Origin of the sequence: Paenibacillus sp. CF384 (assembly GCF_900106745.1) — a bacterium.
Lineage (GTDB): Bacteria > Bacillota > Bacilli > Paenibacillales > Paenibacillaceae > Paenibacillus_Z.
Map to the genome: position 1 here is coordinate 1 of NZ_FNNV01000011.1, position 57,671 is coordinate 57,671.

A 57,671-nucleotide genomic window follows, 5' to 3' on the forward strand; every position below is an offset into this window, starting at 1 on the left:
CAGTAGAAATGATCTGCCACTGGAATGGACGGTTTATTTGACGAGCCTTTTCGTCTTACCGTAACCTAAATTCTGGTTAATCAACAGACCTGCATTTTATGCAACATCTACTGGAATAGGCTAGATAAACCCCGGAAATGTTGCAGAAAGCGCAACATTCTTGTGGTGCTGCTGCTACTTAGGCGTGGTGAGTGCGTCACCTCCTGCTGCAACTTGCTGCTTAGGCGTGAGGTGCGTGAGGAGCAAGCTAAAGAGATGGCACAAGGGTAACCCTTGTTGCCATTTGCTGCTTAGGTGGGGCTTTGGAGTGAGCGAGAGTGCATGATTGTTGCATGAAGTGCAACAATTTGGCCGTCATGAGGTTACTGGGGGGCTAATGTTGCAGGAAATGCAACATTTCTGAGCAGATGAGCGCCATATGAACATACTGAACCGAAAATGTTGCACTTTGCGCAACATCTCCTAGAATAAGCGCGATAACCCCCGGAAATGTTGCAGAAAGCGCAACATTCTTGTGGTGCTGCTGCTACGTAGGCGTGGTGAGTGCGTCACCTCCTGCTGCCATTTGCTACATAGGCGGGAATGCGTGCGAAGCAAGCTAAAAAGATGGCGCAAGGGTCATCCTTGTTGCCATTCCCTGCTACTTAGGCGAGGGGGACGCGAGTGAAGCAAACTAAAAAAGATGGCACAGGGTTACCCCTGCTGCCATCTTCTTGTTTAATTGGAATTAAGCTTGTTTGGAAGCTTCGATTTCGATCGTGAATTTCACTTCGTCGCCGATTAGAACGCCGCCTGTTTCAAGCGCTGCGTTGTAAGTGAGGCCGAATTCGCTGCGTTTGATAGCGCCTTTGCCGCTGAAGCCGACTTTCTCGTTGCCCCATGGATCTTTGCCGCTGCCTTCGTAAGTAACGGTGAATGTTTCTTTGCGAGTCAAGCCGTGCAAAGTCAGATCGCCGGTCACGTCATATTCGCCGTCATCCGTTTTGCTGATCGATGTCGATTTGAACGATAGTGTCGGGAACTGCTCGATATCGAAAAAGTCGCCTGTACGAAGGTGGTTATCACGATCGGCATTGCGAGTGTCGATGCTGCTAAGCGCGACATTAAATTCGATGTTCGCCGTAGTCAGATCCGCCGGATCCGCTTCGATGGAGGCATTAAATTCGTGAAACGTACCTTTAACTTTAGCAATCATCATATGTCGGATTGTGAAATCAACACTACTGTGGCTTGCATCAACGACCCATTTGGACAAAGACATGAATTGACCTCCTAAATTTACTTACATTTAATAATAAACTAAATATTATATAGTAAGTTTAAGCGGCAAATAAGGTCCTTGTCAATACAAATGTCAGAAAAATCCTTCGCGCGTTATTGCGGCTCCGGATAAGGGAACAGATCGGCAATTCGAGTGGTTTGGCCGCTTTCGGTCGTGAATACGACATGCTCCCGCCGCAGCCCGCGCGGACTGTCGAGACCGCATGCCGCAGACAGCGAGAACAACCCCTCCCGCAGCTGCAAAATATAATTCATTACCCGCCACTGCTTCTCCTCAGGCGCGAGTGCGGCTTGGTACTTGGCATCGGTTGTCGTGATGCCGGTTGGGCATTTGCCGGTGTGGCATTGCATCGCCATGATGCAGCCGTTAGCCATCATGAAACCGCGCGCCGAGTTGACGCAGTCTGCTCCGAGCGCGAGGGCAATCGCGACTTTGTCCGGCGTGATCAGCTTGCCGGAGGCGAAGATGCGGATGCGCTCGCGAACGCCGAATTTACGAGCTGTGTCGTCAAGAATGATAAGCGCTGCATATAGCGGCAGCCCCATGCCGTCAGCCATCGCCTTGAACGTAGCGCCGGACCCTCCCTCGGAGCCGTCCACCGTGATGAAGTCGGGGTAGATGTTCAGCGCAAGCATTGCGGAGAATAGCGGCTCCAGCCGATGCGGGTCCCCGACGACGATTTTAATGCCGACAGGTTTGCCGCCTGCCTCTTGCAAGGAACCGATGAAACGGAGCGCTTCTTCCGGGCTCGTCAGCATTTCGAAACGATTGGGCGAATTGACGGTTTTGCCGACAGGAACCAGCCTTGCCGCCGCTACCGCTTCTGTTACTTTGGAGCCTTCGAGATGTCCGCCGCGGATTTTGGCCCCTTGATGGAATTTGAGCTCGAACGCTTTGATGTTTGGATTTTCCGCTTTGTGCTTGAACGCTTCAATCGAGAATTTGCCTTGATCGTCACGGAAACCGAACATGCCGGGCCCGATCTGGGAAACGACGTCTACACCGGTTGCCAGGTGAACGCCTGCAACGCCGCCTTCGCCTGTATTGATCCATGACCCGCCGGCCATAGCCGCGCCGCTGCCTGTCGATTGGATATAGTTCTCGCCCACAGCGCCGAAGGAAGTAGCGGACGCGCCGAACATGCCCTTAAGCCGCCATGGCTGAGGGCGATCCTGACCGACAATAATGACATCGTCGTCAGCGAGGAGCCAGCGTTTGACGCTTTCGTCGACCGTTCGTTCTTTGCGCGTAAACAAGCCTTCGTCGGTGATGACGTATTTTCGTCCTGGCACAAGCTGGAGGTTGTCGACCTTAAGCTCGCTCGTGAGCTTAGGAAACATCGCATTGGAGATATAGAAGCCCGCCTTCTCATAGTCGCGCCGGCCGCCGAAGGAGATGAGATCCGTGCGGTATTTGGCCGCATATACGATGCCGACGAAATCGGCCCGCGAGAACGGTCTTCCTTCCGTATCGTTGTCGAACCAATATTGGCGGAACTCCGGACCGAGCTTCTCCAGCAAATAGCGGACCCAGCCGAGAAACGGATGCGAACGAATGATGGAATGCTTGGGCCGCTTGGAGAGGATGTACATATAGCTGAAGAACGCAAGGAGCGGCAGCGCGACAAGCAAGAAAACGGCAGTAATCAGAATCGTGGCGATCATCTCGGACTCCCCCGGTTGTCAAATTAGCAAACAAAACGATAATTTCCCATTTCAGTATACCGTTCACTTCCATTTTTTAGTCGTGGACTACCTTCGAGAACGTATAGAACGAGAAAACCTCCACCCCGCCTTAGAAGGTAGGGTAGAGGTTTGTGTACGGCAGTGCTGCGCGCTAGCTTACATCCTGACGTTTCCGGTTGCTGAACTGACTTTCGTACAGATCGGCGTAGAAACCGCCTGCGGCGAGCAGATCCTCGTGTGTGCCTTGCTCGATCACGGTGCCGTGGTTCATGACGAGAATGAGATCGGCATCGCGGATCGTCGAGAGGCGGTGGGCGATGACGAAGCTGGTCCGTCCTTGCATCAGTTGATTCATCGCATGCTGAATATGAATCTCTGTCCGCGTGTCGACGCTGCTTGTCGCCTCATCCAGGATGAGGATGGCAGGGTCAGCGAGAATGGCGCGGGCGATGGTGAGCAATTGTTTCTGACCTTGAGAAATATTCGAAGCTTCTTCATTCAGAATCGTATCGTAGCCGTCGGGGAGCGTACGAATGAAGTGATCGGCATAAGCTGCTCTGGCAGCTGAAACCACCTCGTCTTCCGATGCGCCGATGCGTCCGTAAGCGATATTGTCGCGGATGGTTCCGTTGAACAGCCACGTATCCTGGAGCACCATACCGAACAAGCCCCGAAGATCACCGCGGCGAAGCTCCGTCAGGTTTACGCCGTCAATGGTAATGCTGCCGTTATTGAGCTCATAGAAGCGCATCAGCAGGTTGATCAGCGTTGTTTTGCCGGCGCCGGTTGGGCCGACGATGGCGATCGTTTGACCTGCGCGGACATGAATATCCATGTCTTCAATGAGCGCCGTGTCCTCTTTGTAGCGGAACTGCACATGGTTGAAGCTTACGTCGCCCTTCGGCTTCATCGCTTTGCCGACAACGGCTGCAGCCTGACTGCTTACAATGGCAACCGGAGCTGCCGCTTCCAGCACTTCTTCTTCCTCATCCAGCAGCTCGAATATCCGCTCTGCGGAAGCGATCGTCGACTGAATGATGTTGGCGATTTGGGCCGTTTGCGTAATCGGCATCGCGAATTGGCGCGAATAGGAGATGAAGGCCTGCACATCCCCGATTGTAATCGACTTGTGCAGCACCAGAATGCCGCCCGCGACACTGACCAGTACATAGCCAATGTTGCCGATGAATCCCATGATCGGCATGATCATCCCGGAGACGAACTGCGCTCGCCAGCCGGACTGATACAGCTCCTCATTGACCGCATCAAACTTGGCAACGGATTTGCGCTCATGACCGAAGGCCTTCACGATATTGTGGCCGGTGTACATCTCCTCAACATGGCCGTTTAATTCACCGAGTGCTTTCTGTTGACCTTTAAAATAAAGCTGCGATCGCTTCGCAATCATCTTAATCGCGAGGAAGCTAAGCGGCAGCGTCACGATCGTGATGAGCGTCATGAGCGGACTGATCGTCAGCATCATGACGACAACGCCGATCAGCGTCACGAAGGCGGTGATGAATTGCGTTAAGCTTTGCTGCAGCGTGCCGCTAATGTTGTCGACATCATTGACAGCGCGGCTTAATATTTCCCCGTGCGTCCGGGAATCGAAGAACTTCAGAGGCAATCGCGCCAGCTTCTCGTTTACGTCCTTGCGAAGATCGTATACGGTCTTCTGCGCGACGCTTGCCATGACATACTGTTGAATGAATCCGAATAGTGCACTAATGACATATAAGACCGCAAGCACAACAAGGATTTGCCAAATATAATGAAAGTCGATTTCTGCACCGGGCACGCCTTTGATCTTGCCCATCAGTCCTTCGAATAGCTTCGTTGTTGCTTTTCCCATGATTTTCGGTCCCAGAATCGAGAAGACCGTACTGAGCACTGCTGTCAACAGCACGACAAGGAGTGCCGTCTTGTGTGGCTTCAGATATGCGGTCAATCTGCGCAGGGTGCCTTTGAAATCCTTCGCCTTCTGAACCTGCATACCCATCATGCCGCCAGGGCCGCCGCGTCCCGGGCCAAAGCCGAAATTACCCGGTCCCGGGCCGGTTGGAGCGCCCGGTCGCGGACCGCCTGGACCGCCGGGGCCGCCTGCAGGACCTTTCTGTAGTTCACTCATGCGATTTCCTCCTCTGACAGCTGTGACGTGACGATTTCGCGATAGACGGTAGACGATTGCAGCAGCTCGCGGTGCGTACCAATCGCGGAGATCTGGCCGTCATCGAGCACGATGATGCGGTCGGCATCCATGACGGTGCTGACCCGCTGGGCGACGATTAAGACCGTCGCATCCGTCGTTTCGCTGCGCAGCGCCTCGCGAAGCTTGGCATCTGTCTTGAAGTCGAGCGCGGAGAAGCTGTCGTCGAACAAATAGACCGAAGGCCTGCGGATAAGTGCGCGGGCAATGGACAGCCGCTGCTTCTGGCCGCCGGATACATTGGTGCCGCCTTGCGCAATCGGCGAGCCGAAGCCTTCCTTCATCTCGGAGATGAAGTCATTGGCTTGTGCAACGACGGCTGCATGGCGAACTTCTTCGTCCGTCGCATCCTCTTTGCCGAAGCGGATGTTCTCGGCGATCGTACCCGTGAAGAGCACCGCCTTCTGCGGCACAAGGCCGATCATGGAACGCAGCGTTTCCTGCGACATATCGCGTACATCGATGCCGCCGATCGTAATGCTGCCGCTTGAAGCATCGTAGAAACGCGGAATGAGATTGATCAGCGTAGACTTGCCGGATCCCGTGCCGCCGATAATGGCCGTCACCTCGCCACGCCCTGCTCGGAACGAAATATCGGAGAGCGCCGGCATTTCGGCACCCGGATAATGAAAGGACACGTTGTTGAACGCAAGCTCGCCGCTAGCAACGACCGAACGAGCCGAAGAAGCTGCGCTTGGGTCCGTAATATCCGGTACCATGTTCAGCACCTCGTTAATCCGAGTCGCCGAAGCGGATGCGCGCGGGATCATGACGAACATCATGGAGGCAAAGATTAACGCGAACATGATCTGCCATGCGTATTGAATGAAGGCCATCAAATCACCAACCTCCATATGGCCGCCATCGATACGAAGCCCGCCATACCAGACGATGGCAAGGCTCGCGAAGTTCAACACCAGCATCATCGCAGGCATAAGCGAGGCCATGATCCGGTTTACTTTGATCGACGTATCGGTCAGATCGAAATTGGCATCATTGAAGCGGCTTTGCTCATGGTTGATCCGGTTAAAGGAACGGATTACGCGGATCCCGGTAAGATTTTCGCGGAGTACGAGGTTGAGCTTGTCGATCTTCTTCTGCATAGCCTTGAACAACGGGACGCCGCGACTGACGATTGCGAAGATAATGAGTGCGAGAATCGGTACGATCGCAATAATGATGAGCGAGAGATTAACGTCCTTGTAGAGTGCCATGATGATACCGCCGAAGCACATCATCGGGGCCATGACCATGACCCGCATCATCATCATGAGAACTTGCTGGACTTGCGTAATGTCGTTGGTCGTCCGCGTAATGAGGGAAGCGGTGCCGATCTGGTCGAATTCATGCAGCGAATACTTCTCTACATGTCCGAACACACGACTGCGCAGGTCACGGCCGAAGCCGCCTGCTGCTTTGGCAGACAGGTAGCTCGCACCAATCGAGCAGATCCCGCCGCCCAGTGCGATGATCAGCATGAAGCCGCCGATCCGCCAGATGTACGGATTATCGCCCTGCACAACACCTTTGTCGACAATGTCGGCGAGCAGTGTTGGGAGGTACAGGTCCGATAGCGATTGAAGGAATACGAATAGAAGCACGAAGAAAACAGGGATGCGGTAAGGCCGCAGCATACGAAGAAGTTTCATCATAAATGCTTATTCACCCTCTTTGGAATTGGTTGGCTTGCTTGAATTATCTTTGCACCATGCGGAACATTCCTCCGGTCGCTCGCCATGATAGAAAGCGAAGACATCATCGAGCAATTCTACGAGGAGCGCTGCACGATCCTCGCCCAGATGCTCAATCAGTCCGTTCATCCGGGCATGCATGGCGGCTCGAGCAAGACCGGTCAGCCTTGCACCTTCCTCGGTCAGTTTAATCCGTACCACTCTGCGATCACTCGGGTCTGAGCTGCGTTCAAGCAGACCTCTGGCCGTCAGCACATTCACAGTCTGCGTGATCGTCGGCGAGGCAACATTCATCAGGCTGCTGAGTTCCGATGCCTTCAGTCCGGCGGGATTGGAGCGCATCGCTCCACCGATGGTAAACAGCGTCATCGTCTCGCTGGGCGTGCAGTTCTCGATCGGGTTGCGGTTCTTGAACGGAATATGCTTGAGCTGTCGGAATGCGCGGATAAGCTGGTGGCTGGTGTGGCGTTCGTGCTCGTGATCACCTTGCATAGGAAGTGCTCCTTTTTTGCATCATGCATTTATTTTTGTTAGCTAACCTAAGTATATTTATTCCGCCAATGGAATGTCAAGATTACTATTTATAAACACTCTGAAAATTGTGTATGATAGTAGGATAAGATTTTAGGTAGGAAAGGTTGGTCGCAATGGAGAACAAGACATCATCCTCTAACTTTATTAAAAATATCGTGGCTGAAGATTTGAAGGCCGGTAAGGTCAGCGAGGTTATTACTCGTTTCCCGCCGGAGCCGAACGGTTACCTGCATATTGGCCATGCCAAATCGATCTGTCTGAACTTTGAGCTTGCCGACGAATATGGCGGGAAAACGAACCTGCGATTTGACGATACGAATCCGGTGAAAGAAGATACGGAATATGTGGAATCGATCCAAGAGGACGTAACTTGGCTCGGTTTTGAGTGGGACGACCTTCGTTTTGCTTCGGATTATTTTGAGGAGCTCTACCAACGTGCGGTGCTTCTCATTAAGAAAGGCAAAGCGTTTGTCTGCGACCTGACGGCTGAGCAAATGCGCGAAATGCGCGGATCCTTGACGGAGCCCGGCAAAAACAGTCCGTACCGCGATCGCAGCGTGGAAGAGAACTTGGATTTGTTCGCTCGCATGCGTGCAGGTGAGTTCAAGGACGGAGAACGGATTCTGCGTGCGAAGATCGACATGAGCTCGCCGAACATCAACCTGCGCGACCCTGCGCTGTACCGCATTGCTCATGCTCATCACCACCGGACAGGCGATGCGTGGTGCATCTATCCGATGTACGATTACGCTCACCCGATCAGCGATGCGATTGAAGGTGTAACGCACTCCATCTGTACGCTGGAGTTCGAAGATCACCGTCCGCTCTACGATTGGACGATCATCGAATGCGAGATGGAGTCGCAGCCGCGTCAATATGAGTTTGCCCGCTTGAACGTGACGAATACGATCATGAGCAAACGTTACCTCAAAATGCTCGTCGATCAAGGCGTCGTCGAAAGCTGGGACGATCCGCGTATGCCGACGATCAGCGGTCTTCGCCGCCGCGGCTTCACGGCTGAATCGCTGCGTGCCTTCTGCCGCGAAATCGGCGTAGCGCGTGCCTATAGCGTGGTAGATGAGCGGATGCTGGAGTTCTTCATCCGTGAGGATTTGAAGCTGAAGGCGCCACGCACGATGGCCGTGCTTGCTCCGCTGAAAGTCGTCATCACCAACTACCCGGAAGGGCAAGTGGAGATGCTGGAAGCCGAGAATAATGCCGAGAACGAAGAGATGGGCAGCCGCCAAATTCCGTTCTCTCGTGAAATTTATATCGAGCAAGACGACTTCATGGAGAACCCGCCGAACAAGTATTTCCGGTTGTTCCCCGGCAACGAAGTCCGCTTGAAGCATGCTTACTTCATTACATGCCAAGAAGTGGTGAAGGACGAAGCCGGCAACGTAGTGGAGCTTCGCTGCACCTACGATCCGGAAACGAAGAGCGGATCAGGCTTCACCGGCCGGAAGGTGAAGGGCACCATCCACTGGGTGGAAGCTTCCCAGGCGGTACCGGCGGAATTCCGCCTGTTCGAACCGCTGCTGCTCGACAACCCGGAGGATGAGGGCAAGGATTTCCTTGACCGCATCAACCCGAACTCCCTCGACGTGCTGCAAGGCTTCGTCGAGCCGAACATGAAGGAAGCGCGCGGACAGGACAAGTTCCAATTCTTCCGCCACGGCTACTTCAACGTAGATCCGAAGCATACCAGCGAATCGAAGGTTGTGTTCAACCGCATCGTGTCGCTGAAGAGCTCGTTTGATCCGAAGGCTTAAGCGATAAGGGCCGGCTCCACAGTCATTGATCATGACTGGTGGAGCCGGCCCTTTGTTTGTTGCTGGGGTGCCTGCCGCTGATAGCGGCATATCCGCTAAAGTGGGGCGAAAACACATCGAAACTAACTTGTAAGCGGAATAGTCGCTAAAGTCGTTGGAAGTCTGACTAAAACTAACCTAAAACCGCAGTTTGGGCTGCCGTAAGCGGCATATCCGCTAAAGTGGGCCGAAACAACGCCGAAACCAACTTGTAAGCGGAATAGTTGCTAACAACGTCGCATCCGAGTAAAACTAAACCTTCTTCGCGCCGTGAGAGGGTCGAAATGTTGCATAACCTGCAACAATCTTAGCGATAAAGAGCGAGTAGGCAGGGAATGTTGCACATTATGCAACATTTTCCGTGAAAACAGCCTGATTGGGGTTAGTTTACCGAGCAATGTTGCATTTTGAGCAGCATTTGGCAGAATGGGGCAGCTAATCCGTTAGAATGTTGCATTTAGCGCAACATTTCGTGGTTAGGTTAGCCGCTGGAGAGACAGCGAGGCTAGCGAGTAGGGCAAGTTGGGTGTCTTCGCGATCCTTGAACTCGCTAAACCGCCAAGTTGGCAACCTTGGCCTAGTTGCGCTTTAGCCTGTCACCTCGGCTAGTCCGGCCAGCCCCGTCACCTCAGCCCGCCAACCCACGAACCGACCAACCCACCAACCCGCCAGTCCGGCCAACCCCGTCACCTCAGCCCGATCACGCTCTAGCCAATCAACCCGGCCGACCGCCTAGCCCGGCCGACCCCGCTCAAAAAAGGCACCGCCAATGGCGGTGCCCCAAACCTACCCTCTCCGCGCCAGCTCATTGGCGCGGATTTCATCCATGAACTGCGGCCACCACTCGGCCTGCTCGGACCAAGAAACCGTTTTGACGTTGGCCTCCCCCCATGCCTTCATCGCTTGGTCGCCGCTCTCAGTCATGGCTGCCAAGCTGCCATACTCCGGAACGAGCCACTTGCGTCCGATTTGGGCATGAAGCACCTCGTCGGCCCAGTCGTAATCTTGAATCAGGAGTGAAATCGGATTGTTGGTGTCCTTCGCGATTTCCCACTCTTTCTGCTTGCCCGTGTGTTTAGGCATGAGGCTTTGTTCGATCCGCCACAGGATAAGGTGAGCCTCCTGCGGAGTGAACTCGGTATTGAGAATGACCGAAGAGCCCATGTGAATCGGGTACTTATAGAAGGGAACGCCGCCGTAGTACAGGCCGATTTCCCCAAGCATCGCATGGCGGGTTTCATCCCATAGCTGACGGCTGAGATCCGTATAGTACTCCCACGGCTTACCTTCCGTTTTGTACAGAATCGGCCCCATCCACTCCGGTACGTCCATCTCGCGAAGCCGTTTGTAAATTAAAGAATACGCGCGCTCTTCCGGGGAGCAGCTATCATCCCAGAAGTAGGAATCGATCTTAGCGGACGTATTGTAAGGATCGATGAACCGCTCGTCGCGCCGAGGCATCGGGTCCATCTCATAGCGTTGACCGTCTGAACGCGGGACCGCATCACAAACCACTGCATCGAGATCCCCCGACACGCCGCCTGCGGCAAGCAGGAATCCCCTCAGATGTGCTTCCCATTCCGAAGCCAATTTCACTTGCTCAGGCGTATCGATCAATGCCGTCAGAGCGGCTTCTCCCCAAGCGATCATTTCCTCTTCATCCTGAAGCATGCCGCGAAGCAGGCGATACGTCGGATGCTCGGTGATTTTGTTCACATCCGCAATATAGCTTGACAGCGCTTTCGCCAGTTCCGGTCGAATGACCCGATAGATCCCGATAAGCAGCTCGACCGTATTCTCCGCGCGAATGGCTTCATCAAGCCAGATGCGCAGATGTTCATCCGGGTCTTGATCCAGATGCAGGGGAGGCTCGCGCATTTCGGAAACCCGTTTGCGAATAGCGGCACTGTGCTCGGCATCGAGCCACAGATGATAGCCAAACGCACATTTTACTTCCCATTCAGGAACAGCTGCCAGATGCGCGGACAAGATTTGATTGAGGTTCTTGGCAATAAAGTTGAAACGCTTCAGCAGATTTACACTTTGGTCGACAGTGAATCCGGGCTTGCAAGCCTCTTCGTAGGAGCATATTCCGGCAAGAGGTGGAATACCTTTATTGTCAATAACGACTCTGTTCATTGTGCGACACTCCCTTAGGAAAGTTGTACTTACGTACGATTATATAAGTTCTAAGGGGAAATTTCTTGGTCTAAACAATCTCGTTTTTTGTCAAAATCAACTGTTCATCTCTTCCGAACTCGGACCGCTCTTCGTTCTGAAAGCGATTGGAGGCAGCCCCTCTGCCACCTTGAAGGCGCGGCTGAACGCATGGATGCTGCCGAATCCCAGATGGTCCGAAATATGCTGGATCGTGAGATTCGTATAGCGCAGCAATTGCTTGGCTTGATCCATTCGGATTTGACGATGGTATTGGATCGGTGTCATGAGATAGTGCTTCTTGAAGGTGCGCAGCATATAGTACTTGCTGATATTAAAACGTTCAGACAACTCCTCTAGCGTGATCTCGCTGTCCCATTTGGAGTGAAGATGCCGGCGGATCGCTTGCATATCCGTACCTGGACGTTTCACGCCGAGGTCATGCTGTCTGATTAAGTAAGTGAGCAGGGAGAGAAGCAATCCTTTACAAGAGGTTTCGTAAAGCGGCAATCGCATTTGGAACTCCTCGATTAATTCCAGCAGCATCGACTCAAACCGCTTCGGTTGACGAAGCCGGATATGGCTTGGGAGCGCGAGCGGTCCCTCGGACATCCAGTCCGGCCGAAACCATGCTAGCTTTTCCTTCGACATATGGCTCGACATCTGAAAAGACACTGACAAATCCGGGCTATCCGGCATTTCGATTAGGTCAAAATGGACATGGGGCTGGCTTATGGCCGCATCGCCAAGCACCTGGATGGAATGCCGCTGCCTCGGCTTAAACAGGAAGATATCGCCTGGAATACCTTCGTAGGTCTCGTCTTCCACCGTTACAAGCAAATGCCCCTCCTGCAAATAAAGAAGCTCGTAATCCCAAATCTGTCGCGGGGAAACGGACCAATTAGAAGGAGCTATGTGTGTCATAGCTATACGAACATAGGGACTAAGTCTGGCGATCACATCATGTTCCTGCATCTGCGTACCTCCTTGGCTGCGATTGTTCAGAAGAGCAATTGCTGTTAAAAAGTCACATGGTCCTGATAAATATTTATCCGAAGCGGTTCGATATAATCAAGCTATCATGGAGCTAGCGAGAGGAGACGAATATGTTAAACCATATCAGTAAGATTCAACCCGGCATCAAAACGAAACGGATTTCGAGCTATGACCGAAGTGGAGGAAATGCCGACTTTATTCCGATTGCCGCAGGAGAATCAGCGGATCTTGCCGTTATCGCCGGGGCTGGCATCATCAAGCATATTTGGATCACGATCAGTACGCCGGACAAGTTCATCCGCCGCAATGCCGTCATTCGGATGTATTGGGACGGCGAAACCGAGCCGAGCGTAGAATCGCCGATTGGCGATTTCTTCGGACAAGGATTCGGTGAAGAATACAATTTTGCATCGCTTCCGCTTGCTGCGGCTCCTGCGAACGGCAAAGCGTTTAACTGTTATTTTCCGATGCCATTCGGCGACGGGGCACGAATTACGATCGAGAACCAATCGGAAGAGCCTATTTTGAGCTTCTATTATTATATTGATTTCGAGGAGCACCCGGAGATTCCTGCCTCTGAAGGCCGGTTCCATGCGTGGTGGAACCGCGAGGTTACGGGTGTTCATCCGCAAGAAGGAGAAACGGAGTGGAGCGTGATCGGACCGCAAAGCGCCAATCCTTCGACGGAACACAACTACGTGTTTGCAGATATCGTCGGCAGCGGGCAGTTCGTGGGCATCAACTATTACGTCGATAATCCGGGTCCAATGTGGTACGGCGAGGGCGATGACATGTGGCTGATCGATGGTGAGGATTGGCCGGGCTCGCTGCATGGAACGGGGACAGAGGACTTCTTCAACAGCTCCTGGTGCCCGAACGAAGTGTATGCGCATCCGTACTTCGGTTACGCGAAAGTGCCGAACAAACTCGGCTGGATGGGGCGCACGCACTGCTACCGTTTCTTCTTGGAGGATCCGATTCGCTTCGAGAAATCGCTGCATGCGAGCATCGAGCACGGACATGACAATAGCTTGACGCTCGATCTATCGACTGTTGCCTATTGGTATCAGAGCGAGCCGCACAACCCATTCCCAACGCTTCCGGCGAAGGAAGAGCGCGCCAACATGCCGGAAGTTGGCGTCGTTGATGTGCATCGGTGGCGGCATGCATGGCGCGGCGCGAACGGCAATTCGCCGACCTTGTGGGGGAACGAGAAATAATTAGCCTATTTTGAAGAGCCGTCCCGTCACAGGGGCGGTCTTTTTTTGCTGTAACGCACTGCCGCTGCCAAGATTTATTGCATGCTTTATGCTTGCGATTGCTTGTATAATGAATCGATTCTTCTCATTTTATTGGTTAAGTTGGTGATTGCGATGAATGCGGCATTATTAGAGAAAATTAAACATTACATGGAAATCAACAACTGGAATTATAAAGACTTGTCCGCGCTCACAGATATACATATCAGTGAAATCAGCCGGATTTTCAATAATAAAAAGCATCTTACCCCGTCGCAATTGGATAAGATCACTAATGCCATCGGCTTGCCGGCAGGCAGCTTGTATTACTTCTACATAGAGGAATGCTTCAGCGACAATGAAACCATTCATAAGAGCAGAAGCAGCCAATTCTTGTATAACTGCATGCTGAATGGACGAGAAGTAGAAGCCAACATGATTATCGAATGCATTCTGGAAGAGAATTCGAAGTATTTGCGAAGATCGTAATGGGGCAATACGAAGCGATCATCACGGAATTTAACCGTGCCGGTAAAGCAAACCTGGCTTCACCTGCGATTTTGGAATTTGTGAAAGTAATGAATAACAAGGTGAGCAAGGATGTTATTGCGAACTTCGTGAAAGAATCCGCTACTTCATCCAAGCAGCTGGCGAATCTGATCAGCAGCTTGAAGAAGAGCAAAATCGATACAACCGAAATCGAAAAGATCTACAAAAATATGTTGAAGGCGGAAGCGCAGAAGAAGGCTTCCTCCAAGAAGTAAGAAGCAAGGGCCGAAGCAGAGTGAGAACTCTGTTTTCGGTCCTTTTTTTGGTGTAGTCGCTGAGAGTTCAAAGTGGTGACTCTCAGCATCATTTTAATTTAGAAGAGAGTACAGGTATCCGCTGTTGGCTGGTATACTAAGGGCAACTATTTGGTGAATGGAGGGAACGGCATGTCGATTGCGCGATCAAAGGTGACGGGAATTATTCTGGCGGGCGGACGAAGCTCGCGGATGGGTTCGGATAAGGCATTGCTGCCCATTGGAACGGAGGGTGATATGATTCTGAAAGTAGTTGCCGAGCAAATGTTGGCTTTGGGCATGCCGAATGTAGTTGTTTCCGTTGGCGACAGTGAACGAGAGGATGTCTATAGAACCCAACTGAAGGGTTTGCCGGGTCAAGTTCAATTCGTACACGACGCCTATCCGGACTGCGGACCACTGGCTGGACTGCACGCTGCATTGTCCGCTATGCAAGAGCCTGGGTATGGCTTCGTTATGGCGTGCGATATGCCAGTGTTATCGGGCTCACTGCTGGGACGCATGCTGGAGCTGGCAAGCGAGGAGACCGCATTGCGGCCGGAAGCGGGCGTGTCGCAAGTCATTCGTACGGCAAATCAGCCGTTCCATGCACTCTATCATACGAGCGTGACCAATGATTTGCAGCAACGGCTGGAGCGGAGAGAGCTTCGCCTCATGTCGCTGCTTGATGCGATGCATACCGTTGAAGTAAAGCCGCTTCCTGATGAAGAAGCCGCATTTGTGAATTTGAATACGCGGGAATTGTACGCCGACTATGTGCGCGCGAAAGGTCATTTTTCCCTGTGAAAGGTCGGTTGGAATCCCAGCCAGTTGTTAATGTGTTGCCCTGAGGGCAACACATTAACAGAAATCGCCTAATACTTGAGGATGTGTTGCTCCTAGAGCCACACATCCACCGATATGGGCGCTTTATTGCAGATGTGTTGCTCTGGGAGCTACTCTTCCCAGCTGATGAGCGGTAACCGGTACCTCTCATAGAGCGATCGAGCCGTATGCTAGCCAATGAGAGGTAACTAGTACCTCTCATTGAGCAATCGGGCCATATTCCCGCAGATGAGCGGTAACCGCGGTACCACTGATGGAGCCCCGCGCCGGAGGTTGCATATTCACGTAAAAAAGCACCCGTATAGGTGCTTTTTCTATATACGCGATTACTCATAGGCATTTCCGGTTCCCCGTATGCATTGTAGCCGCTCACGGCGGAGCTTCCCGCTCAAGACGAACGGCGCATAGCTTGAATTCCGGCATGCGGCTGATGGGATGCAGCGCATCGTTAGTCAACTTATTGATCGCGAGGTCGCCGCCCCAGTGGAACGGAACGAATACCGTCGTGGGGTGGATATCCTGCACCACCTTCACGTCGATGACCATCGTGCCGCGCCGCGTCGTGAGGCGCAGGCGATCGCCCGGGCGCAGCAGCAGCTTCTCTGCTGCAGACGGATGAATTTCCGCAACGGGCACCGTCGCTTTCTTCATCAGGGCAGCGGTACGCCGAGTCTGGGTGCCGCTCAAGTAATGGCTGCCGAGCCTGCCGGTCGTCAGAATATACGGATACTCGCGGCTCGTCGTCTCGGCGGGTTTCTTCGGCGTGATGCCGTGCAGCTTGGCGCGTCCGTTCGGATGGAAATAGACGCCGTTCTCGAACATTCGAGGCGTTCCGGGATGCTCCGGCGAAGGGCAGGGCCAGAACAAACCTTTCTTCTCCTTAATCCGCGAGTAGGACATGCCGCTGTAGTCTGCTTTTCCGCCTGCGCTTGCTCGGCTCAGCTCATCGAATACCGCTTCGGGCGACTCATACTCAAAATATTCCCCGCGCCCCAGCCGAGCAGCAAGCGCAGCTATCAGTTGGTAGTCCTCCATTACTTCACCCGGCGTCTTCAGCGCGCGCGGACGATGAAACACGCGGCCTTCGAGATTAGTTAGCGTACCCTCCGCTTCCAGAAAAGTCGATCCCGGCAGCAGCCAGTGCGCGTAAGCGGCAGTTTCCGTCTCGAAGAGATCGATGACAACGAGCAGCTCGAGCTTCTTCAAGGCCTCTTCTACACGTGTATTATTCGGGCTCGATACAAGCGGATTGGAGCCGAGCACGATCATCGCCTTGATTTCACCTTCCAGAATGCGATCGAACATTTCATACGCCGACACGCCTTTGCCCGGGATCTCCTCGGGCTCAATTCCCCAAACCGCCGCGACATGCCGCCTTGCTTCGGGGTCGTCGATCATGCGGTAGCCTGGCAGTTGGTCCGCTTTCTGACCGTGCTCACGGCCGCCTTGGCCGTTAGCTTGACCGGTTACAGGTCCGAATCCGCAGCCGGGCCGGCCCATTTTGCCGGTTAACAGACAGAGATTGATATAGTTCAGCGTGTGCTCCACGCCGTTAATTTGCTGTTCCAATCCGCGAGCAGTGAGGACGACGCCTGTTTCTGCACGGGCAAATCCGCGCGCGATGGTGCGGATGACTTCCTTGGGAATGCCGGTGTACGTCGATACGGTATCAGGCGAGAAATCCCGCACAGATTCCCGCACCTCTTCAATTCCGGTGGTGTAGGCATTTACATAAGCTTGGTCATAGAGCTTCTCGCTTAGAATGACATGGAGCAGACCGTTTACGAACACGGAGTCAAACCCCGGCTGTAAACTCACGTGAATATCGGCTAGCTTGGAGGTCATGGTAGGACGTGGATCAATCGTTACGATAATGGCGCCGCGTTTCTTCGCTGCCATTAAATACGGAACCATCGTCGGCTGACATTCCGCGATATTGGTTCCGGCCAGGATAATATAGTTCGCCATGATTAAATCATCCAGCGGCACATTCATCCCTCGGTCGATGCCGAAGGCGCGCATTTGTGCCGCAGCGGCGGAGGACATGCAGTAGCGTCCGTTGTAATCAATATATTTGGAGCGAAGAGCGACACGCGTAAACTTGCCGAGCAGGTAACAGACCTCATTGGTGAGCGAGCCTCCGCCGAAGACGGATACGGCGTCACGGCCATGCTGCTCTTGTATGGATAGGATCGAGGAGGCGATGCCATCAAGCGCATCTTCCCAGCTGGATGGTTGCCACATCGAACCCGGCAGGGCAGAACCGATCCTGCGCTGCGGTACGAGGAGACGCTCCTCATGGACGGTATGCCCTAAGGCATTCAGTCCTTTCTGGCACAAGCGGCCCGTTGCCACCGGGAAATCCGGGCTGGGTTTAATTTCGAACCCTGCCGCATTGTCTTCGGGAATTAGCTCAATGCCGCATTGCATACTGCAGAAACAGCAATGCGAGCGAATTCGAGTCGCTTCCGGATCGGCTGCTATAGGTAGTACGCCCATGAGGTTTCCTCCATTTCGGCTTGCGTAGGGGTAAGGCGTTGCAGACGGAACGGCTTTGTTCCGTCTGCCCCGGATGATGCACGCTGCCTTCTGCCGGCGTAGGTTCAGTCAACTGAAAGTGCGGGAATCATGCGGGCCGAGCAGTCCGCCTATCGAATCATTTAAGAGGTAGCCGTGTTCTGCATGCCCGCCGAATCGATACGGGCTTTGCCGCCGCTGCCGATCCAGGATTTCTTCCATGCGCCTTGCACAAGGAAGATGAGGACGATACAGATGAGCGCCACGCCGCTAAGGATAAGGAAACCCGGTGTATAGGAACCGGAAGAGAGCTTCAAATTACCAAGAATCTTAGGAAGAAAATAACCCCCTAGTCCTCCTGCGGCGCCGACGATACCGGTCACGATACCGATCTCGTTCTGGAACCGCTGCGGCACGAGCTGGAATACGGAACCGTTGCCCATCCCGAGGGCCATCATTCCGATGAACAGCAGGACAATCATGGCCGGAAGCGGCGGCAGGGTAGAGATGCAGGCCATCATAACGGCGACGACCGCGTAGAGGGAAATCAGCATGCGCAGGCCGCCGATTCGGTCGGCAAGCCAGCCGCCAACCGGACGGAAGAAGCTGCCCGCGATGACGCAGATTGTGGCGAAGTCGGCTGCCCTTACAGGACTAAGCCCATATTGGGTGTTGAAGAAAATCGTCAAATAGTTGGACATCCCAACGAAGCCGCCGAATGTGACGGCATACAGCATACAGAACATCCATGTATCCCGCTGCTTTAACACCGAACCGTAATCGGACAGCTTACGCGGGGAAGGCTGGTTCGGGCTGTCCTTGGCGAGCAAGGTGAACACGATGAACACGATTGCGATCGGAATGAGCGCCAAGCCAAAAACAACATGCCAGCTGCCATAATGCTGGGCGATCCGATTGGCAAACAGCGTGGTGAATACCGTTCCGCTGTTGCCTGCGCCGGCGATTCCCATCGCGAGCCCCTGATATTTCGGCGGATACCAGCGGCTTGCGAGCGGCAGTGCGGCAGCGAAGGAGGCACCGGCAACGCCGAGCAGCAAGGCGACGATATACAGCTCACCGAGGGAGTCGACGAACTTCCAGCCCCAGACGAGCGGGACCATCGTAAGTAGAATACCGATTTGTCCCGTGCGTTTCGGTCCGATCACATCGGTGAAATAACCGAGCACAAGGCGGAGAATGGAACCTCCGAGTATCGGCAATGCAACCAGGTTCGCCTTTTGTGCGGCATCCATCTGATAGTCGCTCATAATAATGACAGCCAGCGGCCCCAGCAGCACCCACACCATGAAGCTCATGTCAAAATACAAAAATGCGCTCAGCAAGGACGGGCTATGTCCGCTTTTTAGAAATCCATCTCGGTTCATCATTGCAAGTAGCTCCTCTCCATTGTTCGTTTCGGTTACTCTCTCTAATTGCTTTGTAAGCGTTTCTAACACAATAAAAGGCCGCATCGCAGTTATATAACTGCAATACGGCCTCTTTGCCATCGGCTCCACGTCGGTGTGGAAGCCAAATTATCGTTCGATTCACGTCATTGTGATCTTAGTTGCAATTATAGGGGGCTTGCGAGGTTCATGTCAATATAGCTGACATACAAATTTTTCGAGGGAACAGTGGGGGCGGTTTCATATTTATAGGAGCTACTGCTGAGAGTTAGCCGTGGATAAGTTGGTATACTTTCACGATGGAAGCTGCAATATCGCCGATTCGTTTACGTTCGTTCATCGCCTGTTTGCGCAGAAAATCATAGGCTTCCGCTTCGGAAATCCCTTTGATTTCGCATAATACGGCCTTTGCTTGATCGATCCATTTGCGCTCATCAATACGCTGCAGCAGCTGCTCTCGTTCCTCGGCCCATCGCTTGCGCTGCTGGAATACACGATGTCCCCATTTTAAGGCAACGCCGAATTCTAAGGTGTTCATAGAGCTGAAGAGGACGCCGTCGAGTGTAAAGCCAAACTCAAGTTCGCTCGGAACCGCGTTCTCAGAGCAGAGCCATAGCGTCGGCAGTCGTCGCATGCCTGCAATTGTGGATTGCCAATCCTGCATCCTCTCTAGGGGAACATGCATCACCACGGCATCCGCGACGCTAATGAGGCTCTTTACCTCTTCTACATTAGCTGCACGATGCAAGGTACGGCAGTTTTGCTGCAAGCTATGCATCGAAACGGGAGGTCTTCCTTCCTCAAGAAAAAGGATTGATCTCATCATCGGTCACCTCGGTTAGGCATAGCAATTGTCTGGCTTTGAAGCCCTGCCTGCAAATTTGTAATAAAATATAACATACCCTCCCTCAAAATGTCGACGTTCATTTCATCTAATTTCCCTAAATTTTAGGCGAGTGACCATTAATGGTACTTTACGTGCTATTTTATGTTAGATATATTGACACAAGCGCTCCCGCAACCTATACTAAAGCCAAGATCTTTACGACGGCACAATGGCGTGCCCTCTTAAATCCGGCAATGGAGCCTATTCTTTCGTCAATTGCGACGAAGGGTAGGCTTTTTATGTTTTCGGAAGCGGCCGGGGCTGCAGCACAATAAGGGTCGTACCTCGTGCGACGGACTAACTTTTAGGAGAGATAGCCATGAGAAAGAAACTAGTCATGATCGGAAATGGGATGGCTGGCGTGTCATTCGTGGAGCAGCTGCTCAAGCTGAATCCGCATCGCTACGACATTTCGATTATTGGGGCGGAGCCGCACCCCAACTATAATCGCATTATGTTGTCGTCGGTGCTCGCAGGGGATGCCAGCATGAAGGATATTATTCTGAACGATTGGGATTGGTATCGCGATAACGATATTGCGCTTCACACCGGTCAACAAGCGACGGCAGTGGATACGGGGGCGCAAACGGTAACGACGGATCAAGGGCTGACATTAGCGTACGACGAGCTTGTTTTTGCTACGGGATCACTGCCTTTCATGCTTCCGATTCCCGGGGCTGATAAGGAAGGCGTCATTGCATTTCGGGATATCAAAGATTGTGAAACGATGATCGATACAGCGAAGACATACCGGAAAGCTGTAGTGATCGGCGGCGGTTTACTCGGTATTGAGGCGGCACGCGGGCTGGTCAATCTAGGCATGGAAGTAAGCGTTGTTCATATCTTCGGCTACTTGATGGAGCGGCAGCTCGATACGACAGCTTCGCGTCTTCTGCAAGTGGAATTGGAACGGCAGGGGATGAAGTTTCTGCTGGAGAAACAGTCCGATTTCATTATGGGCGAAGAACGCGTGACTGGTCTGGCGTTCAAGGACGGGACGCATGTTGAGGCGGATCTCATCGTCATGGCAGTGGGGATCAAGCCGAATGTGCAGTTGGCGAAGAGTGCCGGCGTCGAAGTGAATCGCGGTATTGTCGTAGGTGATTATCTCCAGGGGAGTATAGCTAACATCCACGCGGTAGGTGAGTGTGCCGAGCATCGCGGGGTTGTGTACGGTCTAGTGGCGCCTCTCTATGAGCAAGGAGCCGTTCTCGCGAAGAAGTTGGCGGGGGTCGAAAGTGACGGCTACCAAGGATCGGTGCTGTCAACCAAGCTGAAGGTGTCGGGAGTTAACGTATTCTCGGCAGGGCGCTTCGCGGATGAACCGGGTACAAAGGCGCTTCGCGTACAGGATGATTTGGACGGTATTTATAAGAAGGTAGTGTTTGAGAATGGGAAGGTCGTCGGCGCTGTTCTGTTCGGCGATACCAGTGACAGTTCAAGGCTATTCTCGGTCATTCGCAGCGGTAAGGACGTTACGGGAAGTGAGAAAGAAGTGCTGTTCGGACCGTCCGGCGGAGGCGGAGGCGGTAAGCCCGTGAGCACAGCGGATCTCGTAACCGCCATGAGCGGGGACGAAATCGTCTGCGGCTGCAACGGCGTAACGAAAGATACGCTGGTGGAGGCGATCACGGAGAAAGGCTGCGTCAGTGTAGGTGAGCTGAAGGCATGCACTAAAGCTTCAGGAGGCTGCGGCGGCTGTAAACCGCTCGTGGAAGCTATTCTGACAACGACGCTCGGCGCGGATCAAGTAGCGACGGTCAAAGAAGGCATCTGCGGATGTACGACGCTCTCGCGCGACGACGTGGTGAACGCCATTCAGCAGATGCACCTCACGACGACGAAGGAAGTTATGCATGTGCTCGAGTGGAACAATCCGGAGGGCTGCTCCAAATGCCGGCCGGCGCTCAATTATTACCTCGGCATGGCGTTCCCTGACGAACATGAGGATGAGCTGGAATCCCGTTTCGTAAATGAGCGCAACCACGCGAACATTCAGAAAGACGGTACGTTCTCCGTTGTTCCCCGCATCTATGGAGGGGTGACGACGCCGGAGGATTTGAAGAAAATCGCGACGGTCGCGGAGAAATACCAAGTGCCGCTTGTCAAAATAACCGGAGGCCAGCGAATCGACCTGCTCGGTGTGAAGAAAGAAGACCTGCCCGGCATGTGGAAGGATCTCGATATGCCTTCCGGTTATGCATACGGCAAGGCGCTGCGCACCGTGAAAACTTGTGTAGGCAATACGTTTTGTCGGTTCGGCACGCAGGATGCGATCCAAATGGGCGTCGACTTGGAGAAGAAATTCGAGCGGCTTAACACCCCTCATAAAGTGAAGCTTGCTGTCTCGGGCTGCCCGCGCAACTGCGCAGAGGCGACCATTAAAGATCTCGGCGTAGTCGCAATTGACGGCGGATGGGAGATTTACGTTGCCGGTAACGGAGGAACCCGCGTACGCGCGGCAGATTTGCTGACAAAGGTGAAGACGGAAGCGGAAGTGCTGGCGTGGACGGGCGCTTACTTGCAATATTACCGGGAAACGGCCAACTACATGGAACGTACGAGTGAGTGGTCGCTTCGAATTGGTCTCGATACGATCAAAGCAGCTCTGGAGAAACCGGAGGATCGTGACGCCTTGAATGCACGCATCGATAAGACGCTTGACCTTATGAAGGATCCTTGGCAGCAAATTATCGAAAACGACGATCTGCGCAGCGCATTCGATGCACTGACGGCACCGATGAGTTCGGAAGCTGCAGCAGCAGATGCAACGTTGAAGTGATAACCAGATAAAGCACTGCGCCAGTCGGCAGCAGCGGAGGGAGCGGATGAGTAAATGAACGAACTAATCATTGGACATATTTCAGAATTTCCTGAACGGGCGGGACGCGTTGTGCGGCTCGGCGATATCGAATTGGCGCTGTTCAAGCTGACCGATGGAACGGTCAAAGCGATTGAGAATTTATGCCCGCATAAGAACGGCAAGCTCTCCGAAGGGATTGTATGCGACCATCATGTCTATTGTCCGCTGCATGATTGGAAGATTAATTTACATGATGGGCTCGTGCAAGCGCCGGATGAGGGATGTGTGAATACGTACAGCACGATTGTTGATGAAGCGGGGAATGTGATTTTGCTGGTACAGGACGGAGCGTCTGTAAGAAAAGTATCGTAAGTTTGCTGCCTTAATGCGAGAGGATATCGATTGGACTGGGAGGCGGCGGCTATGGCGCGTTTAGAGGGGAAGAGGATCGCGGTGACGGGGCCGCGCAAAGCGGATGAGCTGAGCAAAATGATCGCTAAATTCGGTGGATCGGCGGTGCTTCGTCCGGCGCAGGGGACGGTGTTTCTCGACGATTCCGGGATTGAAGAGCAGCTGCGCTCGCTCATCGCGAAGCCAGCCGATTGGCTCGTGCTGACGACAGGCGTTGGAACGGAGGCGCTCGTGCAAATTGCCGAGCGTCTCGGCTTGGCGGAGCAATTTATCCATGTGCTGGGCGAGATGCGGGTAGCCGCCCGCGGCTATAAGACGGTGAACGCTCTACGCAAGCTGGGCATCACGCCGGAGGTGCGTGATGACGATGGCACGACCGCGGGATTACTTCGCTTAATGGGCGACCATGATCTATATGATCGGACCGTTGCGCTGCAGCTCTATGGCGATCCTGCCCCGCGCCTGATCGGCGAGCTGGCCGGACGCGGCGCGCTCTGCGAGGAGCTGCTCCCTTATCGCCATATTCCGCCGCAAGGCGATATCGTCGAGACGCTGATTGAGGAAATTATCAGCGGCGATGTAGATGCTGTCACGCTCACGAGCACCGTTCAGGTTCGTTATGTGATGGGCTGCGCGGCGAAGCTCGGTAAGCTGGAAGCGGTTCGAGCTGCTTTCTCGGAGCGAGTGCTGGCCGTAGCCGTAGGTAAAGTGACGGCGGAAGCGCTGCAAGAGGAAGGCGTGGAGCGTGTACTGTTTCCTGAAGAGGAGCGCATGGGCAGCATGGTCGTTGCGATGAGTAAATTTTACGGCGGCGGTCAATTGACGGAGAGCGAGGCGGCGGTTGGTACGGTGTCGGGTGATTGCGCGCAGCAAGACAAAGCTGGATAGGGAGGGTGGGCGCATGGGCGGCGATTATGGGAAGGTGTACTTAACGGGAGCGGGTCCCGGCGACCCGAAGTTGATTACTATCCGCGGGTTGGAAAGTATACGACTGGCTGATGTCATTGTATATGACAGACTCGTGTCGGAGGAGCTGATTAAGGAGGCACGGTCGGATGTGGAACTTATCTATGTCGGCAAAGCTTCCGGACGGCATACGATGCGGCAAGAAGAGATTAACGCTCTTCTCGCCGAGCGCGCAATGCGCGGACTAACCGTCACGCGGCTGAAAGGAGGCGATCCCTTCGTGTTCGGGCGAGGTGGCGAAGAGGCCGCCTACTTAGTAGAGCGCGGAATCGAATTCGAGATCGTGCCCGGCATCTCCTCCTGTATCGCCGCACCAGCTTACGCCGGCATCCCGGTTACACAGCGTAAGCTGGCTGCTTCTTTTGCGGTCATTACCGGCCACGAATGTACCGACAAGGACAGTGCCTGTGTGGATTGGGCGTGGGCGGTCGGCGCGGAGACGCTCGTCGTGCTGATGGGGCTGGCGCAGCTTCCTTACATCGTGGAGCAGCTGCTCGGCAACGATAAACCGCCGAGCACGCCGATCGCGCTTGTGCAAAGCGGAACCTGCTCCGAGCAGCGAACGGTTGTCGGCACGCTTAAGACCATAACCTCGCAGGCTGAGGTCACGGAACTGGTCAGTCCGGTCGCCATCGTCATCGGCCCGGTCGTCACCATGCGGGACAAGCTGAAATGGCGGGCGGTTGAGGCCGTGCTGAATTGATCCAATTCTTGTATGATTGACCATATGCTGCAACTAATGGCGAAACAGCCTCGTCTATAGGAGCAACAATGAGAGTCGGAGTGAGGATCAATGAAGCAGGGTTTTGGCCGTAGGAGAACTGCAAGGAGAGCGATGCTTCTTCTATTAAGCGCTCTATTGCTTCTGACAGGTTGTTCGTTTCAATTGCCGGGCACCAAGGTAGGTGGCGCAGATGGACGGGAATGCCGCGATAAGACGTCTATACTCGAATATGCTCCTGTGCTGCGTTGGAATGGCATCCTGTATACGTCTATAGGAGATCGCGAAGATACGAGTTTCGTGCAGCCAGGACATAAAATCGGACAAATCGGCTACAAGCTATCAGACCATGCCTGCAAGGACTATGTGATGCAGGACGGGGATGCCACGCTGCTGGAGATCGGGACGGAACTGTTCGAGGTAAAAGGTTATAAGCAGAGCTTCCGACTACTGGCAGGCGGCCAACTCTATCAAGTCTCCGAGAATAAAGCCGTGGATACAATAGGTGACCTCTATGATATTACAGGCCGAATCAAGAATATCCGTTTCATAAGCGGAAACGATGGTTCGCCGCTGAAAGACTTCACGCCGGAAGCGGTCGCTGCGTTTGCGGAGGAGTACGTAAAGCTGAACGTTGTAGACCGCATGACGATTGCCAAACAGACGAAGAACTTAGCCGGCGGGAGTTACAGCTTGCAGGTTATTTTGGAAGACGGCTCGTCGTTTGGGGTTGGCTACTGGATCAAGTTTGGCGTGCTAAGCCCCGGCGCCTATGCGACAGATGGACTGAAGCAACTGGTAGAGGAACAGAGGAAGCTGATTTATACGAAATAATGACTAACGGCGGCGGATGGCTGGATCATCGGTCGTCTTTTTTGTTGCTGCCTTTGCTTATTAGATGCGTGGACAGGTTTGGTATAATGGGGTCATACAAAGGAGGCTGCTGCCAGTGAAAGTGAATATCGTTTCGGACACCTACTGCGAGGATCTCGAGAAGATGCTTCGCAGTCATGCGAGTGAGGAAGCCGCGGGCCCGATGACGGCTTATATGCGCGATTTATTTCCGTTTCTGGGCATTCGGACGCCGGAGCGGGCTGCGGTGACGAAGCAGTTTGTGAAGGAGCACGGTGTGCCATCAGGTGCGGAGCTTGAAGGGATTGCTCGTAAGCTGTGGTCGCTGCCGGAGCGGGAGTTTCATTATACGGCGCTGCTCCTGCTCGAGAAGCGGAAGAAGGATTTGACGATTGACCAAGTAGCGTTCATCGAACATCTCATTACAGCACAATCGTGGTGGGATACGGTCGATATGATCGCAAGCCATCTTGTTGGCACGCTGTTCACGCAATATCCGGAGCTTGTGCCCATCTATACGGAGAAATGGATTGCTTCGGACAACCTGTGGCTGCGCCGTACAGCAATCCTGTTCCAGCTCGGTTATAAAGGCCGGACGGATGCGGAACTGCTATTCTCGCTCATTCGCCGAACTGCGCATGAGGACGAGTTCTTCATTCGCAAAGCAATCGGCTGGGCACTGCGCGAATACGCGAAGACTGATTCGGCCGCGGTGCAGCAGTTCGTAGCGGATACGGCTTTATCGCCGTTAAGTGTACGTGAAGCGCTCAAGCATGTCGGTGCAAAAGCATAGCGCGGCACCGGGCAAAATGACAATTGACGGTGCCGCGCTTCCGTGATATTCTTAATTCCAACAAAGTAGGTAGGAATTATAGGAATAAGGTGGTGCCGATCATGAATCATCCCATATCAATCCGCAGCGGCGACATAGAATTGTCCGGCGTGCTGCAGTATCCCGTAGTAGATCGCGAAGAGAAGAGAGCTGCCAAATACCCGCTTATCATCATTTGCCATGGCTTTATCGGCAATCGTATGGGGACGGACCGATTGTTCGTTGAGGCAGCAGATCGGCTGACTCGCAGCGGTTATCTTGTGCTGCGCTTCGATTACGGCGGCTGCGGCGAGAGCACCGGCGACTACGGAAGCGGCGGTTTGGATGAGCTGATCGGACAGACGAGAACGGTCATTGATTACGCGCTCAGCCTCGATATGGTAGATGCGGAGCGGCTTATTCTTGTAGGCCACAGTCTAGGCGGCGCGGTCGCGGTGCTGACGGCCGCTCGCGACTCGCGCGTGAAGTCATTGGTCATGTGGGCGCCGGTCGCCCACCCGTTCATGGACATCCGCAACATTATCGGAACCAAGGCGATTCAAGAGATCGACACGGATGGTTCGACGGATTACATGCACTATCAGTTTACGAAGAAGTTCACGGATTCGCTGGCGCAATTCCAGCCGCTGACGGAACTGCGCGGCTACAACGGGGATGTGCTGATCGTGCATGGCACGGCGGACACGGTGATCCCGGTCGACTACTGCTTCTTGTATCAGAAAATGTTCTGGCTGCGCAAAGAGGGCAATTGCGACAAAGAGGTTATTTTGCAGGGTGACCACACGTTCTCTTCGAAAGCTTCTCGCGATGAGCTGTTCGATGTATCGCTGCGTTGGATCGATTCCATCGGCCGCAGACGCAATGATTGGAGCTTGTGGACAATTTAATCGATCCTATTAACGGACCGCTTTCCTCTCTTCGAGGGGAAGGCGGTTTTTTGGTTTGTTTAAGCGGGAATGAAAGAATCTTAATTCAGGCGCTGCAACATTTAGCGGTTCTTCTTGCGTTCTAATGGTTACAATTGCAATAAGTACGCGAAGAGGAACAGGTGATCATGCAGATGAGAAAACTCGCTATAGCTATAATGGCTTTGTCGATCGGAATATTAGGCGGTTGTACGCATAAGGGGGAGACTGCAGAGCAGCCGCCTGTAGTTGTTTCGCCGCCGGACTCGGATCAGCCGACGGACGAGCCGCCAACGCAGACACCGGAAACGCCGGATACGCCGGAAGAAGAACCGGCAACACCGGCCGTGCCGGAGACACCGGACCAGCCCGAGCAGGCACCGGATGATGAAATCACGCAGCAGGTGGAGAAGATGTCGCTCGACGAGAAGCTTGGGGCGATGATTATTGCCGGCGTGGACGGTACGATGGGCAGCCAGGCTGCGAAACGGATGATTGCGAGTCAGCATGTGGGCGGCGTTATTTTCTATGCGAATAATATTAAGACTCCTACAGGAGTTGTCGCCTATGTGAATCAGCTGAAGGCTTGGAACAAAGATAATGCTTCACCGCTGATCGTCTCTGTCGATCAGGAGGGGGGCAGGGTGAGCCGGCTTCCCGGACTTGTGAAGCTGCCGACCGCCAAGGCGATCGGAGACACCGGCAACAGCGCGTATGCGACTAAGATAGGGAGCATACTCGGAGAGGCGAGCATGAAGATGGGCTTCAACTTGGACTTCGCTCCGGTGCTGGACATTAACAGTAACCCGAAGAACCCGGTCATCGGAGACCGCTCCTACGGTTCGACGCCTAAGCTTGTGACGAAGATGGGCATCGCGGCCATGGAAGCCATCGAGGCGGAAGGGGTTATTCCGGTGGTGAAGCATTTTCCGGGGCATGGGGATACGTCGGTGGATTCGCATTTGGAGCTGCCGGTCGTCAATAAAAGCGAAGCCGCACTCAAAGCCTTCGAGTGGGTCCCTTTCCAAGAGGCTATCGATAAAGGCGTGGATGCGGTCATGATCGCGCATATTCTCTTCCCTGAGGTGGACGCCAACGTGCCGGCCTCCCTATCCAAGCGAGTCATCACGGATGAGCTTCGCGGCGAACTGGGTTTCAAAGGCGTCGTCATGACGGACGACCTCACGATGGGGGCCATTGCGAAGAATTATGGCATGGGAGAAGCGGCGGTCATGACGGTCAAGGCAGGCAGTGATATTTTGCTGGTGGCCCATGAATACAAGAATGTGGATGCCATACTCGCAGCGCTGAAGAAGAGCGTGAATAGCGGAGAGATTACGGTGGAGCGGATAGATGAGAGCGTGAAACGGATTCTGGTGCTGAAAGGGAAGTACGAGCTGACGGACGATAAGACGCCGCCCGCGCCGAATCTGGATGCGCTCAATGCTGCGATTCAGAAAGCCGTCGCCGTATATTAAATCAATAGAAAAAGGCATCTCCCGGCTTGTCAGCGGAGGATGCCTTTTGTCATGTTTTCTTGCTGCTCGAATGAATCGAGGATTCCCGCACGATCAGTCGATGCGGAATAATGATATGTTTCTGCGACAGCGGCTCATCATGTACGATGCGAAGCAGCGACTGTGACGCGGTATAGCCGAGCTGATAAGTGCCGATATCGACGGAGCTGATCGGCGTTGAAGCGAGTTCAGACAGCGGAATATTGTTAAAGCTGACGATGCAGATGTCCTGCGGAACGCTGTAGCCAAGCTCGGTCAGTCCGCGCAGCACGCCAAAGGCGAGCAAATCGTCGAAGATGACAAGCGCAGTCGGCCGATCCGGCAAGCTCATGAAGAAGGACATCGCCCGGTATCCGCTTTGCTGCAGCAGCTCGCCTTCCAGTATCCATTCTTGCTGAAACGGTAAGTTGGCTTCCTTGAGCGCTTTCTTATAGCCGAAGAGTCGATCCTGGGAAACGACGAGATTCGGCGGTCCGCTGATGAAGCCGATCCGCTTATGCCCCTGGGCGATAAAGTGACTGGCGGCATCATAAGCGGCTTGGATGTTGTTATTATCAATCGACAGCACATCCGGAAACTCGTCGCTTCGCCCGATGAGCACGAAGGGAAAGTTCTGCTGTTTCAGAAATCCGATGATCGGATCCGAGGTGCGGGAGGACAATAGCAAAATACCATCAACGCGGCGTCCCATAACAAGGCGCGAGATGGCTTCAAGCTCATTAGAGTCGGACGTAACCGTCGTCATCAGCATGTCATAACCGGCTCTGGTCGCCTGCGTAACGATGCCTCGAATCAACTCGCCGAAGAAGAAGTTCAGAAACAGCTCCTCTGCGGGGCGAGGCAAGACGATGCCGATCGTTTGCGTTGTTTTGGACACCAGACTCTTCGCCATCATGTTGGGGTGATAGCCGAGCTGCTCCATAATTTCTTTCACTTTACGTGACGTCTCCCGACTGATGCGCGGATGGTTCGAGACAACTCGCGATACGGTAGAAGGCGAGACGCCAGCGATTTTTGCAATATCTTTAATCGTGACTGACATAAAATCCCCCAATTGCGCAAACGTGTGCACGTTTCCTTGTTTATGTGAGTCGATGCATGAGCTGTCTGTACCTAGAGTATATCATTGAAAAGTTTTTCATGCACAAATTTAATTTTCTGAGATAGGCGGAGGAAAACAGAGCAAATGGAAGAACGGTCCGTAATTTTTTGTGCAAATGAACTGTGCAAACGTTTTCCCGACCTGCATGCCGTAGTGTATAGTAAGGGCGTCGGTAAAACGCTTTCTTCAGCAAAATGAAGGAAATTTTAACCTTTAATTGCCAGTTGCATTGCCATCTGTACAAACGTTTGCACAAACGTAGAGGATCGTGTACAATGCAAGAGCCGCATTTTTGAGAAACACTTGCAAGCTCGGTTATTGCATCATCCGAAGCAATCGCGCTATTCGTAATAGGATGTCGATAATTGGTTACTCTAGGTTTATGCTCCGGCGCGATTACGCTTTAACAACGAGAGGGGTTAAATAGAATGCAAAAGACAGTATCCTTACTTCTAGTTCTAACACTTGCTGCAACACTGACAGCTTGCGGCTCGAAGAACAACAATGCGAATGAGAACACCGGTGAAACAAACACGGGCACAGTAAACAACGGCACTGGCAACAACACAGCTGAAGACGCTGAGCTTGTTCCGGAAGACGGCGCAACTTTGCTTGTATGGGAAGCCAAAGAAGAGCGTCCTTTCGTTGAGAAAATGATGAAAGAATTCAAAGAAAAATACGGCGTTGAAGTGAAGATGGAAGAGCTTGGCGCTGGCGACCAAGTAGCGAAGCTTACAACTGACGGTCCTGCCGGAATCGGTGCAGACGTTGTATTGTTCCCGCACGATAACCTTGGTAAAGCAGTAGCAGCAGGTCTTGTGCTTCCGAATGATGTTTACGAAGAAGAAGCGAAATCGGAGAACAGCGATGTTGCGGTTCAAGCGGTAACGTATGATGGCGTTCTGTACGGTTTCCCGCGTGCAGTTGAAACGTATGCGATGTTCTACAACAAAGATCTGATCGCAACGCCTCCAACAACGTTCGACGAAGTGAAAACGTTCGCGAAAACATTCAACGACGGTAAAAAGAATAAATATGCATTCATGTGGGATATCGGAAACTTCTACTTCAGCTATCCGTTCCTAGCTACTACAGGCGGCTTCGTATACGGCAACAACGGCCAAGACAAAGCTGAAATCGGCCTTAACAACGCTGGTGCAGTAGAAGGCGCAACTTACTTCGCATCGCTGAAGAAAGACGTATTGCCGCTTAAATCCGGTGATGTCACTTATGATATCAAGAAAGGTCTGTTCACAGGCGGTACGCTTGCGATGAACATCGACGGCCCATGGGCAATCGGCGATATCAAGAAATCCGGCATCAACTTCGGTGCAGCGCCAATCCCTAGCATCAACGGCAAACAATCCGTATCGTTCTCCGGCGTTAAAGCTTGGTACGTAAACTCGTACACGAAATACCCGAACGCAGCGAAATTGTTCGCACGTTTTGCTTCCACGAAAGAAGCGCAATTGGATGATTTCACGTTGACTGGCGCGATTCCTGCAAACAAGGAAGCAACAGAAGATCCGAAGATCCAAGGCGATGAAATCGTAAAAGCATTCGTTGAGCAGTTCAAAAACTCGCAGCCGATGCCTTCGATCCCTGAAATGGGCAACGTATGGACACCGATCGGCGCAGCGCTCTCCGACATCTGGAACGCTGGCAAAGATCCGAAAGCAACACTTGATAATGCTGTGAAGCAAATTGAAGATGCTAACGCAGCTGCGAAGTAAGTAATTCGCAGCAGGGCGCAGCATTAGGGCGCAGCCAACCGGCTGCGAATAAACAACCATACAATGCCGTCACCCGCCCTTTCTGATGAGGGGCGGGTGACGTAACTTTATTCGGACAAGGGAAAGGAGCTGGAGGTGGATGCAGCGGCATCAAAAAACAGCCACTATTTTATCTGTTCTCGCGATGGGTCTCGGTCAACTGTACAATCGTCAGTTCGTGAAAGGCATTCTTCTGCTTTGTGTTGAAATTATGGGCGGTTATTATTTCGTTCAAAGGCTTCCTCATGCAATCTGGGGTCTTGTAACACTCGGTGATACACCGACAAGGCTTGTGAAAATCGGCAAGCGCTATAAGAACGTAGTCGGTGACCACTCCGTCAACTTATTAATCGGCGGGCTTGTCATTCTGATTTTATTCAGCTTATTTGTTGTCATCTATGTGATGAACGTCAGGGATGCGAACCGAACCGGCAAGCTGCGGGATCAAGGCGTAACACCGGCATCGTTTAAACAAACAGTCAACTATGTAACCGACAGACGGTTCCCTCAGTTGCTGCTTACGCTGCCTGCTATCTCCGTGCTGTTCTTAACGATCATGCCGATTATGATGGCGATCCTGCTCGCATTCACCAACTACTCCGCACCGGAGCATATTCCGCCTGCGAAGCTTGTCGATTGGGTTGGGTTCCAGACGTTTATCGATTTGCTCCAATTGAAGACTTGGAGCCATACGTTCTACGGGGTTTTCATTTGGACGGTCATTTGGGCGGTCATCGCCACCGTTACGACGTATTTCGGCGGTTTGTTCGTCGCGCTGCTCATCAATCAGCAGGGCATTCGTTTCAAAGGCATGTGGCGTTCGATCTTCATTATTCCTTACGCGATTCCGCAGCTCATCTCGCTGCTTGTCATGCGTAACTTGTTTAACGGTCAATTCGGACCGATCAATCAGTATCTCGGCTATTTCGGAATTGGCAAGCTTCCTTGGCTGACCGATCCGTTCTGGGCGAAGGTTACGGTCATTCTCGTCAACATGTGGGTCGGGATTCCGGTCTCCATGGTCCTTATTCTAGGCGTGCTTACTGCGATACCAAGAGATATGTACGAGGCTGCCGAGGTGGATGGCGCTACGGCATTCCAGAAGCTTCGCGTGATTACTTTGCCTTTCGTTTTCTTTGCAACAACACCGATTCTCATTACGCAATTTGCAGGCAATATCAATAACTTCAACGTCATCTTCCTGCTGACGAATGGTGATCCGGTAAAGGGCGACTATCAGTATGCGGGCAGCACCGACTTGCTCGTTACATGGTTGTACAAGCTGACGCTTAATAACAACAAGTACAATTTTGCATCCGCGATCGGGATTATCATCTTCGTGATTGTCGCTTCGCTCTCGATTTGGAGCTACCGTCGTTCACGGTCGTTTAAAGAGGAGGATATGATCCAATGAGTATGAAATCGAGGAACGCCTTCCGTTTGTCGTTGACCTATATCATTCTGACCCTAATTGCGATATGCGCGATTTATCCGGCCGTATGGGTGCTGTTCTCGGCTCTTCGTCCCGGCAGCGCACTGTTTAGCGAGCAATTCTTCCCGAGTAATCCGACGCTCATCCATTTCAAAGAGCTGTTCACTTCGCCAAGCTTCAGCTTCGGCCGCTGGTATTGGAACACGCTGAAGATCGCAACGCTGTCGATGATTCTCTCGACATTGCTGACTACGCTGAGCATGTACGCATTGTCGCGTTTCCGCTTCAAGGGTCGTAAGACCTTGCTCACCACGATGCTCGTCCTTGGCATGTTCCCGGGGTTCATGAGCATGGTCGCAATCTATATCCTGCTGCTTCAGCTGGATTTGCTTGATACGCATGCAGCGCTCGTTCTCGTTTATTCTTCGGGATCTGTGCTTGGCGGTTTCATTGTAAAAGGGTTCTACGACACGATTCCACGGAGCTTGGATGAAGCCGCGCGGATTGACGGTGCAAGTCACTTAACGATCTTCTGGCGCATTATGCTGCCGCTGTCACGTCCAATGCTTACGTACATCGGACTTACGACGTTTACCGGTGCATGGGTAGACTTTATTTTCGCAAGACTTGTTCTGCGTTCCAAAGAAAACTGGACGCTTGCGGTAGGCATGTGGGATATGGTGGCTAACTTCCAGAACAGTAACTTTACGATGTTCGCGGCAGGCGCCGTTATGATTGCGATTCCGATTATGATTCTGTTCGCGTTTCTGCAGAAGTTCCTTGTTGAAGGACTCACTGCCGGGGCATCCAAGGGGTGATGATCATCCGTACTCGTATATGCAACAAATTTGCGGCGGCCATATTGGTCGCCGCTCTTCTAATCAGCGCGCTGGCAGGTTGCTCCTCCTCTAAAGGCGAACAAGAGCAAGAGAAGAAGGTTGGGAAAGAAGCGGTTGCGGCCCAGGTTGATGAGCAGCCGGGAGCGGTTTATTATGAGATCTTTGTTCGTTCCTTCTCGGACTCCAATGGAGATGGCATCGGCGATCTGAACGGTGTGACGGAGAAGCTGAGCTACTTGAAGGAGCTGGGCATTGGCGGGATCTGGCTGATGCCGATTAATCCTTCTCCCAGCTATCACGGGTATGATGTGACGGATTATTATGGGATTAACAAGGATTACGGCAAGCTGGAAGATTTGAATAAACTGACGGATGCTGCCCATAAGCTGGGGATTAAGGTCATTATGGATTTGGTCGTTAACCATACGAGCAATGAGCATCCGTGGTTCAAATCGGCGATTGCTGATCCGAAGAGTCCTTATCGCAATTGGTATCATATCAAGGAAGCGGATGCACAGGTGCCGGCAGACGGTGCCGTGGGCGGTAATCCGTGGCATCCATTCGGGAGCTTGAAGTACTTAGGCGACTTCTGGGAAGGGATGCCTGATTTGAACTTTGACGAGCCTGCTGTGCGCAGTGAGATGATCAAGGTCGGCAACTACTGGCTGGAGCAGGGCTTGGATGGGTTCCGAATGGATGCGGCAAAGCATATCTACGGCGACTTTGCCTCTACAATCAACACCGATGCCGTCAAAGCGAGAAACCAGAAGTGGTGGCAGGATTTCCGCAAAGGCATCTCCGGCACGAAGAAGGATGCCTATATCGTTGGCGAAGTTTGGGATTCTTCGGTTATTATCGCACCTTACTTGGATCAAGCGCTCGATTCTGCGTTTAACTTTGATTTGGCGAAGAAGCTGCTGTCCGGCGCGGATCGGGAGCAGAATCCCGATGTCGCGTTCAGTCTTGGCCGCATCTACGAGATGTACAACAAGTCATCGAACGGTGCGTTTGTGGATGCGCCGTTTCTGACGAACCACGACCAGAACAGGACAATGAGTGAGCTTGGCGGCAATGTGGACCATGCGAAGATGGCGGCAGCCTTGCTGCTTACGCTTCCGGGCAATCCGTTCATCTACTACGGCGAGGAATTAGGCATGAAGGGGATGAAGCCCGACGAGGCCATTCGCGAACCGATGCCTTGGTACGCTTCAGGCGCTGCGGGCGGCAAGGGGCAGACGACTTGGGAAGCTTCCCGCTACAACACGACGCCGAATACGGTTTCGGTTGAAGCGGAGCAAGCGGACCCGAACTCGCTGCTCTCCCATTACAAGAAGCTGATCGCTTGGCGTAATGAATTGCCTGCGCTGCGCGATGGCACGATCGTGGAGAAGAACACCGATAGCCCGTCCGTTGCTGCGTATTACCGAGTGACGAACGATGAGAAGGTCCTCGTTGTGCATAATATGTCGGCGACGGAGCAGATAATTGATCTGACTTCGGGAGGAACCGCTGTGAAGGATGAGCTGAAAGAAATCGCGCGGTCCAGTAAAGAAGGCGCGAAAATCGGCGAAGGCAAGCTGAAGCTGCCGCCGTATAGTACGGTTATATTGCAATAAGGAGGGCTGTCCCGCCGGGGTCATCGCAGGATGATTTCTGGTGGGACAGCTCTTTTTGTTTTGATGAGAATTCTGAGTAACCTGTGGATAATGTGGACAATATGTGTGTAAGTTTGGGGATAACGAGTCCGGATGCAGTGCTGGCGGTCGTACCCCTCACTTATCAACAGGTGGAAACTTGCTGGCGGCGTGATAGTCGCTCCCCACAAATACCAAGTAACCCCGCGGTCCATCTACTAGTCGCTCCCCCACCAAACAGTCGTAGGTCTAGATGAAATGTTGCATAAAAGGCATCATTTCTGATGAAAAGTGACGCTAGAGGAGGAAATGTTGCGCATAAATCAACATTTTCGCCTCAACTAGCCTCCTGATCGCCATTCCACGGCCAAATGTTGCATATCGCGCAACATTTGGTTGTCTTTGCTCATACTGAACGGGAAATGTTGCATTTCAAGCAGCATTTTCTCCCCTTCCCCGAACATCACCCAGTAAATCCCTCCGTCCGACTGAGAGTCAGGACAGGGAAAACGATGAAAACAAACATTAAAATTAATTTATTTAATTCATAACTTGTAAAATTGAATATTATTGTTTAATATAATTCAATATACGATAAACATTTTTAAAATCACCATTAAACAGAAGGAGGGATTGCTCTGAAATACCCGCCACCGCAGCAATGTCCCGTTTGCGAGAATAAGCTGACGATCCAAGAGCTCAAATGCGACCATTGCCACACCACGATCAAAGGCAGCTTTGAATCGACCAGACTGGCCTCCCTAAACGACGAGCAGCTGAAATTCGTGGAAGTGTTCTTGAAGGTTCGGGGAAACATCCGGGAGATGGAGAAGGAACTCAGCATTTCGTATCCGACGGTACGGAACCGGCTTGACCACATCGTGGAGGCACTCGGTTACCAGACTTCACCTGCGACAGAGACGCCTGCCGCCACTGAGGATTCACAACGCAAGCAGATTCTATCGAAGCTCGACGAAGGCGCGATAACCGTTGAAGAGGCGCTTAAGCTCATCCAAGCCAGCAAAAAATAAAGGAGCGATTGCGATATGAGTGAAGAACGGACCATGATTACAAGAATGATCGAGGAACGGAAAATTACCGTAGAGGAAGGCTTGGCGCTGCTTGAAGCGCTTGACGGCAGTAAGTCAGCCCAAGCTGCAGGGACAGCTGTTACTGCTGTTACTCCCACTCCTCCTCCTGCACCCGCTCCACCATCCGCTCCCGCACCGCTTCATCAAGAAATCCAACCGCTTGTCAGTGCTCATAGAACACAAGGTGAAGCTTATTGGGAAAGCAAGCACGACTCGTTTCCGACGGAGTATGTGGAATTTGCAACGGATAACGCATCCATCCAGTACCGGACGTGGGATCAAGATTTCACGCAGGTGAATGTATCGGCGAAGATGGATAAACCTACGGGCAGCTTCGATTTGCACAGTTGGCTGCAAGAGGCAGTTACGCAAAGCTCCGATGACGAACGTTATCGATTCAATTTGAAGTCGGACGATCTGAATGGCCGTCAAGTAGAGCTCGCCGTGACCATTCACGTTCCGCAAGGACAAGCCTATGAGCTGTTCCACATGTCTGCGACGAACGGGTTTATTGACGTGCAGCATCTTCGTGCAGAAACGGCGGGTTTTACATCTGCGAATGGAAACATCATCATTCATGATTTACATGTCGAGCAAGTGAATGTGACCACAATAAATGGCCTTATCAAAGTGAGTGAACTATTGGCAGAGTCGGCACAACTCAAGACAACGAACGGCGAAATCGTAGCAGGGGGCAAATTGGAGAAGCTGGAATGCCATACGACGAACGGTTCTGTACATACAGACGGCGTTCTTGCCGAGTCGATAAACGTACACACGCAGAACGGCAGCATCCGAACAAACAGTCAGTTCGAGCAATTAACATGCAGATCGCAAAATGGATCCATTGAAATCCAGTTGGCAGATGCGAGCTCGGATAGCAGCATTACGGCAGATACCCACAATGGCGGCATCCGTATTCAGTTCCCGGCGCATTCGTCCGGCGTGTACGGCGAATTAACCGTTGCTCATGGGCGCGCGGCTTGCCGATTGAACGGTCAACAGCTGGTCAACAAGAATGATGGTGACGATGCCGACCCTTGCCAAACGTTCCGCCAAGATGACGAGGAACTAACTTTTATCAAAGCTTCTTCCTTTAACGGATCGATTGTTGTGAGCGACGAGGTCTAGTTTACAAGTAATGATCGAAGGACACCATCGCCTGTACGGCATGGGTTGGAAGAAATAGGTGAGGCAGCTGATGGCTGCATATTTCCTCTCCGCGCAATAAACACTAACCTGAGGTTTACTGTCAGAAGCGGGAAGGACGTCATGGCATGATTAATGAGAAAATCGTTGGTATTCTGGATGATCGTATTGAAACGATCAAAAGCAAGAACGGTACGTTGATTTTAGTGGGGCCGATTCAGCTGCCGGTTAATTTGGAGGGGGAAACGCACACCTTCAAGTGGTATTGCTGGCTTCCATGTAGGGACCTGGTCCATACCGAGGGCGGTTGTAAGGAAAAGGAGCGGACCGAGTTTCTGATTGAGCAGCTGTCCGCGTCCAATCTGGCGGAGAAGCAGCAGTCCAGCGCGCTCGTGTACGGCGACTTCGCCGGCGGGGACGAAGCATTGATTCGTATGCATAGCATCTGCCATACGGGGGATATTTTCGGGAGCAAGCGCTGCGATTGTGGCTATCAGTTGCACCAATCGATGAAGATGATCACCTCGCATGGTACCGGCGCTTTGTTCTACTTGGCCAACCATGAAGGCCGGGGAATCGGGCTGTTCAGTAAGGCAATGGCCTATATTCTGCAGGAGAAAGGGTACGACACGGTCGAGGCAAATCTGGAGCTCGGATTCCAAGACGATACACGCAGCTATGAGGAAACGCTGCTCGTCCTCGCCCATCTGCGCAGCAAGCCGGTCACGCTCATTACGAACAATCCGAAGAAGCTCGCGGCGCTCAAAGCATCCGGCATGAACGTGGAAGACCGGGTCCCGCTCTGGGGCGACATTTCGGAGTTCAACCGCAAGTATCTGGAGACCAAAGTGAACCGCTCCGGGCACTTTGCGGAGGAACTGACGACTAAGTAAGGGACAATGGATCGGGTGCCCCCTTTGTCGGAGTAGGAAAGGCGGACTCTTCATCGTAGTTGATGGAGGGTCGGCCTTTTTTTGTTGGGTTTTATAACTACGTCGAATGAAACATGAATGCAAGACATGGGGGTTATGGGATATGGGAACAAAGATCAAAAACATAATAAAAAATGTAAAAAAATTATTGAATTCATTTATTGATAATAGTATGGTTATTATCGCCTAAAAATTAACAATAAAAGGGAGTTTTTAATGAAGCAAAATATGATTGGATTAATGATTGTAATGATATGCGTCGCTTTGTTTTTGATGTACAACCATGAAAAGGGTAATGATCCGTATCGGTTTAGTCATCCAACGGTGGGGGAGAAGATAAGGGAGGTTTTGCAACTACCTCCGAATGATCCCTTGACGAAAAAAGAATTGCTCAGCGTAGAGAAGCTTTCCCTTAATGGAATTGGGTTGACAGATTTAATCGACTTGCAAGCTCTAACGAATCTTAGAGAACTGGATCTTTCTAATAACAAGCTCCAATCCTTAAACGGTATAGAGACTTTATTTAAACTTGAACAACTAGGTCTGGCCAATAATAATATTCAAGATATTAATGGGCTTGCAGGGCTGAAGTCATTAAATTATTTGGATATTAGCTCCAATAAAATAGAAAATATAGAACCGCTGCATTCGCTGGTGATGCTGAGCACATTAACTTTTGATAATAACCGAGTAACTAACATAGAAACTGTAGGCGGACTGAGTAAATTAACCATATTGGGAGTTGGAAATAATCCAATTTCGGATCTATCCATTCTTAAAACCATGAATCGGTTGCAGTGGTTATCCATAGAAAAATTAAATATTATGGATATCTCCTGGCTCTCAACACTGACGAATCTTACTGTTTTATATGCCTACGATAATCGAATCCAAGATATTGCGCCTTTAAAGGAACTCCCTAAGCTGGCCTCGATAAGAATAGAGCAGAACCCCATCACCAATTACGAAGTACTTAGCGAGATGAGCATAGAGAAAGTTGTAAAATAGAATGTTCACAGAAGCTCAACCAGGGAACTACATTAGTTGAAATGTGGTGAAAAGAGAGAATGTAGCTTAATGGGAGATGTGGTAACCCAGGCAGGGGAGTAGTCCCCAGAGCAACTCATCGGCTAGAAACTGACGAATCGAGCAGAAGAGTAGTCCCCAGAGCAACACATCGGCTCGGAACTGACGAATCGAGCAGAAGAGTAGCCCCCAGAGCAACACATCGGCTCGGAACTGACAAATTGAGCAGAAGAGTAGTCCCCAGAGCAATACATCGGCTGGAAACTATCGAATCGAACGCAAGAGTAGCACCTAGGCATACAACGCACCTCCCAGCTCGGAAATCCGCCCCAAATCCGCCAAAATAAAGAGCTGAGAGTCTGAAAATCCAACTCTCAGCTCTGAAATGCCCCCGATGCGCCGGTTGAGGAAGTCTGAGAGTCGGAAAACGCGACTCTCAGCCCCAAATCCGCCAAAATAAAGAGCCGAGAGTCGGGAAATCCAACTCTCAGCTCTGAAATGCCCCCAATGCGCCGGTTGAGGAAGTCTGAGAGTCGGAAAACGCGACTCTCAGCCCCAAATCCGCCAAAATAAAGAGCCGAGAGTCGGAAAATCCAACTCTCAGCTCTGAAATGCCCCCGATGCGCCGGTTGAGGAAGTTTGAGAGTCGGAAAACGCGACTCTCAGCTCTAAACTCAGCCAGCCGGATAAGGCCGGCCAACCAAACTAACCTAAAAGCTTATACACAACGAAGCCGAAACCAGCAAGCGCGATGGAGAACTGCTCACCCTTCGACTCGACCGTCGAACCGGCGAACATATCCTGCCATGTCCCGCTTCCAGCTGGTACAGTGAGGCTGCAAGCCTTCGCTCCCGCGTTCATCGCAATGATGAATTGCTCATCACCGCTGCGGCGAGCATAGACCACGGCTGGATCGCCAGACTTAGCGTGCAGGAATGTAATGTAAATTGAGCGTAGAGCGGTATGCTGCTTACGAAGCGCAATCAGTGTCTGGTAGAACTGCAGCATATCGCCGTTCTGCTGCTCCTCTTCCCACACCATGCACTGACGGCAGTCGGGGTCGCCTGCTCCGGACATACCAACTTCATCGCCGTAATAGATACACGGTGTACCAGGGTATGTCATCTGGAACAGTACGGCGAGCTTCATGCGGCGCTCTTCATCGTCGCACAACGTGAGCAGACGCGGCGTGTCATGGCTGTCCAGCAGGTTGAACGCAACTTCGGTCGCTTGCTGTGGATAGTTCGCCAGCTGCGTGCCGATGGCGTTCGCGAAGCTGCGGCCGTCAAGCTTGCCATAAGCGGCATAGTCGAGCACCGCGTTAGTGAACGGGTAGTTCATGACCGCGTCGAATTGATCACCCTCGAGCCACATCATCGAATCATGCCAAATCTCGCCGAGAATGTAGGCATCCGGGTTAACGTCCTTGACCGTCTTACGGAAGTCGCGCCAGAAATGATGATCGACCTCATTCGCAACGTCAAGCCGCCAGCCGTCGATGCCGATTTCCTCCACCCAGTAGCGGGCCACGTCCAGCAGGTACTTTTTGACGTCCGGATTCTCGGTATTCAGTTTCGGCATGATCGGTTCAAAAGCAAACGTGTCGTAAGTAGGGATCCCATCCTCGATACGAAGCGGCCAATCACGTACATGGAACCAGCCCGCATACTTCGATTTGGCGCCTTTCTCCTGCACATCGAGGAACGGAGGGAAGGTAGCGCCGGCATGATTGAACACCGCATCGAGCAGCACGCGCATGCCCCGTTTGTGGCAGATGTCCACAAGCTCCTTCATGAGCGCGTTGGTGCCGAAATGAGGGTCAACCTTCAAATAATCCTGCGTATCATATTTGTGGTTTGTCGTCGCTTCGAATACAGGTGTAAAATAAATCGCATTAATGCCCAGAGTCTCCAAGTAGTCCAGGTGGTCAATAACTCCCTGAAGATCGCCGCCGAAGAAGTTCTTCGGTGTCGGCTTGCCGCCCCATCGCTCTACATTGTCCGGATCAAGCGACGAGTCGCCGTTCGCGAAACGTTCCGGGAAGATCTGATAGAACACCGCTTCCTTCACCCAAGCCGGCGGCTGGAAGACATCGATCGGATTAATAAACGGGTAGTCGTAGAACGTAAGGCTGTCAGCCGGCAGCTTATCCACGAAACCACTTTCGGTCAACCACAGCGCCTTCGTTCCTTTCTCCAATTGGAATGCATAGCGCAGCCGGCGAAACGGCGGTTCCACGGCAACCTCCCAGTAGTCGAACATCGCATCCGTTGCGAAAATGCGCATAGGCACGATTTGCATCGTTTTGTCCCAGGCATACTTGTCGCCAACAACGGCTTGAACAGCATCCATGTCGCCTTTCTGGGTGCGGATACGAAGATGCAGCGTAGAGCGGTCATACGCATAGGACCAGTTTTGCTTCGGACGATGATAAATGGCTTCGAGCATCATAATAAGGTTCACTCTCCTAAAATAGATATGAGCCCATGCAAATGCAAAAAAGGGTACAACCTCGTCATTCATAACGAGGTTGTACCCTTGCGGTAGCATGGCCTTTTAATTATGTCTATTGTACCACATCTGTGATGAAATATTCACCTCTTTTGCCCAAAGTTTGGATTGAACTTGTCCACCGCTTGACACCCGCTGCCAAAGGGGCTATTATCACTTGAGGCTAACTAACGTTCGTTAGGCAATAATACGGACCGTGCAAGGGGAGAACTAATCATGACGGCGAATCGGTTGAAGCAAGCTGCATTGACGTTATTTGCGGATTCAGGCTATGAGGGTGTGTCCTTATCGGAGATCGCCAAGTCAGTGGGTATCAAGACACCGTCGATCTATGCCCATTTTGATTCCAAGGAACAGCTGTTTATCGAATTGTTGGAGGACGCCATTCGGGAGGAGCGGGAGAAGCTTCTGCTGCTGCTTCAAGGGGTGGAGGATCATCCGCCAATAGAGCGGCTGTATGCCGTGTTCTTGTTTTACACCGATCTGGATCAGATTACGAAGGGGCAATCCTTCCTTAAGCGAACGATGCTTGTTCCGCCGCGGCATTTGGAGTCGCGGCTTAGCCAATATTTTGCGACTTATGAAGAGGAAGTAACGGTTCACGTATCGGCGCTGCTTCGGGGCAGTTCTAATGAGGGGACTCTGGAAGAGGAAAAGGCTGAACGGCTGCTGGCTTTGTTCTATGCGCTTATTGACGGCTTGCTCGTGGAACATAAATTGTACGATTCGGCGCTGTATCGGAAGAGGCAGGAGCAGCTGTGGAGCTGGCTGCAGGAGGCGTTGAAACCGGCAACGGCATAGAGAGGGGATGAGTCGCGATGGCATGGCTGTATTTGCTGCTGGCCGGACTGCTTGAGGTGGGCTGGGCTTATGGCATGCAGGCGTCTGATGGATTTACGGAATGGCTGCCTAGTGTGATTACCATTGTGTTGTTAATTATCAGTTTTATGTTGTTTGCGCGAGCGATGCGGACCATCGAAATCGGAACGGCGTACGCCATATTTACCGGTATAGGTACCGTGGGTACTGTTATCGTCGGCATTGTCCGTGGAGAGCCGGCAGATCTGCTCAAATTGTTGTTTATCGCGATGCTTATCGGAGGTATCGTGGGGCTCAAAGTGATATCAAGTAAAGAAGAGACACCGAAGAAACCTCAAGCGGAGCATGCTGTTCCTGAGGCAACGGAGTAAATGGAGGTGGCTGCAAGTGGCCTGGTTGTTCTTGCTCATATCTGGGCTGGGTGAGGTAGGCGGCGTGACGGGCATGAAGCTGTCGAATGGATTTAAGAACTGGAAGGGAACGGTGCTCGCGTTAGCGTCCGGGATGGTCAGCTTCTATTTCCTGTCGCGATCGCTGCAGGATGTCCCGATCAGTACCGCCTACGGCGTTTGGACAGGGATAGGCTCTGTCGGCAGTGTTCTGCTTGGCATGCTGGTGTTTGGCGAATCAAAGGATAAACGGAAATTGCTCTTTATCGCTATGATCATAATAAGTGTTGCAGGGTTACGGGTAACAGGCGGCGGTCATTAGTTAATGGACTGCTTTATGATAAAAAAGAAGCTTACCGCGACGTCATAAGACGGCAGGGTAGGCTTCTTTTACTTCTTCGCGTTTAACCCAATCTTCTGCGCCCCAAGCTTCACATGGGCATTCTTCATATATTGCTCCCACACGAAGCCGCTTCGGTAATTCTCCAGCATCAGCAGCGTGATGCCTTTGTCTATCCCGATGACGTCAGTATCATACCAGGCCGGCGTCAGCTCCAAATTAAACGCATCCTTAAACCCGTACGTTCCCCATAGCTCAGGCAGCGTCTTATAATAGCGAAGCGCCTCAAGCGACTGCTCCGGCGTAAATACAATCGAGCCGGCTGCTCCCGCAGGTGGTACCGTACCGTCTACGAGATGTTGATCATTGCTGTAGCCGGATGGCGCTGCACCGAATCTTCCCTCATAACCGTCCGGCCCGTCGGAAGCCGTGAAGCCCCAAGCCTGACGACCGAGCGACGGATACATGGAAGCTTGATCAATAGCGTATTGCAAGTTGTTTTGGGAAGCAGTAACCGAGTTCAGCCACCAATCGACGCCTTCGTTATCGACAACACCGCGGAAATCGAACCAAGCGTGGCTGAATTGATGCGTGAACAGCGACCCGAACCAGGAATGGATGAATGGCTGCCCATCTCCGTACGTTTTCACATCTCGCGTGAAACTGTAAAACATGCCGGGATCGGTCGGATGTGTTGGCGAACCGGAAGCGAGCACGTAGAGAGACAGCTGCTCCGCATAGAAGTCCCAGGCACCGACAAAACCATTCTCCGGCGAGTAGCCCATGTAGAACTGGTTCGTCTCAGGGTTCCGGTACCAGTCCCACTCCACCCGCTGATACAGCTCTTCAGCTTTCTTCGCAACCTCGCCTTGCAAATATTCCCCGGCCACGATTGCGCCGTTCAGTGCCAGCGCGGTATCGATAATGGACACCTCGCTCGTACCTGATCGCGAAGCATCGCTCATGTTCAGAAAATGATAGAAGAATCCATGCTCCTGCGCAGCATGCTTCAATAATGTATCCAGTGTTCCTGCTGCCCGCTCCGCTGCTTCATCCTTGGTAATCCAGCCGCGTTCGGCGCCAATTGCGATTGCCGTTAGGCCAAAGCCTACTGAGGCAACGCTGCTCATGTTCGGATTGCTTGGCGCCCGATCTCGAATCAATCCATAACCGGGGCTTTGCTTATCGGTATTGGCCTCCAGCCAGAAGAAATCGAAGCTTCGACGGCTTTCCTGCTCCAGCAAAGGATCTTCCAGCATGGCGCTCTTCTCCGGCTTCGATGCTGCATTCGGTTGCCATATATGCCGGACCCCCAATACGGTACCTAGAACAACGATGATGGCCGCGATGATGATTATCCAAATCCGCATGGATCTTCTGTTCAAAGCACTCATTCCAGTCTTCTCCTCGACCACGAGATGTTTTGCAGCAGCTTACAGGTGACTATACGCCCGTGTTCACGCCGCTCATCAAACCGAGCAGCTCTTCAGCGGGATAAGCGCCGGACAGCGCATAGCGGTTGTTGAAGACGAAGAAAGGAACGCCTGTCACGCCAATTTGCTGCGCGCGCTTCAGATCGGCGTCTACGGCCTCGCCGCCTTCACCGCGCTCAAGGCGAGCTTGCAGCTCTGGCGTAAACGCGCCAAGCCGCTCCGCAATCAGCATTATGACGCTCATCTGCGCCACATCCAGGCCTTCTTCGAAATAAGCGCGGAACAGTTCTTCCACGGCTTCCGCCTTACGTTCCTCAGGCAGAATAGCAACGAAACGATGAGCAAGACGCGTGTTCGGCATCCGAGTAACCCGGTCGAAATGGAACGTGACGCCGACAGCGGCGCCGGCTTGCGTCACCTGCTGAGTAGCGCGTTTCATCGATTCGGGTCCGCCCATTTTCTTCGCCATCACATCATCGAACGGTTTGCCCTCTTCAGGCAAACCGGGATCCAGCTGATAAGCGTGATAAGTAACGGTGACCGGCTCATCGTTCTTCTCCGACCAGAGCTCGAGCGCACGGTATAGATTTTGCTTGCCGATGCGGCACCAGGGGCAGACCACATCCGAGTATAGGTCAATATGCATATGGAAACGACAACCTTTCGAATAGTTTGTCAGTGTCAGGTCTTCTCTTCATATGTTGCGGTTACATAACCATGCTAATGTAGTTTTGCATATCAAGCAAGGGCAGATACGGCGCATGGTGCATTTTCGAATAGTTGCGTTAATATTTAGGAGGACAGTAAACTAATCGGTAAAGAAACTTCGATTGATTAATAAGGAGGGGACGATATGATTGAAATCGGTCTCTGCGGCTGGGGCGATCACTCGGAGCTATATCGGGAAGCGGGCAAGGACAAGAATAAGCTGCCTGCCTATGCGCATTGGTTTCGGGTCGTCGAGGTGGACAGCACCTTCTATGCGATTCAGTCCCCGCAGGTCATGCAGAAATGGGCGACGGAAACGCCGGATCACTTCCGCTTCGTCATTAAGGCGTATCAAGGCATGACAGGTCATGCGCGCGGGGGAAAAGGGCATCATCCTTACGAAAGCGAAGCGGCGATGTTCCAGGCTTTTCGGGATGCGATTGAGCCGATCCGCGCCGCAGGCAAGCTGCTTGCCGTTCTATTCCAGTACCCGCCTTGGTTTAATTGTACGCGTCCTAACGTGGAGACACTGCGAACAGCCAAGGCGCGCATGGCAGATATCCCTTGCGCACTCGAATTTCGGAACCAGAGCTGGTTCACAAGCGAGATGAGCGAGAAGACCATTGCGTTCACGCGCCGAGAAGGCTGGATTCATACGGTGTGCGATGAGCCGCAAGCCGGTGAAGGCTCCATTCCAATCGTAGAAGCGGCTACGGATGAACAGTTCACCATCGTACGGCTGCACGGTCGCAACACGGATGGATGGGTGTCTGCTGGACAACCTAACTGGCGGGATGTTCGATATCTGTACCGTTATAATGAAACGGAACTGTCAGAGTGGGTGGAGCGACTCAGGCGTTTGGAGCAATCAACCGGAACGGTATGCGTGCTGTTCAATAACAATTCCGGCGGCGATGCGGCGGATAACGCCTTACAGCTTATGGCGATGCTGCACCAGCTGCCGCCGCGAGGCTCCTTTCAACTAGCGCCGCCGCAGGAAACTGCGCAGCAGCTGGATCTGTTTGAATAGACTCCTGCACCAATTCGCAAAATAACAGTACAACCGCCGTTGACAGGTTCAACTGTAACTGATATGATTACAGTACAAAGCGGGGTGCCGTTAAGCATGAACAGCGAATTCACCATTGCCGTACACAGTTTGGTTTACTTGGCTTTTTTGCCAGAACGCATGGCTCCCAGCGAAGCCATTGCCGATAATGTCTCGACCAATCCTGCCAGAATCCGCAAGGTGATGAGCTGTTTGAAGCGAGGCGGTTATGTCGATACAAGGGAAGGCGCAGGTGGTGGATACCGGCTAATGCTGGATCCGGCCGTCGTCAACCTAGCCGACATATACCGGTTAATGGCGCAAGGCTCCGTTATTCCGAGCTGGTGCTCGGGCAATCCAGAGATGGATTGTGTCGTCGGCTCCAATATGCGTGAAGTCATGGATGGGATCTTTTGCAGAGCGGAGAAGCAGCTGGAGAATTATTTCGGCGGCATTACGATCTCCGATGTGCTGGGTCAAATCAAGGAATGCGAAGAATGTTGAACAAGGTGTGACGGGGTTCCCCTTCCCATAAGCTTGTGAACTTATTGTAGAGAGGATGATTGAATATGGCAGTAGCATTGACGAAAGACACATTCAACAAAAGCATCGAGAGCGGCGTAACGCTCGTTGATTTCTGGGCGCCATGGTGCGGACCTTGCAAAATGCAGCTTCCAATCGTAGAAGAGCTTTCCGGCGAGCTTGCTGGTACAGCTACAATCGCGAAGATCAATGTGGACGAGGAGCCTGAATTGGCATCCCAATTCGGCGTTATGTCGATCCCGACACTAATCCTGTTCAAAGACGGTCAACCCGTTGACAAAATGGTTGGTCTGCAATCCAAAGACGCCCTGAAAAACAAAATTCAAGGCCAAATCTAAGCATTGCTTCACGAGCCCTCGCGCCTACATGGTGTGAGGGCTTCGTTGCGTAAATACATATGGAATAACGAGCTCATTCGATTCATTTGTACGTCTGTATAGGTAGTGAATATACCGCCAAGGGGGAATGGTCTTCCATGCAGAACTGGCTCGCGCAGCTTCGCAAAGGCTATGGCAAGAAGTTGGCTAAGCTTCATTCCGTTAACGGTTGGATCGTCGTCATTCTGACGCTGACAGGACTGGTGTTGTTTCAAGGGTTATGGCGCGGCATTCTGGGTGAAGGCCGGGTCATCATCCGTTATGTGCATATCGTGGTCGGGATCGCATCGCTGCTCCCGGTTGTGTTCTACTTAGCGCTGGCCGCGAAGCATTGGAAACAGTTGAAGGGCAAGTTGTGGCAGAAAGCGAACGTCATCATCGTACTGGGTCTGTTGATCGGCTGGCTGCTGTCCGGTGTGCTTCTATGGCAATTCAAGGCGGTTGGGCCGGCATGGTCGAGCAGCGCGCTCACCATTCACGACCTGCTGACTTGGATCGGACTTCCTTATATCATCTACCACTCCATCACGAGGCTGAAATGGCTCAAGGAGCCGCATCGCCGCACAGTTAAGACAGGACAACAAGGGGAAGGCCTGCATCCCGCGGCCAAACCGGAGGCTGTTATGTCGAGGCGTTCGTTTATTCGCGTTACGATAGGAGCGGGAATCGCTATTGCGATCGGACCTTCTTTTCTAAAATGGTTCGGCAACCAGCTGACACCAGGTGCCAAATTGGATGAACTCATAGAGTCTGACGCCAATTCGCTCATTCCTGCACCGAAACCGCTTCCGGCTTCTTCGCCGCCGATTGGCGGAGGAAGCCGCGGCTCGTTCCGCATCTATACGGTTACGCCGATTCCGCAGTTCGACAACAGCACATTCAGTTTCATCGTAGACGGCTTGGTGGATAAACGTTTGCAGTGGACATGGGAGCAGTTCGTGGCACTCAAGCGGGAAGTCCAAGTGAGTGATTTCCACTGCGTGACCGGCTGGTCGGTTCTCGGCAACACGTGGGAAGGGATCAAGCTCAAGGATTTCTTGAAGATGGCTGGCGTGAAGTCTTCCGCGAAGACAGTAAAGCTGTACTCCGGCGATGGCGTCTATACGGATTCCCTCACTTTAGAGCAGGCTGATATGGATGATGTGTTGGTAGCGGTGCTGCACGACGGCAAACCGATTCCAAGCGACCTCGGCGGCCCGGTGCGGCTAATCGTTCCGAAGATGTACGCGTATAAGTCGGTCAAGTGGTTGAATCGGGTTGAGCTTATTGATGGTGATCATACCGGGTACTGGGAAGAGCGTGGATATGATACGGATGCGTGGGTAAGGGGAGGGGAAAACTCGCAATTTTATAAATGAAAATAGGTTTGACATTCACGTTACGTAAAGGTGTAGAGTGAGGTTGTCGGGAGGTGATGAAGGTGGAATATACGGTTCAGAAGCTGGGGAAGCTCGCGGGAATCAGCACGAGGACGCTGCGGTTCTATGACGAAGTAGGCATTCTTAAGCCGGCAAGAATGAATTCTTCAGGGTACCGTATTTATGGTCAGGCGGAGGTCGACAGACTGCAGCAGATTTTATTTTATCGGGAGCTCGGTGTCAGTCTGGACCGCATTAAAGAGCTTCTTACTGATCCGTCCTTCAATGGTACCGCAGCCTTGGTCCAGCACCGGGAACAGCTTCTCGACAGAAGAAGGCAGCTCGATGCACTGATCGCAAATGTCGATCAAACCATCGCTGCGGCTGAAGGGAGAATAACGATGAGTGACAAACAGAAATTCGAAGGCTTTAAGCAGCGCCTGATTGACGAGAATGAGCAGAAATACGGCAAGGAAGTGCGCGAGAAATACGGCGATGATGTCGTGAACAAGTCGAATGCGAAGGTTAAGGGCATGTCGCAGGAAGACCACGAGCGGGTAACTCGTCTGGCAGAAGAGATCAAGGAGTCGCTGGCGGAGGCTTTCAAGTTGGGGGATCCGGCGGGGGAGCTCGCACAGAAGACAGCCGATCTGCACCGTCAATGGCTGAGCTTCTATTGGCCGCAATACAGCAAGGAAGCTCACGCGAACCTGTCGCAAATGTACGTGGACGATGAGCGGTTCAAAGCGTATTACGACGTGGATCAACCGGGATCGGCCGAGTTTCTGCGTGATGCGATTCATATCTATACCGGCGTAAGCTAGCCTAGGGCTTGGTGCGAGGGAAATAAGAACAAGAAAAAGGGTGCCCGCGGATCGTTGATGATCTTGCGGGCACCCTTTTAATCGTGCCGCTGTTTCGCAGAGGGAGGGTCCGCGAGATCGGCTTACTTATCGGTTTTCTTCTTCACGTGGTTGAAGTTAGTGATGGACTTGGCATCCTCGATCGTATCGTTGACGAAAGCCATATCCTGATTCTTGGCATGCATCTTGGTGGTGCCTTTGTAGTTGCCTTTATGCGTTTGGTTTTCCATGTCGGTTCACCTCCGAAAGATGGTCGCACATGAGGTAGTATGTTCGGAAGTTGGGGGTGGCATGCGGGGTTGGGGTGGTTGAAGAATTATAACTTTTAAGTTATAATATAACGAATCCGTTATAACGGAATTGGAGGAAATTGAATATAGAGGTGTCCGATGTATCAGATCCGATTATACACAGACATCCATGAACGTTCTCCTTTTCAAGATTCGCTCGCGGAACTCGACAAAGCTGCTGCATCGGATAAACATGCTAGAGGATTTCGTAAGAAAATTAATTACTGTATTGAGATTTTACGAATCGGTGGTACAAGAGCCGGTGAGAAGTTCACGAAGCAGATTGAAGAGAAGCTTTGGGAGTTGCGCATTGATGATCACAGAGCGTTTTTCTTTTTATCAGAAAGATTATAGGTATAAGAACAGATTTAGATCTCATACAACTAGAGATAATATGTACTGAACCTTAAGTCACTAATTTAAATCTAATTTAAGAATTGAGGCACGAATTGATGATAAATTGGGACGATGTCAAACACAGTTCGTCGATCCCAGATGCTGAACTCGAAGCTGTAGCTTTTACAGCACAACTTGTAGCAAAGATCGTACTCAGAAGAAAGCAACTGGGATGGACACAAGGACAATTGGCAGAAGCAGCTGGCTTGAAGCAATCTTTTGTTTCAAGAGTAGAAAGTGCGAAGACGATTCCGCGCATCGATACCATCCAGACTTTAGCCAAAGTTCTAGGAATGAAACTTGATCTTGTCATGGATGAACAAGCAGCAACAATAGCTTAAGACACTGGGCAGTTCGGGGGCCGTTTATGATTAACGGTCCTTGTTTTATTTATATGATGATTTTGGATAAGGGAATAAGGGCTAATCTTGCTTTTTTATTTCCCCCCCTTCATGTATAATGTCATGAGATTGTTTATTACGGAACAGGGGTGTCTTCATACATGGCTTTGAAAGCTGGAATCGTCGGTTTGCCGAACGTAGGTAAATCCACTTTATTTAATGCAATAACGCAAGCGGGCGCGGAATCCGCGAACTATCCGTTCTGTACGATTGACCCGAACGTAGGCGTCGTTGAAGTACCGGATGTGCGTCTTGATAAATTGACGGAGCTGGTTGTCCCGAACAAGACCGTTCCGACTGCTTTTGAATTCATCGATATTGCAGGTATTGTGAAAGGCGCGAGCAAGGGCGAAGGCCTCGGCAACAAGTTTCTTGCGCACATCCGCGAAGTTGATGCGATCGTACACGTCGTGCGCTGCTTCCAAGATGACAACATCACGCATGTATCCGGTAAAGTCGATCCAATCGGCGATATCAACACGATCAACCTGGAGTTGATTTTGGCGGATATCGATTCCGTTGACCGCAAGATCGAGCGTTCCCGCAAAAACCTCAAAGGCGGCGACAAGAAGGTCGTGCAAGAGGTGGAAACGCTTGAGCGAATTAAAGAAGCGTTGTACAACGATCAACCGGCGCGCAGCTTGGACCTCTCCGAGGATGAGAAGGCGCTTGTTCGCGATCTTCACCTGCTGACGATGAAACCGATCTTGTACGCAGCCAACGTGAGCGAAGGCGAAGCGGCAAACTCCGACGGCAACCAATACGTGGAATTGGTACGTGAATTCGCGAAAGCAGAAGGCGCGGAAGTAGTGCCGATCAGCGCGAAAGTAGAATCCGAAATCGCTGAGCTTGAAGGCGAAGACAAAGAAATGTTTCTAGAGGAGCTTGGCTTGACGGAATCCGGCCTTAACCGCCTGATCCGCGCAGCATACAAGCTGCTTGGACTGTACACTTACTTTACTGCGGGCGTGCAAGAAGTACGTGCATGGACGATTCGTAAAGGCATGAAGGCGCCGCAAGCGGCCGGCGTTATTCATACGGATTTTGAGCGCGGCTTTATCCGTGCTGAGGTTGTTTCCTATGAAGATCTGATGGCGGCAGGCTCCATGAATGCTGCGAAGGAAAAAGGACAGCTTCGCCTTGAGGGTAAAGAATACGTGGTGCAAGACGGCGACGTTATGCATTTCCGTTTCAACGTTTAGCGTTTGAATGGTTGGTTTTGGGGCCCGAAATTCTCGGGTCCTTTTGCTATGTCTTGCGGCTGTTGGACTAAAGTCGGCAAATTCTCCAAAATTGTCACGTTTATGGTTTGTAGTGCGTTATGTTATACTAAAGGAACAATCAATTGGATTTATTCTAAAGTAGAGGTGAATGACAGTGTTGGACCGTTTACAGGCACTCGCTGACCGGTATGAGAAATTGAGCGAGCTGTTGTGCGATCCGGATGTGGCTAGCGATCCGAAGAAGCTGCGCGACTACTCCAAGGAGCAGTCGGACTTGCAAGCTCCTTATGAGGCATATACGGAATATAAGCAAGTTTCCGAGCAGCTTGATGATGCAAAAGTAATGCAGAATGAGAAGCTTGATGATGAAATGCGTGAGATGGTGAAGATGGAAGTCGATGAGCTGAGCGCGCGTCAGGCTGAGCTTGAAGAACATATTCATGTTCTCCTGCTGCCTAAAGACCCGAATGACGATAAGAACGTTATCGTTGAGATTCGCGGCGCTGCCGGCGGCGACGAAGCGGCCTTGTTCGCATCGGATTTGTACCGCATGTATATGAAGTTTGCGGATACGCAGGGCTGGCGAGTAGAGCTTCTTGAATTCAGCGAGAGCGATCTTGGCGGCTTCAAAGAGGTTATCTTCATGGTAACGGGCAAAGGAGCCTACAGTAAGCTGAAATTCGAGAGCGGCGCGCACCGCGTACAGCGGATTCCGGTAACGGAGTCCGGCGGCCGGATTCACACGTCGACTTCAACTGTTGCAGTTATGCCAGAGGTTGAAGAGGTCGAGATTGAAATCCTCGACAAAGATATTCGGGTCGATACGTTCTGCTCCAGCGGTGCAGGCGGTCAGTCCGTTAATACAACCAAATCAGCGGTTCGCGTGCTTCACGTTCCGACGGGCATCATGGCTCAATGTCAGGATGGTAAATCGCAGAACGAGAACAAAGCGAAGGCGCTTCAAGTTCTTCGTGCGCGGATTTCGGATATCAAGCGCCAAGAAGAAGAAGCCAAGTATGCCGGCGAACGCAAAAGCAAAGTCGGTACAGGCGACCGCAGTGAGCGGATTCGCACGTACAACTACCCGCAAAGCCGGGTAACCGATCACCGCATCGGCCTTACGCTGCACAAGCTCGATTCCGTATTGAACGGCGACATGGGTGAAATCATCAATGCGCTGACATTGACGGCTCAGACGGAATTGATGGAGCGCGAGAATTTGGTTTAAGAGTGCGGTAACAGTGCAAGGGATAGAGTGCGGAATAGAGTGCGGAATAGAGTGCGGAATAGAGCAATCTTAATGCAAATAATAGCTGGAATAAACGGGAGCGGCCTAGGCTGCTCCCGTTTGTGTAGCTTGGAGATGTGGGACAGCGAAAGAATGATGCGAGTGGAGCTTGAAGAAACGAAGTAAGCAAACTTCGAGAAAAGCTTGAAGGGACGAAGTAAGCAAACTTCTAGAGAAGAAGCAAACTTGTGTAGAGTTCAGATAAATTTTGAGAATAAGGGAGTGCTTGTTGTGGTGGAAAATGGTCAAGCAGGAGGAGTTAGCGGAAGCGGGGTGCACCTTACAATTGGGGAAGTCTGCGTGCGTGCGACGAAGATGCTGGAAGCCCGTGGCGTCAGCGAACCTCGCAATAATGCGGAGCTGTTGCTGCTGCATGTGCTCGGAATAGAGCGGGCTGCGCTGATTCGCGATTGGCGAGACCCTTTTCCGCAGCAGCACGCGGCAGAATGGGAAGCGCTGCTTACCCGTAAGGCAGCCGGCGAGCCTGTGCAGTATTTGATCGGCGAGCAGTGGTTCTACGGCTTGCCGTATCTTGTCACGCCCGCGGTGCTCATCCCGCGCCCGGAGACGGAGCTGCTGGTTGAAGCCGTGCTGGAAGCGGCGGATAAGCTGTGGCCGGAGGCTGTGGGTGATGGCGTTGTGGGAAGTGAAGGAGTAGTGCAGAGCGGTAGTGCGCCTGTTAGCGAAGGCTCGGAAGTGAGTGGTGAGGCAGTAAGCGAAGGTAGGGAAGTGAGTGGTGAGGCAGTAAGCGAAGGTAGGGAAATGAGTGGAGCGGCAGAAAGCGAAGGCGTGGAAATGAGTGCAGCGGCAGTAAATGAAGGGGTAGCAGCGAGTAGGGCGAGTGTCTTCAAGGGGCCGACAGTGGTTGATGTCGGCACCGGCAGCGGCGCCATTGGCGTGACGCTGGCAGCGCTGCGTCCGCAGTGGCGCGTATGCGCGTCCGATTTGTCGCCGGACGCGCTGGATGTCGCCCGCACGAATGCGGCTCGCCACGGCGCAGCGGCGCGCATGACGTTCTTGCAGGGCGACCTGCTCGGGCCGTTCGCGCAGCCGCGGTCCGAGGAGCTCGCAGTCGATGTGCCCGGCAGCGTCGCCGGCCTGCGCATCGACGTGCTGGTCTCGAACCCGCCGTATATTCCGGCGGGTGACATTGCCGGCTTGCAGCCGGAAGTGCGCGATCATGAGCCGCGTCTTGCCCTCGATGGCGGGGATGACGGCCTGACGCCTTATCGGCGCATGGCGGAGCAGCTGCTGCAGCTGTCTTCGATGCCACGAATCGTCGGCTTCGAGCTCGGCATGGGCCAAGCCGAAGCTGTCGCCGACTTGCTCCGCGGCATTGGCGCATGGCGCGAGGTGCGCATCATCGACGACTATGCGGGCATTGGCCGGCATGTGCTGGCTGTGGAATAGCATTTTGTCGGCGAACCACGCTCACAGCGGGAGCTGAGAGTGAGAAAATGGAACTCTCAGCAGAGAGTAACATGATAATGAATCTGAGAGATCCCAAATTGAACTCTCAGCATGACGATCAACGGAATGCAGCCTAAAGTGTGAGCTGAGAGTACGGAAATCCAACACTCAGCAGTGAAATAGCGTTGCAAAACGGCCTGAGAGTTTCGAATACGAACTCTCAGGTTTTTGTTGTTCGATTTGAAGTTTAGAACAGTGGATACAGAAGAGATGTAGCCCGCACAACACATCAGCAATGAGCAGATATGCCGCCAACCCAAACCAAACTAGCTAGTTTCACCCCACTTAACAGGCTTTCCGCTTACATTTGTGCAATCCCACCCAAAGTGGCACCGAATCGCCGAAAATCCCCGCAGTAAGAGGATATATCTCTAAACATGAGCAAACTAGTCAGTTTCAACCCGCTTAAGCGGCTATTCCGCTTACAGTTGAGCGATCCCACCCAAAGTGGCACCGAATCGCCGAAAATCCCCGCAGTAAGAGGATATATCTCTAAACATGAGCAAACTAGCTAGTTTTAACCCATTTAAGAGGCTATTCCGCTTACAGTTGTGCAATCCCACCAAAAGTGGCACCGAATCACCGAATATCCCCGCTGTAAGAGGATATATCTCTAAACATGAGTAAACTAGCTAGTTTTAACCCACTTAAGAGGCTATTCCGCTTACAGTTGTGCAATCCCACCAAAAGTGGCCCCGAATCGCCGAAAATCCCCGCAGTAAGAGGATATACCTCTAAACATGAGCAAACTAGCTAGTTTCAACTCACTTAAAAGACTATTCCGCTTACAGTTGTGCAATCCCACCAAAAGTGGCACCGAATCGCCGAATTTCCTATTCCGCTTAGAGTTGAGCGACCCCAAAAGCGTGTTTTCTAATCGCCAACATGTCCGCCTATAGCCGATTTTACGCACTCGAAGCTACCCACACTAACATATATGAGCGAAGTTGCTTAAGGGGCTGTTTCTCTTGTACTCTACGAAACTTTTTAAGAGGATTGATAGGTTTAGAGAGCCGCCGCGAGGGACATAATGGGGATATGATCGTTCCGGAACGCAAGCCGATGCACCGACGGGTGCCACAAAGGAGCTTGTCGTTATGATTCGCACTTATTCCCGTTTTCCTTATCGTCCGATTTATGGGTATGTCCTTCTTATTGCCGCAGTATTGCTTATGAGCTGGGAAAGTCAACGTGCCGATGCGGCGATTGCCGGCGGCGGTATTCCGTCCGAATCGATTCGTCTGCGCATTCTGGCGAATTCGGATAACGCGTCCGATCAAGCGGTAAAACGCGAGGTTCGTGATGCCATCGTTGAAGAAATGAACAATTGGGTGGCTGGACCGCAAACAATCGAGGAAGCGCGTGCCACCATCCGCAATCATATGAGCGATATCGAAGGCATTATTGCTGCCAAACTCAGCTCGCGCGGTTTTCACTATGGATTCCAAGCGGAACTCGGCCAAGTGCCGTTTCCAACTAAAATATATGGCACGCAAGTGTACCCTGCCGGTAATTACGAGGCTCTTCGCATCACCCTTGGCGCAGGTGCAGGACAAAACTGGTGGTGCGTACTGTTCCCTCCGCTCTGTTTCGTGGATGCGGTAAGCGGGGAAGCGTCAACTCCTGCGGTAGCTGCAACGGCAACTGTAAGTGCTGCAAAAGCAGACAACGATGCCCAAGTAACTTCAGCCGCGGCAGATGCTCCTGCCAAAGATAAAGGTTCCGATCAAGACGCTCAAGCAGGTGAAGCGAAGCAGCCGGAAGTGAAGTTTTTTCTGTGGGAAATCATCAAGTCGATCTTGAGCTTCTTTCGCAGCCTCTTTAGCTAACAATTAATTAAGCTCAGTCGCGCGCCTTGCGATTGGGCTTTTCTTGTAGGGGAGATGGCTGTTTGGATGGCGCTTGGCGGCGTATGGTATAATGGGGCAAAACAAAGCAGAAGCTGGGGATACGACATTGACCATCCATCTACGAAAAACATTACTGTGGGAAGTGGACAGCCACCAACCGCGCGACGGTGAACTTAACGAGGCTGCAGCTTTGCTGCGAGAAGGCGGGACCGTTGCTTTTCCAACTGAAACGGTCTACGGGCTAGGTGCGGATGCGAGGAGTACAGCGGCGGTTGAACGGATTTTTGAGGCAAAAGGGCGCCCCTCCGACAATCCGTTAATCGTTCACATCTCGGATCGCAAG

51 protein-coding genes (1 of these 51 running past the window's edge) are annotated in these 57,671 nt (G+C 52.3%); 36 read left to right on the top strand and 15 right to left on the bottom strand.

Going from position 1 to position 57,671, the window contains the following annotated elements; all coding sequences use genetic code 11:
• Window positions 1-727 precede the first annotated feature (727 nt).
• The 5 genes from BLW29_RS17950 to BLW29_RS17970 all read right to left on the bottom strand — a co-directional run bounded on the left by BLW29_RS17950 (window position 728) and on the right by BLW29_RS17970 (window position 7,356).
• On the bottom strand, window positions 728-1,261 hold the full coding sequence (locus BLW29_RS17950; RefSeq protein ID WP_090982094.1) for a YceI family protein: 534 nt from the start codon (window positions 1,259-1,261) through the stop codon (window positions 728-730).
• Between the two features lie 113 nt (window positions 1,262-1,374).
• Window positions 1,375-2,946, bottom strand: coding sequence for an FMN-binding glutamate synthase family protein (locus BLW29_RS17955; protein WP_090982096.1), 1,572 nt, complete (start codon window positions 2,944-2,946; stop codon window positions 1,375-1,377).
• 172 nt (window positions 2,947-3,118) lie between these two features.
• Window positions 3,119-5,095, bottom strand: a complete 1,977-nt coding sequence (locus BLW29_RS17960) for an ABC transporter ATP-binding protein (protein ID WP_090982098.1) — start codon at window positions 5,093-5,095, stop codon at window positions 3,119-3,121.
• The gene (locus tag BLW29_RS17965) at window positions 5,092-6,825 is read right to left on the bottom strand and encodes an ABC transporter ATP-binding protein (protein ID WP_090982100.1); all 1,734 of its coding nucleotides are present in this window, start codon (window positions 6,823-6,825) and stop codon (window positions 5,092-5,094) included. Before BLW29_RS17965 ends, BLW29_RS17960 begins: the two co-directional genes overlap by 4 nt.
• 6 nt (window positions 6,826-6,831) lie before the next feature.
• Window positions 6,832-7,356: a MarR family winged helix-turn-helix transcriptional regulator gene (locus BLW29_RS17970; protein WP_090982102.1), complete on the bottom strand. Its 525-nt coding sequence runs from the start codon at window positions 7,354-7,356 to the stop codon at window positions 6,832-6,834.
• A 155-nt stretch (window positions 7,357-7,511) separates the two neighbouring features.
• Here BLW29_RS17970 and BLW29_RS17975 point away from each other — a divergent pair, with 155 nt between their 5' ends.
• Entirely contained in the window at window positions 7,512-9,170 is a 1,659-nt protein-coding gene (locus BLW29_RS17975) for a glutamine--tRNA ligase/YqeY domain fusion protein (protein WP_090982104.1), read from the top strand.
• A gap of 825 nt (window positions 9,171-9,995) precedes the next feature.
• On the opposite strand, the gene BLW29_RS17980 is transcribed toward BLW29_RS17975, so the two are convergent.
• Together BLW29_RS17980 and BLW29_RS17985 are read right to left on the bottom strand one after the other, a co-directional pair.
• Window positions 9,996-11,348 (bottom strand): hypothetical protein, encoded by a 1,353-nt coding sequence (locus BLW29_RS17980; protein ID WP_090982107.1) that lies wholly within the window; start codon window positions 11,346-11,348, stop codon window positions 9,996-9,998.
• A gap of 96 nt (window positions 11,349-11,444) precedes the next feature.
• Window positions 11,445-12,341, bottom strand: coding sequence for an AraC family transcriptional regulator (locus tag BLW29_RS17985; protein WP_090982109.1), 897 nt, complete (start codon window positions 12,339-12,341; stop codon window positions 11,445-11,447).
• A gap of 131 nt (window positions 12,342-12,472) precedes the next feature.
• Here BLW29_RS17985 and BLW29_RS17990 point away from each other — a divergent pair, with 131 nt between their 5' ends.
• The 4 genes from BLW29_RS17990 to BLW29_RS18005 all read left to right on the top strand — a co-directional run bounded on the left by BLW29_RS17990 (window position 12,473) and on the right by BLW29_RS18005 (window position 15,189).
• Complete coding sequence (locus BLW29_RS17990; protein ID WP_090982111.1) at window positions 12,473-13,582, top strand: glycoside hydrolase family 172 protein; 1,110 nt, start codon at window positions 12,473-12,475, stop codon at window positions 13,580-13,582.
• Window positions 13,583-13,735: 153 nt separating this feature from the next.
• On the top strand, window positions 13,736-14,089 hold the full coding sequence (locus BLW29_RS17995; protein WP_177186696.1) for a helix-turn-helix domain-containing protein: 354 nt from the start codon (window positions 13,736-13,738) through the stop codon (window positions 14,087-14,089).
• Window positions 14,089-14,364 carry a hypothetical protein gene (locus BLW29_RS18000; protein ID WP_090982115.1) on the top strand — a complete coding sequence of 92 codons (276 nt, stop codon included), beginning with the start codon at window positions 14,089-14,091 and terminating at the stop codon, window positions 14,362-14,364. Before BLW29_RS17995 ends, BLW29_RS18000 begins: the two co-directional genes overlap by 1 nt.
• A gap of 171 nt (window positions 14,365-14,535) precedes the next feature.
• Window positions 14,536-15,189: a molybdenum cofactor guanylyltransferase gene (locus BLW29_RS18005; RefSeq protein WP_090982117.1), complete on the top strand. Its 654-nt coding sequence runs from the start codon at window positions 14,536-14,538 to the stop codon at window positions 15,187-15,189.
• A 408-nt stretch (window positions 15,190-15,597) separates the two neighbouring features.
• On the opposite strand, the gene BLW29_RS18010 is transcribed toward BLW29_RS18005, so the two are convergent.
• From BLW29_RS18010 to BLW29_RS18020, 3 genes are all read right to left on the bottom strand, one after another.
• Window positions 15,598-17,727 (bottom strand): molybdopterin oxidoreductase family protein, encoded by a 2,130-nt coding sequence (locus tag BLW29_RS18010; RefSeq protein ID WP_090982119.1) that lies wholly within the window; start codon window positions 17,725-17,727, stop codon window positions 15,598-15,600.
• A 161-nt stretch (window positions 17,728-17,888) separates the two neighbouring features.
• Window positions 17,889-19,130, bottom strand: coding sequence for a nitrate/nitrite transporter (locus BLW29_RS18015; RefSeq protein ID WP_090982439.1), 1,242 nt, complete (start codon window positions 19,128-19,130; stop codon window positions 17,889-17,891).
• A gap of 289 nt (window positions 19,131-19,419) precedes the next feature.
• Window positions 19,420-19,977, bottom strand: coding sequence for an ANTAR domain-containing response regulator (locus tag BLW29_RS18020; RefSeq protein WP_090982121.1), 558 nt, complete (start codon window positions 19,975-19,977; stop codon window positions 19,420-19,422).
• 379 nt (window positions 19,978-20,356) lie between these two features.
• Here BLW29_RS18020 and nirB point away from each other — a divergent pair, with 379 nt between their 5' ends.
• The 8 genes from nirB to nagZ all read left to right on the top strand — a co-directional run bounded on the left by nirB (window position 20,357) and on the right by nagZ (window position 29,005).
• Window positions 20,357-22,819: a nitrite reductase large subunit NirB gene (gene nirB / locus BLW29_RS18030; protein ID WP_090982125.1), complete on the top strand. Its 2,463-nt coding sequence runs from the start codon at window positions 20,357-20,359 to the stop codon at window positions 22,817-22,819.
• Window positions 22,820-22,873: 54 nt separating this feature from the next.
• A complete protein-coding gene (gene nirD, locus BLW29_RS18035) occupies window positions 22,874-23,212 on the top strand; it encodes a nitrite reductase small subunit NirD (protein WP_090982127.1) in 339 nt (112 codons plus the stop codon).
• Between the two features lie 51 nt (window positions 23,213-23,263).
• Window positions 23,264-24,139, top strand: coding sequence for a uroporphyrinogen-III synthase (locus BLW29_RS18040; protein WP_090982129.1), 876 nt, complete (start codon window positions 23,264-23,266; stop codon window positions 24,137-24,139).
• A gap of 13 nt (window positions 24,140-24,152) precedes the next feature.
• Window positions 24,153-24,920: a uroporphyrinogen-III C-methyltransferase gene (cobA, locus tag BLW29_RS18045; protein WP_090982131.1), complete on the top strand. Its 768-nt coding sequence runs from the start codon at window positions 24,153-24,155 to the stop codon at window positions 24,918-24,920.
• A 90-nt stretch (window positions 24,921-25,010) separates the two neighbouring features.
• Window positions 25,011-25,772, top strand: coding sequence for a hypothetical protein (locus BLW29_RS18050; RefSeq protein WP_143044424.1), 762 nt, complete (start codon window positions 25,011-25,013; stop codon window positions 25,770-25,772).
• A gap of 115 nt (window positions 25,773-25,887) precedes the next feature.
• Entirely contained in the window at window positions 25,888-26,583 is a 696-nt protein-coding gene (locus BLW29_RS18055) for a DNA alkylation repair protein (RefSeq protein WP_371264744.1), read from the top strand.
• Between the two features lie 101 nt (window positions 26,584-26,684).
• On the top strand, window positions 26,685-27,509 hold the full coding sequence (locus tag BLW29_RS18060; protein ID WP_090982135.1) for an alpha/beta hydrolase family protein: 825 nt from the start codon (window positions 26,685-26,687) through the stop codon (window positions 27,507-27,509).
• Window positions 27,510-27,676: 167 nt separating this feature from the next.
• Window positions 27,677-29,005 carry a beta-N-acetylhexosaminidase gene (gene nagZ / locus BLW29_RS18065; protein WP_256208708.1) on the top strand — a complete coding sequence of 443 codons (1,329 nt, stop codon included), beginning with the start codon at window positions 27,677-27,679 and terminating at the stop codon, window positions 29,003-29,005.
• A 49-nt stretch (window positions 29,006-29,054) separates the two neighbouring features.
• On the opposite strand, the gene BLW29_RS18070 is transcribed toward nagZ, so the two are convergent.
• Window positions 29,055-30,086 carry a LacI family DNA-binding transcriptional regulator gene (locus BLW29_RS18070; protein ID WP_090982136.1) on the bottom strand — a complete coding sequence of 344 codons (1,032 nt, stop codon included), beginning with the start codon at window positions 30,084-30,086 and terminating at the stop codon, window positions 29,055-29,057.
• 488 nt (window positions 30,087-30,574) lie between these two features.
• Between BLW29_RS18070 and BLW29_RS18075 the strand changes: the two genes are divergently transcribed.
• From BLW29_RS18075 to BLW29_RS18110, 8 genes are all read left to right on the top strand, one after another.
• Window positions 30,575-31,879, top strand: coding sequence for a sugar ABC transporter substrate-binding protein (locus BLW29_RS18075; protein ID WP_090982138.1), 1,305 nt, complete (start codon window positions 30,575-30,577; stop codon window positions 31,877-31,879).
• Between the two features lie 139 nt (window positions 31,880-32,018).
• The gene (locus tag BLW29_RS18080) at window positions 32,019-33,332 is read left to right on the top strand and encodes a carbohydrate ABC transporter permease (RefSeq protein ID WP_090982140.1); all 1,314 of its coding nucleotides are present in this window, start codon (window positions 32,019-32,021) and stop codon (window positions 33,330-33,332) included.
• Window positions 33,329-34,168, top strand: a complete 840-nt coding sequence (locus tag BLW29_RS18085; RefSeq protein WP_090982141.1) for a sugar ABC transporter permease — start codon at window positions 33,329-33,331, stop codon at window positions 34,166-34,168. Before BLW29_RS18080 ends, BLW29_RS18085 begins: the two co-directional genes overlap by 4 nt.
• Entirely contained in the window at window positions 34,168-35,805 is a 1,638-nt protein-coding gene (locus BLW29_RS18090) for an alpha-amylase family glycosyl hydrolase (RefSeq protein ID WP_090982143.1), read from the top strand. The genes BLW29_RS18085 and BLW29_RS18090 overlap by 1 nt, the downstream gene beginning before the upstream one ends.
• A gap of 656 nt (window positions 35,806-36,461) precedes the next feature.
• Window positions 36,462-36,854: a DUF2089 domain-containing protein gene (locus BLW29_RS18095; RefSeq protein ID WP_090982145.1), complete on the top strand. Its 393-nt coding sequence runs from the start codon at window positions 36,462-36,464 to the stop codon at window positions 36,852-36,854.
• 15 nt (window positions 36,855-36,869) lie between these two features.
• The gene (locus tag BLW29_RS18100; RefSeq protein WP_090982147.1) at window positions 36,870-38,045 is read left to right on the top strand and encodes a DUF4097 family beta strand repeat-containing protein; all 1,176 of its coding nucleotides are present in this window, start codon (window positions 36,870-36,872) and stop codon (window positions 38,043-38,045) included.
• Between the two features lie 146 nt (window positions 38,046-38,191).
• A complete protein-coding gene (locus BLW29_RS18105; RefSeq protein ID WP_177186698.1) occupies window positions 38,192-38,956 on the top strand; it encodes a GTP cyclohydrolase II in 765 nt (254 codons plus the stop codon).
• 255 nt (window positions 38,957-39,211) lie between these two features.
• On the top strand, window positions 39,212-40,003 hold the full coding sequence (locus BLW29_RS18110; RefSeq protein ID WP_090982148.1) for a leucine-rich repeat domain-containing protein: 792 nt from the start codon (window positions 39,212-39,214) through the stop codon (window positions 40,001-40,003).
• A 723-nt stretch (window positions 40,004-40,726) separates the two neighbouring features.
• On the opposite strand, the gene BLW29_RS18115 is transcribed toward BLW29_RS18110, so the two are convergent.
• Complete coding sequence (locus BLW29_RS18115) at window positions 40,727-42,472, bottom strand: alpha-glycosidase (RefSeq protein ID WP_090982150.1); 1,746 nt, start codon at window positions 42,470-42,472, stop codon at window positions 40,727-40,729.
• A gap of 276 nt (window positions 42,473-42,748) precedes the next feature.
• On the opposite strand from BLW29_RS18115, the gene BLW29_RS18120 reads away from it, so the two are divergent.
• Genes BLW29_RS18120 through BLW29_RS18130 form a run of 3 tightly spaced genes read left to right on the top strand, consistent with a single transcriptional unit; the run spans window position 42,749 to window position 44,062 of the window.
• Entirely contained in the window at window positions 42,749-43,333 is a 585-nt protein-coding gene (locus tag BLW29_RS18120) for a TetR/AcrR family transcriptional regulator (protein ID WP_090982151.1), read from the top strand.
• A gap of 17 nt (window positions 43,334-43,350) precedes the next feature.
• Window positions 43,351-43,722 carry a DMT family transporter gene (locus tag BLW29_RS18125; protein WP_090982153.1) on the top strand — a complete coding sequence of 124 codons (372 nt, stop codon included), beginning with the start codon at window positions 43,351-43,353 and terminating at the stop codon, window positions 43,720-43,722.
• A 16-nt stretch (window positions 43,723-43,738) separates the two neighbouring features.
• Window positions 43,739-44,062, top strand: coding sequence for a DMT family transporter (locus BLW29_RS18130; protein ID WP_090982155.1), 324 nt, complete (start codon window positions 43,739-43,741; stop codon window positions 44,060-44,062).
• Window positions 44,063-44,130: 68 nt separating this feature from the next.
• On the opposite strand, the gene BLW29_RS18135 is transcribed toward BLW29_RS18130, so the two are convergent.
• Window positions 44,131-45,474 (bottom strand): glucoamylase family protein, encoded by a 1,344-nt coding sequence (locus tag BLW29_RS18135; RefSeq protein ID WP_218147113.1) that lies wholly within the window; start codon window positions 45,472-45,474, stop codon window positions 44,131-44,133.
• Between the two features lie 49 nt (window positions 45,475-45,523).
• The gene (locus tag BLW29_RS18140) at window positions 45,524-46,159 is read right to left on the bottom strand and encodes a DsbA family oxidoreductase (RefSeq protein WP_090982157.1); all 636 of its coding nucleotides are present in this window, start codon (window positions 46,157-46,159) and stop codon (window positions 45,524-45,526) included.
• A gap of 207 nt (window positions 46,160-46,366) precedes the next feature.
• On the opposite strand from BLW29_RS18140, the gene BLW29_RS18145 reads away from it, so the two are divergent.
• The 5 genes from BLW29_RS18145 (at window position 46,367) to BLW29_RS18165 (ending at window position 50,371) form a co-directional block, all read left to right on the top strand.
• A complete protein-coding gene (locus BLW29_RS18145) occupies window positions 46,367-47,251 on the top strand; it encodes a DUF72 domain-containing protein (protein WP_090982159.1) in 885 nt (294 codons plus the stop codon).
• A gap of 96 nt (window positions 47,252-47,347) precedes the next feature.
• Window positions 47,348-47,773 (top strand): RrF2 family transcriptional regulator, encoded by a 426-nt coding sequence (locus BLW29_RS18150; protein WP_090982161.1) that lies wholly within the window; start codon window positions 47,348-47,350, stop codon window positions 47,771-47,773.
• Between the two features lie 65 nt (window positions 47,774-47,838).
• Window positions 47,839-48,150, top strand: a complete 312-nt coding sequence (gene trxA / locus BLW29_RS18155; RefSeq protein WP_090982163.1) for a thioredoxin — start codon at window positions 47,839-47,841, stop codon at window positions 48,148-48,150.
• A gap of 137 nt (window positions 48,151-48,287) precedes the next feature.
• On the top strand, window positions 48,288-49,547 hold the full coding sequence (locus BLW29_RS18160; protein WP_090982165.1) for a molybdopterin-dependent oxidoreductase: 1,260 nt from the start codon (window positions 48,288-48,290) through the stop codon (window positions 49,545-49,547).
• Window positions 49,548-49,609: 62 nt separating this feature from the next.
• The gene (locus tag BLW29_RS18165; protein WP_090982167.1) at window positions 49,610-50,371 is read left to right on the top strand and encodes a MerR family transcriptional regulator; all 762 of its coding nucleotides are present in this window, start codon (window positions 49,610-49,612) and stop codon (window positions 50,369-50,371) included.
• 122 nt (window positions 50,372-50,493) lie between these two features.
• Here the strand turns inward: BLW29_RS18165 and BLW29_RS31465 are convergent, their stop codons facing one another.
• Window positions 50,494-50,640: a hypothetical protein gene (locus tag BLW29_RS31465; protein ID WP_177186699.1), complete on the bottom strand. Its 147-nt coding sequence runs from the start codon at window positions 50,638-50,640 to the stop codon at window positions 50,494-50,496.
• 159 nt (window positions 50,641-50,799) lie between these two features.
• Between BLW29_RS31465 and BLW29_RS18170 the strand changes: the two genes are divergently transcribed.
• The 7 genes from BLW29_RS18170 to BLW29_RS18200 form a co-directional block, all read left to right on the top strand.
• Window positions 50,800-51,054: a type II toxin-antitoxin system RelE/ParE family toxin gene (locus tag BLW29_RS18170; RefSeq protein ID WP_090982169.1), complete on the top strand. Its 255-nt coding sequence runs from the start codon at window positions 50,800-50,802 to the stop codon at window positions 51,052-51,054.
• Between the two features lie 98 nt (window positions 51,055-51,152).
• Window positions 51,153-51,437, top strand: a complete 285-nt coding sequence (locus BLW29_RS18175; protein WP_090982171.1) for a helix-turn-helix domain-containing protein — start codon at window positions 51,153-51,155, stop codon at window positions 51,435-51,437.
• A 161-nt stretch (window positions 51,438-51,598) separates the two neighbouring features.
• Window positions 51,599-52,699: a redox-regulated ATPase YchF gene (gene ychF, locus BLW29_RS18180; protein ID WP_090982173.1), complete on the top strand. Its 1,101-nt coding sequence runs from the start codon at window positions 51,599-51,601 to the stop codon at window positions 52,697-52,699.
• A 175-nt stretch (window positions 52,700-52,874) separates the two neighbouring features.
• Window positions 52,875-53,948 (top strand): peptide chain release factor 1, encoded by a 1,074-nt coding sequence (gene prfA / locus BLW29_RS18185; protein ID WP_090982175.1) that lies wholly within the window; start codon window positions 52,875-52,877, stop codon window positions 53,946-53,948.
• Between the two features lie 291 nt (window positions 53,949-54,239).
• Window positions 54,240-55,418, top strand: coding sequence for a N5-glutamine methyltransferase family protein (locus BLW29_RS18190; RefSeq protein ID WP_256208709.1), 1,179 nt, complete (start codon window positions 54,240-54,242; stop codon window positions 55,416-55,418).
• Between the two features lie 1,157 nt (window positions 55,419-56,575).
• Window positions 56,576-57,307, top strand: coding sequence for a stage II sporulation protein R (gene spoIIR / locus BLW29_RS18195; RefSeq protein ID WP_090982177.1), 732 nt, complete (start codon window positions 56,576-56,578; stop codon window positions 57,305-57,307).
• A gap of 91 nt (window positions 57,308-57,398) precedes the next feature.
• Window positions 57,399-57,671, top strand: the beginning of a protein-coding gene (locus BLW29_RS18200; protein ID WP_090982179.1) for an L-threonylcarbamoyladenylate synthase. Its footprint extends 894 nt past the window's final position; only the first 273 of its 1,167 coding nucleotides appear in the window; the start codon lies at window positions 57,399-57,401; its stop codon lies off the right edge, out of view.

Coding starts and splice junctions, on each gene's coding strand:
- BLW29_RS18140 (WP_090982157.1), bottom strand. CDS start 46,159: ATGCATATTGACCTATACTCGGATGTGGTCTGCCCCTGGTGCCGCATC.
- BLW29_RS18010 (WP_090982119.1), bottom strand. CDS start 17,727: ATGGGCGTACTACCTATAGCAGCCGATCCGGAAGCGACTCGAATTCGC.
- BLW29_RS18100 (WP_090982147.1), top strand. CDS start 36,870: ATGAGTGAAGAACGGACCATGATTACAAGAATGATCGAGGAACGGAAA.
- BLW29_RS17990 (WP_090982111.1), top strand. CDS start 12,473: ATGTTAAACCATATCAGTAAGATTCAACCCGGCATCAAAACGAAACGG.
- nirD (WP_090982127.1), top strand. CDS start 22,874: ATGAACGAACTAATCATTGGACATATTTCAGAATTTCCTGAACGGGCG.
- BLW29_RS18090 (WP_090982143.1), top strand. CDS start 34,168: ATGATCATCCGTACTCGTATATGCAACAAATTTGCGGCGGCCATATTG.
- BLW29_RS18115 (WP_090982150.1), bottom strand. CDS start 42,472: ATGATGCTCGAAGCCATTTATCATCGTCCGAAGCAAAACTGGTCCTAT.
- BLW29_RS17970 (WP_090982102.1), bottom strand. CDS start 7,356: ATGCAAGGTGATCACGAGCACGAACGCCACACCAGCCACCAGCTTATC.
- trxA (WP_090982163.1), top strand. CDS start 47,839: ATGGCAGTAGCATTGACGAAAGACACATTCAACAAAAGCATCGAGAGC.
- BLW29_RS18110 (WP_090982148.1), top strand. CDS start 39,212: ATGAAGCAAAATATGATTGGATTAATGATTGTAATGATATGCGTCGCT.
- BLW29_RS18020 (WP_090982121.1), bottom strand. CDS start 19,977: ATGATGAGATCAATCCTTTTTCTTGAGGAAGGAAGACCTCCCGTTTCG.
- cobA (WP_090982131.1), top strand. CDS start 24,153: ATGGGCGGCGATTATGGGAAGGTGTACTTAACGGGAGCGGGTCCCGGC.
- nagZ (WP_256208708.1), top strand. CDS start 27,677: ATGCAGATGAGAAAACTCGCTATAGCTATAATGGCTTTGTCGATCGGA.
- BLW29_RS18105 (WP_177186698.1), top strand. CDS start 38,192: ATGATTAATGAGAAAATCGTTGGTATTCTGGATGATCGTATTGAAACG.
- BLW29_RS17965 (WP_090982100.1), bottom strand. CDS start 6,825: ATGATGAAACTTCTTCGTATGCTGCGGCCTTACCGCATCCCTGTTTTC.
- BLW29_RS17995 (WP_177186696.1), top strand. CDS start 13,736: ATGAATGCGGCATTATTAGAGAAAATTAAACATTACATGGAAATCAAC.
- nirB (WP_090982125.1), top strand. CDS start 20,357: ATGAGAAAGAAACTAGTCATGATCGGAAATGGGATGGCTGGCGTGTCA.
- BLW29_RS18060 (WP_090982135.1), top strand. CDS start 26,685: ATGAATCATCCCATATCAATCCGCAGCGGCGACATAGAATTGTCCGGC.
- BLW29_RS18080 (WP_090982140.1), top strand. CDS start 32,019: ATGCAGCGGCATCAAAAAACAGCCACTATTTTATCTGTTCTCGCGATG.
- BLW29_RS18000 (WP_090982115.1), top strand. CDS start 14,089: ATGGGGCAATACGAAGCGATCATCACGGAATTTAACCGTGCCGGTAAA.
- BLW29_RS18120 (WP_090982151.1), top strand. CDS start 42,749: ATGACGGCGAATCGGTTGAAGCAAGCTGCATTGACGTTATTTGCGGAT.
- BLW29_RS18160 (WP_090982165.1), top strand. CDS start 48,288: ATGCAGAACTGGCTCGCGCAGCTTCGCAAAGGCTATGGCAAGAAGTTG.
- BLW29_RS18170 (WP_090982169.1), top strand. CDS start 50,800: ATGTATCAGATCCGATTATACACAGACATCCATGAACGTTCTCCTTTT.
- BLW29_RS18150 (WP_090982161.1), top strand. CDS start 47,348: ATGAACAGCGAATTCACCATTGCCGTACACAGTTTGGTTTACTTGGCT.
- ychF (WP_090982173.1), top strand. CDS start 51,599: ATGGCTTTGAAAGCTGGAATCGTCGGTTTGCCGAACGTAGGTAAATCC.
- BLW29_RS18040 (WP_090982129.1), top strand. CDS start 23,264: ATGGCGCGTTTAGAGGGGAAGAGGATCGCGGTGACGGGGCCGCGCAAA.
- BLW29_RS18015 (WP_090982439.1), bottom strand. CDS start 19,130: ATGAACCGAGATGGATTTCTAAAAAGCGGACATAGCCCGTCCTTGCTG.
- BLW29_RS31465 (WP_177186699.1), bottom strand. CDS start 50,640: ATGGAAAACCAAACGCATAAAGGCAACTACAAAGGCACCACCAAGATG.
- BLW29_RS18135 (WP_218147113.1), bottom strand. CDS start 45,474: ATGAGTGCTTTGAACAGAAGATCCATGCGGATTTGGATAATCATCATC.
- spoIIR (WP_090982177.1), top strand. CDS start 56,576: ATGATTCGCACTTATTCCCGTTTTCCTTATCGTCCGATTTATGGGTAT.
- BLW29_RS17950 (WP_090982094.1), bottom strand. CDS start 1,261: ATGTCTTTGTCCAAATGGGTCGTTGATGCAAGCCACAGTAGTGTTGAT.
- BLW29_RS18075 (WP_090982138.1), top strand. CDS start 30,575: ATGCAAAAGACAGTATCCTTACTTCTAGTTCTAACACTTGCTGCAACA.
- BLW29_RS18050 (WP_143044424.1), top strand. CDS start 25,011: ATGAAGCAGGGTTTTGGCCGTAGGAGAACTGCAAGGAGAGCGATGCTT.
- BLW29_RS17980 (WP_090982107.1), bottom strand. CDS start 11,348: ATGAACAGAGTCGTTATTGACAATAAAGGTATTCCACCTCTTGCCGGA.
- BLW29_RS17955 (WP_090982096.1), bottom strand. CDS start 2,946: ATGATCGCCACGATTCTGATTACTGCCGTTTTCTTGCTTGTCGCGCTG.
- BLW29_RS17985 (WP_090982109.1), bottom strand. CDS start 12,341: ATGCAGGAACATGATGTGATCGCCAGACTTAGTCCCTATGTTCGTATA.
- BLW29_RS18145 (WP_090982159.1), top strand. CDS start 46,367: ATGATTGAAATCGGTCTCTGCGGCTGGGGCGATCACTCGGAGCTATAT.
- BLW29_RS17975 (WP_090982104.1), top strand. CDS start 7,512: ATGGAGAACAAGACATCATCCTCTAACTTTATTAAAAATATCGTGGCT.
- BLW29_RS18085 (WP_090982141.1), top strand. CDS start 33,329: ATGAGTATGAAATCGAGGAACGCCTTCCGTTTGTCGTTGACCTATATC.
- BLW29_RS18005 (WP_090982117.1), top strand. CDS start 14,536: ATGTCGATTGCGCGATCAAAGGTGACGGGAATTATTCTGGCGGGCGGA.
- BLW29_RS18125 (WP_090982153.1), top strand. CDS start 43,351: ATGGCATGGCTGTATTTGCTGCTGGCCGGACTGCTTGAGGTGGGCTGG.
- BLW29_RS18175 (WP_090982171.1), top strand. CDS start 51,153: ATGATAAATTGGGACGATGTCAAACACAGTTCGTCGATCCCAGATGCT.
- BLW29_RS17960 (WP_090982098.1), bottom strand. CDS start 5,095: ATGAGTGAACTACAGAAAGGTCCTGCAGGCGGCCCCGGCGGTCCAGGC.
- BLW29_RS18070 (WP_090982136.1), bottom strand. CDS start 30,086: ATGTCAGTCACGATTAAAGATATTGCAAAAATCGCTGGCGTCTCGCCT.